Origin of the sequence: Vreelandella salicampi, from assembly GCF_013415105.1 — a bacterium.
GTDB lineage: Bacteria > Pseudomonadota > Gammaproteobacteria > Pseudomonadales > Halomonadaceae > Vreelandella > Vreelandella salicampi.
Genome location: NZ_JACCDF010000013.1, coordinates 54,437 through 106,625 on the forward strand (window position 1 = coordinate 54,437; position 52,189 = coordinate 106,625).

The following is a 52,189-nucleotide window of genomic DNA, read 5'->3' on the forward strand; positions in this document are numbered from 1 at the left end:
GCTCTGTAGTATAGGGCCAAGGTGGCCACCGGCATCGCCAAGAAGCAACCCGCCTATGGGGGTGTCTGCGTCCTCGAGGCGGACCACCCGGCGACCCGGACTCACTTGGGGCGCATGCCCGTGACGGATGTGTGGGGCGTGGCGAGCCGGACAGGCGAGAAGCTGGCGCGGCTGCGTATCCACGCCGCCCTGGATCTTCGCGAGGCCAACCCCAGCGAGATCCGCAGACGCTTTGGCATTGTGCTCGAGCGGACCCTATGGGAGCTGCGCGGCCAGGATGTGATCCGCCTGGATGACATCGACCAGAAACGCCAGAACATCATGACCAGCCGCACGTTCGGGAGCACCACCGGGCGCCTCGAGGATCTGCGCGAGGCGGTTCGATCGCATGCGCAGGCTGGCGCCGAGAAGGTGCGCCGCCAGCAGTCCGTGGCCCGGGCCGTGATGGTGTTCCTGTCGACGCCTCGCTTTCGCAGCGACCTCCCCCAGGACTTTCCCAGCCTGACCCTCACCTTGCCGCGGCCGACCGATGACAGCCGGCTCATCGTCGCTGCGGCACAACGTGCCCTGGAGGCCATCTACCGGCCAGGACTGCTCTATGCCAAGGCAGGCGTCATGATGGTCGACCTCGTGGATCGTGAAGGCATGCAGCTCGATTGGCTCGAGGGTCAACAGACGGAAGCCGAGCGCCAGCAGTCGGCGAAGGTGATGGGCGTGATGGATGCCCTCAACCGCGAGTTCGGCCGGGGCACGGTGACGCTTGGGGGCCGCCGTCAGGATGAGCGCTGGCGCCAGCGGCATGCACGGCAGACGCCGCGGTTTCTGACCTCATGGGATGAGCTGCCCAGCGTGAGAATGGGCTGAGACGAAGCGGAAGGCGCTACTTCGCCCTTGGCGGGGGGAGCATGCGCTGAAGCACCCTGTCGGTGAATCCAGCGTCATCCTCTGGCACGTTGCCGCCCTCCTCCTGGATGATCCAGCTGAGCGCGGCATGCAGCATGTAGGCCTGCACATGAGACGGCACCGGAAAGGTGCCAGCCCGCCATTCATAGAGCCTGTTCGGACGGTACTTGGTGCCCAGGTCGCGGTTGAGCTGGGCCAGGGCCTCCGACTTGGGGTGCGTGCCGCCAGCGGTGGCGACGTGGAGCCAGGAGTCTATGAGGTTGGAGGGCTTGGGCATCAGGGATTATCGGTTCGTGAAGAGGGAATGTAGGGCCTTGCTCAGAAAGCCTCGCTTGGGCTCACCCGACGCTTCAGCGGGTTCCGGCGCCGCCTCGGGGACCGAGGCCGCGTCCTCAGCATCGCTCCTCAGGGTGGCCGCCTCGGGCTCACCGCGGAAGTAGTTGGCCAACGCGACCCGCTCCTCAAGATACGATGTCGAGACACTGTTGGACAGGTCCGCGGCCTCTGCCGGCGTGAGCACGGCAGGAGAGCCCTCGACCTCTTCTGCGATCGCCCTCAGGCCTTCCTGGTTGAAGGGCAGCTCTGCGCCCCGGAAGATGGCCGAGAGGATGGCTTGCAGCATGCCGATGGTCGGTATCTCCTCGCCCTCTATCCCGAAGATCCAGCTGCCCTCGAGGTTGAAGAAGAACGTCCCCATGGCCTCGTCGTAGCCGGCCACGCCATGGCTGAGCCAGTCATAGAGGTCGTACCCTACGAGGTCGGTGAGGTCTTCCTGGGCCTCGGTGGGGTCGTGTAGCACCTTGAAGAAGCCGTGTCGTGACATAGGTAGTGTCCTATCCCTGTGATGGTTTGTGCTGGTCGATCCAGCAGAAGTGTTCGCCCGGCGTGAGCCACTGGCCCTGGAAGTTGATATGGCCAAGGGTCACATTGCCGAGGAGCGGATGGTCACGCCGAGCGTAGTCAGCGCAGCCTGGATTGGTGCAGTAGCAGCTCAATGGGTAGGCGACGTTGCCGCACGAGTTGCAGCGCGACACCGGGTATATCTCCAGCATGGCCTGCTGCTGCTCGAGGTCATCGTCGTAGGTGCTGCTGGGTGCGTGCGTCTTGGCACCTTGCAGCTTCCGCCGCAGTCGCTGCATAGCGTCGTTCATGGTCGCGGCTTCTCCAGGCGCCCTACAGAGCGCCCTCCTCGAGGTGGATCTGTGCCGGGGCCGGTTGCGTCCCAACGCCGCGGAAGAGCTGCGCGGCCTTGCCTGCCTCGCGTCCCGAGCGGATCGCATGGATCTCCTGCTCGCTGCTGGCTGGGGGCTGCTCGCGCCACTCGGCCTTTTCCAGCTCACCGTAGGTCTTCTCCTTGAAGCGCTCGATCACGTCGCGGTCCTGCTCGCTGATCGCGATGGCCTCCACCTTGGAGCGCACGGCTTGCACCCAGGACTCGCAGAACAGGTCGCAATGGCGGCTTTTCCGACGGGGCGCCATGCGCGGGTGCAGCTCCTTCCTGTAGCGGTTGCGGTCGGCGCTGATCTGGCGGAACAGCACCTCATAGCAGTATTGGGCTGCCTGGGGCTTCTCGCCGATGCCGACGAAGACGGCCCAGTTCTGCCAGACGCCACCGAGCTTCTGGTAGCGGTTCATGACTTGCACGCCGAACACCTCGCCGATGGTGCTTCTCAGAAACACCACCCAGGCGGGCAGTGACTTCGCACGAGACGCGCCCCGCGCCTCGGCCTCGCTGACGGTGTGCAACGACAGGTCTGAAGCGGTCAGGTTGTGCTTCTCCATCAGCTTCTGGGCCTGGCGCAGCGCGGCAGCTGCCTCTGCCGGGTTGTCGCTGCTGGCGAGGTTCATGCACTTCTGGATCTTGTCCAGGACGCGGCTCGTGCTCATGTGGAAAGGCCTCCTTAGGCGTTCAACTGGCTCATTGGCTTTGGGCCATGGCGCTGGCTTCCCAGTCCGCCTCTTCCACCCACTGGTTCACTCGCTTGGCAACACTGTCCCAGCTCTCACCGTCGAGGAGTCGATCGATCGCTTGCTGTTGCTGGGCGGGCTCCAGGTGGTCGAACAGGGTATGCAGGCTCAGTTCACGGCGGGCTGCATCGGTCTTCATCGTCATGGGTCATTCCTTACGTCAGGTTGATGGAAAGGCCGAGCCCATGGGGCTCGGCAGGCCTTTCCAGCTATCCAGGGCGCGTGACCACCGGGCATGGAAAGGCCTGGAAAGCATGGAAACGTGGTCACGCCGCGTCCCAGCAGCAGGCCTCCCAGGCGTCGACCACCGAGAGGAGGACCGACGAGCAGGAGGCCTGCATGGAGGTGATGGGGAGGCGCCGGCCGGGCTCGACGGTCAGCGAGGCTGTCTCACCCGATTCGGTGGTGAGGGTCAGCGTGCCTTTGCGCTGCTGCCCGAGGGCGCCCACCAGCTCCTCGAGGCTGACTGGTTGCCGCTGCTGCCTACCTGTTCCGAGGGTGACGCGCTCGAGCGATCCGTTGACCAGCTTTCCGATCCCTTGCGGGGTCAGCTCACCCAGCAGGCGTTCCAGGATGCTCATGAGGGACGGGGGTGCCTCGGCACAATTCGCCGAGGGAGCTTGTTCAAGCGCCAGCATGGTGACGGAGGCTCCGTGTTTCCTCGCGAACCTTGGCAACCCAGTCCCAGTAGGAGAGCTGTGTGTCGCCGTTCTGATATTCGAGCTGCCAGTCCTGGCGGGGGAATTGCGGGTGCTCGTGGGAGGCCTTGCGGCCTCGCAGCGGAATGTTCTGGTTGTGATCGGTCATGAGATCGCTCCGTGATGCAGAGTTACGCAGCAGCCTCGCTGCAAAACGTGGCTTTCCAGTCATGGATGGGAAGTCCGGGGACAGGGCGGGCATCGGGGTCGAGCATGAGCCACCGAAGGCCAGCGCTGCGCGCTTCCTTGGCGAGGGCGCACAACACCGGCAGATCGACATGAGCGGCCTCACTCGGGTAATGCGCCGCGCAGTCCCGTGGAAAGTCGGCGGATATGACGAACCATTCTCGATGGGCGCTTGCCCCTGTGATCGCGCGATTAGCCAGCAGGATGGCCACGGTTTCCGCCTCCTCTTCCGGGAGGTGGAAAGTCCTCAGTGTCACCATGCGCTGGGCCTGATTGATGGGGGCAAGAGCCAATGGAGATGTCATGCGTTCACCTGTCCCGCCGAATGGATGTGGTTCTATTATAGTCCCAGATATAGGACTATTCCAAGAGACCGAGGCGTCGGCCCCGGCCAAAGGAGAGCCGGTGTCACAGCATGGGTAGGGGCGTGACCGTCACTCAGGGGGGGAAGATCGAATTTCGCATGCGAAATCGCCCCGGCCTTCTGGGTGCGGTTATTGCTATGTCGAAGGATGTGATGTGTGGCACGCTCGATGTGTCATTTCCCGGATCAGAGAGGCAGGCATGTCAGAGTGGACGTGTGACACATGCGGAGGTCGCATCACTGAGGCTAAGGACGGCTGGGTAGAGTGGCTGTATGAGCACGACAGCGATCGTGAATACGGGCTGCGGCTTGTTCATCATCGCCCTGCATCGCCGCGGCCTGGGGGTTGCCAGTATGACGGTAGGGAAGAATTTGCCCGCTCCAGAAGCTCGGTAAAGGATCTTGAGCTGCCGTTCTTCCTCTCGCCTGATGGGCTGATGCAGCTCCTGCAAATGGTGTCAGATGGCCGTTTTTCAGACCGGGAGGAGGTGCTGGAAATGATCAAGCGCCTGCACGTTCCAGGCTACGAGAAGGCCCATCGGCACCTGGAGGCAGCCGTAGCGGAAGGGGTCTACGAGCCTAATGCACCGCTGATGTACCCTTTCCAAGACCAGATTCAGCTCGCCAATGCGTGGATAGACCGGGAGCGCGAGAAGGAACACTGACAGCAGAAAAAAACCGGGCAACCTCAGTGTTGAGGCTGCCCGGTCGGGTCGGGTCATTCATGGGGCGACGACTCACCCCTCTTATTGTGCCGGAGTGGCAGCTTCATCCGGCTGATCATCCAGGGTGTCAGAGGCAGCCGATAGGGATGCCTCGGCCATGGCAGCCGCGTTCTCTCCAACTTCCTCGGGGCTGAGCTGCCCCCCTCCCTCGCCAAGCAGGATCGCGTGCATGGCGACCATCGTGTATGCCTCAAGCCGGGTCATCTCCAGGGCAGGCTTGGTGAAACGTGAGGTGTTGAGGGTGTCATCGCCCATGATGCTCTCCTTTCAGTTGGGGGCCGCGCTGGACGCGGCCCCTTGCTCGATCAGACTTTCTCCCAATCACCCTTTGCGTTCTGGCAAGTGGTGACGTTCTGCTCGCTGTCCTCGGGGCCGCCTGTGACGCTGATCTGGTAGTCGATGCAGGTGCGACCTTCGGCGTCCACATACGGATCGCTCTTGGTGACATTCTGCTGCATGTTGGCTACGTCCTCGAACCCTACCTCGGGATCACCTTGCATGGCGGCGAAAGCCCCGCGCATCCCCTTATCGACCACGCCCAGCGCCGTTGCGCCAGCCGCGCCGTAGGCGGCACCGCTCATGCCCGCGCTGCCGCCATTGACCAGGCCGCGAACGCCGCCCATTTGTCCCGCTGCCCGTGCGCCTGCGGCACTGGCGCTATTGGAGCCGCGACCGCTGATGGCGTCGGCAACGCCGCCGATGGCATTGGCTGCGGCCCCCTGGAGGTGTCCTGCGCTTTGCGGAACGGCACAGCCTGTCGCCAGAACGAGCAGGGAAGTGGCAGCCAGACCTTGGAATGTGCGCTTGATCATCATTTTCTTCTCTCCCTTGGTTGTGATCCCGAGCAATGTTGCTCGATACTTGTAATTATACAATACGACGGTTTACAGCTCAAGCCGATGCGGCATCATTTGCGTATCAGTATGCTTGCCTCGGGTCAGGATTTCGCATGCGAAATCGCTAAAGCGAGTGTACCGCAAAGGCGTTGGTCTGATACCGCAACCGCATGGCCTGGCAAGGCGACCGCCGATGCGCCGGGTGGACTTAACTAAAAAACGTCGTATTGTATAGATAAGGCTTTATAATGGACTCTGACACGTTGATTCAGGAGGCAGAAGCCGACCTTTCCCTGCTGTCGAGGCTCGTTGTGGGACGGGCCTCAATGCAGGAACGCAACGGGAAACTCGTGCTGGGGATCGACCAGGAGGGAGCGCGATTACTGACGATGGATCGCGTGAGGCAGGAGATCGAAAGCGCGGTTGAGCGAGTCTGGGGGCTGGAGGTCGTGTATGAGCGAGCGTAGTACCCGCCAGGCCCGGCAGTTAGTCAGGCGTCTTGCCCGCGACTGCAACCTTGAGTGGCCTGGCGGCGAGGAAAACGCCGCGCTCCTCTATGACCGCTCGACTCGCCGCTGGGAGCTGCGCTGCATCGACAGCACCCCCTCCCCCGTCATTCGTGGCCCTACCCCTCTCACACACCTGTTGCGCGATGGCTTCGTGCTGATCCGCTGGCCTGACGACCAAATTGAGCTGTTCCACGTTGAGACGGTTCATTCACAACTGCGCCACCGGCTTGAAAAAGCGGAGGTGGCCCAAGCCGGAGCATAGTTCGATGAGTACGAGCATCACCTATCGAGTCAGCCACCGTGCCTTGCTGGGCTACTGGCTGCTCATCCCCGTTGGGGCGGCGCTGTATGCTGCCCCCGACGCCCCATTCACGTTGGCCGGGGTGAACCCCGCCGCGCCGCTGACAGCCGCCCTTACCTGGGCCGGGATGGGGGTAGCCGCCTGGGGGCTGCTGAACGTGGCCTACCAGCGGCTGGCTCACAAGTACGTCATCGAGCCGGATCGCGTCATTGAGCGCCATGGGATCATCGCTCGGCGCGTGACACCGCTTCACATCCATCACATCCGCTCAACGGAGGTGAACCAGACCATCATGGGGCGGCTGCTGGGCTATGGCACCGTGGAAATGTCCGCCGCTGGCACAGGCACCAGTGAGGCCCGTTTCGATCGCGTATCGCGCCCCATGGACGTGATGGCCGCGATCGACGGTTCCGTGAGCAACAAGGCGTCCACCGCGGGAGGGGAGTAGCAAGACCATGGAAAACCTCACTTCGACCCTCGCCAGTGTGTTGATCCCCGGCCACCATGTTGCCGTTGGCGCTCCTAGAGGACAGGAAACCCTGCCCGAGCGCCAGCTACTCTCTCAGGTATTCCTGAAGGCCATTGATGACCTGAAGAGCGACAACCTCAAGCACCAGTATTCGGCGGCTGAGTTCCTGGCTGGCCCGGTGGCAGAGGAGTACATCGGCCACCTTGGGCTGCCGGAGTGGACGCCGAAGCTGGCGCTGCTGATCCACGCCCAATGCGATCTTCGCTCGTGCCTGGAAATCCCCGATGACCTGGAGGACGTACTGAGCCGCTACCGGCCCGCCGTCAGGGGTGGCAACGAAGCCTCGCTGTGACTTGCCACACGCCATGCCGCTCGGCATCCTGCGGCCTGATCACGTCAGGCTCGACTACCGAGGAGGGGATAACGGCATGGCCGACTTTCGTTCGACAAGGATTGGCGTAGCCAACGCAGCCCGCATCCTCAATGTGCGGGTTGCGGAGCTGAAGGAAGCGGTGCGTCACGACCAGCCGCTGTACGGTGTTCACCTCCCCAAGCCAATCGGCTATCTGGGGGCCTCGGCCAAGGAAATGTACTTCACCGCTGGCGAGATCATGGACGCCGCAGACCAGATCGCACAGCAGCGCAAGGCCCCATAGCCATCACCTTCCAGGGTCGCGCCCGTTGTCCTCGGGCACGATGATACCGTTGAGCCTCCCTTCTGCTGGCGGTGCTGCCTGAAGTCGGCGCTCCTGAGCCGCCAGCCACCCTCGCTTCTCCTCAGCTTGCCGCTGCTCTGCCTGACGGGACGCCTGAAGGACGACGCCTCGGGCTTGTCCCTCCAGGGCGCGAGAATCGTCATGCGCTAGAGGCTGCTCGCTCTGTGACGCTGGGCTGGCCTGCGCCAGCATGGCTATCGGCATCCATAGTGCGCCAGCCGCCATGGCTCCCAGTGCCCAGCATCCTCAGCCTGGTTTGTCGCTGGGCGACACGCTGCCCCCTTTGGCGTTGACCCACGCCTCCAGCTCGCTCGCGCAGTCGTGCGGCAATCTGACCTCGACCGTGACGAAGGCTCGATCGACCTCGGCCCGAATCCGCTTGGCGGCTTGTGAGACAGCCGCCCGGCTGATGCCGTGGCGTTGCGCGGCCTCGGCATAGGTAGCGCACACTCCTTCGATCACTTCAACGGCAGCATCACAAGCCCTTCCGCGAAGCCTTAGCCTCGCCAGAGCTGCATAGAGCTGCCCCTTGCTGATGTCCCGATCTTCCACGCGCCCTCCTTAAAAGTGTGCATTGCACGCTAAAAATGCTTGATGTAAATACTTTTAGTGTCGTAATCTGTTTACATCGTACCGACAACGCAGCGAGGCCGCTACCGATGCAGCAAGACACGACGCAGCTCCCGTCCCCCGCCCTGGGCGCCATGGATGATCTGCTGGCGCGTCGAGAAAAGGCGCTGGCGCTGGTGCAGGGTGCAGCGGCGCAACTGGCCGAGGCCGCCTCCCTCATGCCCATCAGCAGCTTCCGGTTTGCTTCCATGCTCCGGCACCTGACCTGGCACGATCTCAGCGTTCGCCCCGAGGCGTTCTGTGACCGGCTCGCCAACGAGGCGCGGCAGACCTTCGATGCCAATGGCTGGCGCTGGTTGCTCGATAGCTCCGGCCTGGGTGACGTGATGACCGCCCAGGACAAGCAGGAGGTGCAGCGCCAGCTCAATGATGACCCTCTGCCGTTGAGCCGGGAGAACGTGCAATCGACCTTTGTGGCCCTGTTCGAGACACGCCATGAGGTATTCCGGCGCGGGGTGGTCGAGCTGTTCCAGAGCCTCTGCAAGCGGTATCGCAGCCACAGTGCGTTCAAGGTCAAGCGGCGGCTGGTGGTCGAGCAAGCGTTCAGTGAGCACGGCGGCTGGCGCAGTTTCGGGAGCGCCAGGGAGCGCGTGGATGACCTGGAGCGCATCTTGCTGGTGCTGGAGGGCCTGGAGCCTTCCCAAGTGCCCCATGAACAGCGGTTGGCCCACCGCCTGCAAGAGCAGCGCCATGCCGCCTTGATGGGCGATGGCGACCGGGCGGGGGAGATGGAAACGGAGTGGCTGGTTTGTCGCTGGTTTGCGAACGGGAACCTTCACCTCTGGCTGAAGCGCCCCGACCACATTGACCGGATCAACGGCCTGATCGCGGAACACTACGGCGCCGCGCTGGCGCACGAGCGCTACTAGGGAGGACACCTACATGATTCACGAAGCTATCGACACTCGCGCCAGCACCGAATACCTGGACGACCTCGGGGAGTTCTTCGCCCCCGTCTCCACCGACCTCATTGACGGCCTCGTGGGCGAGCGCCAGACGAGGAAAGCGGAGATCGAGGGACTGGCCAACCTCGTTCTTGGCGAGGGATACAGCGCGGCCATGGGCTACTTCCTGGAGGGGAACCAGCACGACCTCTCCCGATTCGGCGGCCATCAGGTATCACGGCTGTTCGATGTCGAGGGTGCCGTGGGGGCGCTGGATGCAGACATGTGGCAGCGGACGCTGGCGCTGACTGATGTGCTCGACGTGATGCCGGCTGACCGTCGCTATGAGTGGAATGACGAGATCCGCCGCCACAAGGCCCCTGCGTTCGAGGAGGCCACGGTTCGAGCCACCCTGGAGCAACTGCTGTTGCAGCGGGCCGAGTTCTTCGCCGAGAAGGTAGATGGGGTGTTCCGCGCCCTGTCGGGCCAGCATGTCACCAACCGCCCGGAAGGGTTCAGCAAGAAGATGATCTTCGGTGGCCTGCTCGACGTGCTGGACTTCATCGACTCTCGCCGCTGCGGCTATATCCACGACCTCCGCACTGTGCTGGCGCGTTTCATGGGGCGCGAGGAGCCCTTGCCGGGGACGACCCGCAAGGCCCTGGATCTCGTGAAGCGCCGCCTTGGGGTATGGCATGACCTGGATGGTGGCGCCATCCGGCTCAAGCTCTACAAGAAAGGCACCTGCCATGTGGAGGTTCACCCGGAGCTGGCGTATCGGCTCAATGCCATTCTGGCGAGCCGGTATCCGGCTGCGATCCCGGCTGCCTTCCGCAAGCGGCCCTCTGCTGGCGCCAGCAAGAAGCACTTTGCCGCCCTTCAGATGCCCCTGCCCTCGGCAGTGATCAGCCAGATCGCCGACGCCCGCCTCAACGGCCGCAAGCTCAGCCTCTCCTGGTACACGCTCGATCAGCAGTCGAAGCGCGAGCGCCAGGCCATCGAGGAGGCCCTGGCGGGCATCGGGGGTGCCAAGGTCGATATGGCGACCTTCGAGTTCGACTATGACCCCGAGGAGGCGCTGGCGCATCTCGTGATGACCGGCTGCCTGCCTGAGCAACGCTCGCACCAGTATTACCCGACCCCGGTGAGTGTGGCCGAGGAGGCTGTGGACCTCGCCGAGATCAGCCCTCACGACAAGATCCTGGAGCCGAGTGCAGGGCAGGGCCACCTGGCCGAGTGGCTGCCACAGGCGCAGACGACCTGCGTGGAGCTGGCGGACCTTCATTGCAAGGTGCTCGCGGCGAAGGGCTACACCTGTCACCACGCGGATTTTCTGGACTGGGCTGAAGATGGGCGCATGGCTGGCGCCTTCAGCAAAGTCGTCATGAACCCGCCCTTCAGCCACGGTCGTGCGGCCCTGCACCTTGCCGCTGCGGCGAAGTGTGTCACCCCAGGCGGTCGCCTGGTGGCCGTGCTCCCGGGCTCCCTGCGCGGCAAGGACGTGCTGCCGGGCTGGGACGTGTCCTGGTCGGCGCCTCGGCAGGGGGAGTTCGCGGGAACCGGCGTGACGGTCGTGCTCCTGGTGGCCGACCGCCCCGCCGTTTAACTGGCTGGCTGGCGCGGGCCGCCCGCTCGCGCCAGCTCAGGCCCTTGGGATAGCATCGCAAGGCGCGAGACAGGAAGGGTGATCGCATGGACCGTACTTGCCGAGAGGCGTATCAGTTATCGCATGAGCTGTACCGGACGCTGGGCAACTACCAGCCGTCCCCCTACGCTCCTTGGACGGCAGAAGACCTGGCCTGGCTGGCTGGCGCTGATGATGCGTCAGGCTGCTACCCCGATCGCGCCACCCCGGCGCCGGCCCCAACGACGCCGGCCCCTACCGACCAACTCGCCCTGTTCTGAGCCCGCGCCAGCAGGCGCTCCCCCTTGCCGCAGAGCGCGTGATGACCGCGCATCCAGCGCTGATCGAAAAAAAATCGCCCTCCCCCGCCATTTAGTGTCAGTGGCCGCCCTATCAGTCAGCGAGGCCCATTCGGGCACCTGATGAGAGAGCACCGCTGGGAGGCGGAATATGATGGGAGTTCGTGGTAGCACGCTGATCGGCGTGGCCATTCTTGTCTGGGTTGCATGGATCGTCCTGGCTACCGACTCAGAAGCTCGTATTGAGCGCACCTGCCAACCCGTTCTGTGGTTCGGCAATGTGGCAACGTCCCTTACACAGCTGACCTTCAATGAATATCAGGACTCGGTGCAGGAGAGCTTCGAGTCTGCCGACTACGCTTGCCGCTTTACCGTGTGGCGCCTGCTGCACGAAGACGCCTGGATTGAGAGCCAGCAAGGCACCGATCCCGAGGCGCCGACCGGGGAGGGCGAATGATGTTCGCACCCCGTCGATTCCCCGCTCTGTTTCGCACCCTGGCCACCACCCTGCTCGCCGTGGGGGTCAGTGCTGGCGCGACGGCTGCTGAACCACGCCCTGTCGCGCTGGTCGAGTTCGCCAGCTTCGATTGCCAGTTCTGCCAGGCAATGAGTGATCACCACCCGGCGATCGAGGCAGCCGTCGAAGACGCCGAGCTTGAGTACCGCTACGCCCCTCTCCCCTCCCACACCAGCCTCGAGCGTGCCTGGCGCGAGCGCACCTATTACGCCTCCCGTGAGATCCCTGGGATCGCTGAGGAGGTCCGTGAGGCGTTCCTGACAGCCGGGAAAACTGGCGTCCCTCTCGAAAACCTCGATGAGGTGCTGGCGCATCTCGAGCTTCACGTTCCCCAAGTCCGCTGGAACCCATTTTCTGAAGACCGCATTCAGGACCGCAGCTCAGTTGAGGCCATTGAGCGGGCCATCCGGCTGGCTCAGCGGGCCGAGCTGCGGGAGTACCCAGCCTTTGCTGTCGTCTCTCGCTCCGGTGTCGAGCTGCTGAGCCTGACTGGCGACGTGGATGAGAAGGCCGAGGCGGTAATCAAGTATCTGGAGAACCTTTGATGTCCTTGCGAAACCCCGTGCTGGCCGCCTCGCTCGTGGCCACCCTCGCTGGCTGTGTGGCCCAGCCACCGGCTGAGGAGCCCAAGCGATGGGAGGTGTTGCCTGACGCCTACAACACCCTGACCAGCCGCTATGTCCTAGTCCCGGGCTATGAGCACCTGGGTGTCTACGCCAACCGTACTTACAACTGGTACTACGGCGCCGGCAAAGGCCTGGAGCGGTATGCCCAGGGCGGCACCATCTACGACGAGGCGTACTGGCAGGCCCGCTACGCGGCCATGCCGGATGAGTACAAGGACGCCCTGGATGGCGTGCCGCTGGCGCGATTCCACTTCGAGTTCGACTCCACCGCCCTGACCCCGGCCTCCCAGCGAGAGCTTGCGTCCTTCCTGGATGGGGAAGCGCTCACCGGGCGCGTGCTCGTGGTCGGGTACACCGACCATATCGGACCCGAGACCTACAACGGTCCCCTCTCCCAACGCCGAGCCGATGCGATCGCTAGTGAGCTTCGCAAGGCCTGGCCTGATGCCCGCTTCCTGACGGAAGGGCATGGCACCTACCCCAAGCTGGTTGACGGCACGACCGATACAGCGCGGGCGGCCAACCGTCGCGCCGAGATTTTTCACCTGGAGGCAGATCAATGAACGTCTTTATCGCCCACGCCCAGATCCTCCGTAAGGAGCCGCCCAAGGAGCCCGGTCGCTCCGGCCTGATGGTCCTGAAGGTCGGCAAGAACAAGCGCACCACCGACGCGCTGATTCAGTCGGTGAACCAGATCATCGTGCGCATCCCGGGGCACCTGTCCGACCGTGCGGCCAAGCTGCCGGTGGATTCCTACATCGAGATTTTCGGCCATGTCGGCGGCATTGTGCGTCGCTCCCAGGTTTCCGGCGAGCAACACCTGAGCGCTGAGCTGGTGGCCAACAACATCCAGCCGGCCACGCCGATGATCGAGGGCAACATCGAGAAGCACCTGTTCAACCGCTTCATCGCGGTGGGCCTGCTGCGCGGCGTGAAGAGCCCGGAGAAGGAGGGGCCGCCCTCCACCGCCTACCTCCAGATTGGCCCGGATCGCCCGGACCTCGGCCGCTCGTTCCAGCATACCGGCGTGATCGGCATGGCGGCCTTTGGTCGTGTGGTCGACCGCCTCGCGGAGTATTCGGCCGGCACCGCTCTGCACGTCGAGGGTCGCGTCACCGGCCTGTTGCGAAAGATCCCCAAGCCAGGCGCCGAGGGCGGGTTCGAGGAGAGCCTGGAAGTCGGCCTGGTGATGGATCGGGTCACCCCAACTGCGATGGTCGCCGAGCGCATGCTGACCCCCTTCGAGGCGCCCAAGCCGGCCGCCGAGCGGCAGGACGCCACCCCGCAGTCCAGCGCCGAAAACGAGCGCCAGCCGGCGACGGCTGCTGATCAGGCTCAGAGCTAGGAGGTCGTCAGTGTTCGCCCTACCCGATTGTGCCGTTGAGATCGCCGCCTACTACGAGGTGCCCATCCAGGTAGTCGCTGCTGTCCGCCAGCAAGAAAGCGGGAGCCGCGGCCAAGCAGTCGGCCGTATCGGGCCGAACAAGAACGGCACCTATGACCTCGGTGCCATGCAGATCAATACATGGTGGCTCGATCCAGAGACCAACCGGAATCACCTCCAGCAGTGGGGGATTACCGAGCAGGAGCTGCTGGAAAACGAGTGTACGAACATCGCCGTTGGAACGTGGATTCTCTACGAGAACATCACGCGCTATGGCGACTGGGAAGCGGCCTTGGCCGCTTACAACGCAGGGTCACCGGAGAGCCCGGTAGGCCAGCAATACGCAAACCAAGTCCTTGCGACACTAGGAGATCAGTACCAATGACTACTTCCGTCGAGATCCGCGACACCAAGCCCAGCAAGTTCGCCCAGCTGCGCGAGTCGCTGACGACCAACAAGAAGCGCATCGGGGAGCGTTCCCTGCTGGTGGCCACCACGCTTTTCATGGCCATGCCCGCCTGGGCGCAGTCCACCGAGTTCCAGGACTTCGCCGACAAGGTGGAGGAGCTGGCGCATGGCCCGTTCGGTATCGGCATCTCCATCCTCGCGCTGATCATCGGCTGCCTGGTGGGTCTGGGTCGCCAGTCCGCAGCTCCCGCCTTCCTTGGCCTGGGGATTGCCGGCGCCTTCGCTGTCGGCCCCTTCATGATCAAGGAAATCTTCAGCTGGTTCTCAGGCACCTGAGAAGGAGTAACGGGTCATGTCCAACGAGTCCTATCGGATTCCACAAGATGTCGACGCGCCAATCCCCATCTTCGCGTGGGAAATGACCGAGGTGGTCGTGGCCATCATGGTCATCGGCGTGGGGATCATCATGCGGTTCTTCATCCCGGGCCTGGTGGCCGGGATCTTGCTCATGATGGCGGCCAAGAAGATGCGTGCCGGCCAGAAGCGGGGGCAGGTACAGCACGTCTTGTGGCGCATGGGGCTGCGGCTTGACCCGTTACTTGGCAAGTACGCCCCTCGTCCCATGCGCCTGGAGTACATCCGCTGATGAAATACCTCAACGCACTCCGTAATCAGTGGATCGCGGCCCGGGGCTGGATGTTCTGCACCCTGCTCCTGGCTGGGCTGCTGATCTACGTCATGCAGAGCTATGTGCAGCTGAGTGCCAACATGCCGACCCGGCTGGTCCCCTATGACCTGCACCTCATGGAGGGGCCAGTCGAGGTGGGCGCCAGCGCCGGCTACACCGATGAGGACTACCTCACCGAGATAGCCGTGGCTGACACCCAGCTGCACAGCACCTGGACCCCGAACAACGTCGAGAGCCAGTACGCACGCTTCCAGAACCGGATGACCCCGGCCCTGTACGCGAAGGTCGGCAACGACCTTCAGGGCCGCCTACCGGACCTGGAAAACTCCGAACGCTCCCAGGCGTTGTTCGTAGAGCACACCGAGGCCCTGGAAGACACCGTTCGGGTCACGGGACGGCTTCGCGCCTGGATCGGCAGCGAGCAGGTTGAAGACCGGCCGATCGCCTACCGGGTCCGCTACGCCTTCAGCGATGGCGTGCCCTACGTCGCTGGTTTCTCTGTGGAGGAAGAATGAACAAGCCCAAGATGCTGGGGCTGATCGCGGCGGCGGCCATGGTCGCCGCCCCCTTCGCCAGCGCCAGCGATGAAGTCCAAACGGTGGCTGTGTCCACTGATGCCTATAACCGGCTCGTGTTCCCCGAGCCGTACTCGCAGATCGTGATTCCCCCGGAAGCCGAGCTGCGTGATAACCCCGTGCCCACCGATGGTAAGCGGGGCCTGTTGATTCGACCGGCTGAGGATGCAGAGCCCTTCTCTGTCTTCGTTCAGCTGAAGAGCGGCGAGGCTTTCACTGTGAAGCTGGCGCCGGATGCTGACATCGAAGCCCAGGTGTTCCGCTACCGGAATGCCCCTGACCTCTCTGAAAAGCCCGAGCAGGAAAGCCGGCCCAAGGATCGCTGGATAGCCGACACCATTCTGTCCGCCTTCCAGGGTGGCCGCCCTGCCGGGTTCGAGCCATCGGGTCGCCCGTCTAGCGCCCGCATGGAAATGCCCAACGGCGGCACCCTCAAGCTCACCGCCCAGGACCAATACCGTGGCTCCGGCCATGTGGTGAACGTCTATGTCCTGTCGGCGGACACCTCCGTGGAGGTCGAGCCTCGAGACTTCTACCGGGCCGGCGTCGTGGCCATCTCCCTGGATGGGGATGTGGTGAGCGAGCGCCAGAACCCTCGGATGATCGTCGTGGAGGTGGACCGTGGCTGAAGAGCAAGGCAAACAGCAGCCCGAGGAAGGCGGTGGCGGCAAAGCCTCTGCCGTCTCCAAGGCCAAGTCCAAGATCGTGTCTCAAGGCCTGCTGGAGCGGGCGCAGACGCGCAAGTGGCTCCTCTATGGAGGGGCTGCATGTCTGGTGGTGTGGCTGGTGGCCAGTAAGGCTATCAGCGAGCGCAACAGTGATGATGACCGCGCCCCGCCGCCTCCCGAGTTCGTAGACACCTCGCCGAACACTCGCGAGGGCGAAGAAATCACGATCGCTCGACTTCAGCGCCAGCTTCGAGACGCCAATGAGCAGATTGCCCAGCAGCGTGAGCGCCAGGAGCAGCGTGACGAAGAGTTCATGGAGCAGCTGGAGTCGATCAAGTCTTCCATGGAGACCGAACGCGAGACGATGCAGACCACCATGGCTGAGCTGCGCGAGAGCCTGGTGAATGCCTCGGACAGCGACGGCGATGCTGGGGTACGGATTGGCACCGGGTCGCGTGACAACGACAGCGATGCCAGCCGCTCCCCGACTGATTACCTCCGGCCGCCGCGGGGCGATGACTCCGGTGTGGTTCCGCCGCCCCCGCTGGCGCGTCGTGACAGCGACTCAGGCCGAGGCAACCTGCCCCCGCGCCAGCAGGCCTCATCTGTTTCGAGCGGTGGGGTCATCCCCTCGCAACTGCCCCAGCTCCAGCAGCCCGATGAGCCTGCCGAACCTATCGTGCTCGATGGCTCGATCGGTGAGTCCAATGCCCGAATCATCCGCAACGAGGAAGTCGCTCAAGAGGATGACGAAGAGAATATGGGGCCGCCGAAGGCGGGGTTCCTCCCGATGGGCTCGTTCTCCGAGGTCGCGATGCTGACCGGGGCCGATTTCGGTGCCGCCGAACGGACGCGCAACAACCCGCAGCCGGTGCTCTTCCGCATCCAGAACGATGCCTTCCTCCCGGGTAGTGCCCGGTATCGCCTCGCCGACTGCTTTGGCATGGGCGGTGGCTACGGGGATCTCTCGAGCGAGCGGGCGCACATCAATGTCACCCGGATCTCCTGCGTCGACACCAAGACCGGGATGATGCTCGAGTCCCCCATCAATGGGTACATCGTGGACTCCGATGGCCGCCTGGGGCTGCGCGGCAATGTTGAGCGTCGTGCTGGCGCCCTGCTGGGCAAGGCCATGCTGGCTGGCTTTGCTGAAGGCGCCAGCAGCCTCGCGGCGACCGCTGCCCAGGGGGCAGAGCAGGCCGTGACCGGCAGTGGCGTGGTGACCACCGTTGACCCCGATAGCGTTGGCGAGGTGGGCCTGTACGGCGGTGCTGGCCGTGCCATGGAGATCCTGGCCGAGCGCTACATCGAAGAAGCCGAATCCATGTTCCCGGTGATCGAGGTTCCCTCTGGCCGCCGCGGGACCGTTGTGATCCAGGAAGGTCAGCAGCTTGAGTGGGAAGCCTACGAGCTGGCCGACAAGATGCCGACCCAGGAGTAACCCGATGACCAAGAAGCTGTTGATCCCCCTGGGCGCCCTGCTGTTCCTCGGCGGCTGCGCCACCGTCCAACATGACTGCGATCTCGGCGAAGAGTGCGTGGGCACCAGTGATGTCTACACCGCAGCCGTGGCCAATGAGGGCTCAAGCGAGTCGGTGATGGAGGGCGTGGAGCCCGCTTCCGAGGCTGAGGAGGAGCAGATCGAGCAGTGGCGCCCCTACAGCGGGGGTGGTCTCACTGACCAGCCGGTATACCAACCGGGCAAGCCCGTGCGTATCTGGGTGGCCCCGTGGCGCGGTGACGATGGGATTCTCCGCTCAGGCGAATACCTCTACGTCACCCTTCCCGATTCATGGCGCTATGGCGAGCTGCGCGAGGCAGGCGTCGGTGCCGGCATGATCGGGCCTGCTCCAGGCGAGCTGCACATTGCGCCTGCGGGCCGTGGGCGCCAGCCGAACCCGAACCGCATCCAGCCGCAAATGCAGATCGTCCCGGAGGAGTGAGATGAAGATCACTGCGATGACCCGCATGCGGCACCAGTTGCGCCGCATGATCCAGCAGGGGGCACCGGACTACGGAGACCGGGCTCTCCCTCTCCAGGCGGCCGAGGCGCTGACCGAGCGGGATGACCCGGCCACCCTGCTGCCCTACCTCGACTACGAGGATGGCTACTGTGTCAGGGATGATGGCAAGCACCCCCAGCTGGGGTTTGGCATCCAGTTCTCCCCGCTCATGGTCGCCGGCAAGGACATCGAGGAGCAGATCGAGTCGCTGATTACCCGGGCGCCAGCTGACACGGTGATTCAGTTCGTCGCGCACAGCTCTCCGGCGATCGAGGACCGCATCCAGACCTGGGAGACACGGCGGCTGCGTTACTGCAAAGACCCCATGCTCAAGGAGCTGGTGGAGCGCCGGAGCCAGCACATGCTCGATGCAGCGGCCAACAACAAGAGCCTGCTGCCGAACGAGCGCCTGTACCCTCGCGAGGTTCATTACTTCGCCTTCTTCACGATGACCTTCGACGGTGACCCGGAGCACGCTGAGGAGATCCGCTCGTGGCGCCACATGTGCGACGAGTTTCGCCAGTCGGTGCAGGGGGCCTTCGCCTCGATGGGACTTGGCCCCGCACTGATGAACGAGCTGGGCGCCCGTCGCGTGTTGCGCCGGATCGCCAATCCGCAGATGGTGCCTGGTGAGCTTCAGCGCCTCGAGGAGGAGGATGGGAGCTTTGTCGACTCGATATTCGACAAGCGCACCCGCGTCCGCGTGAAGTCGTCTGGCGCCATCCAGTTCAGCGATGACGAGCGCGAAGTCGACGTGGTGCCGATCACCATCGACACCTACCCGGACTACCTGCGGCTCTACATGACGGGTGACCTCCTGGGCGAGCTGAAGTCGGCCACCGACCGGATCGCGCCGGCTTACTGGATGCACACCACGATCTACAAGCCGTCGACCGAGAAGGCGCGGAACGACATCACCATGCGCATGGGGATGATCTCCAAGCAGTGCATGAGCGATTCCGAGTGGTACAAGGGCATGATGCCCCACCTGTTCACTCGGCGCCGGGACACCCAGCAGCTGCTCAACGACACCCGCTCGAGTTACTGCCCGGTGCGCATGTGGTCAGGGATCAACATCATCACCGAGCCAGAGCGTGCTGCCTCAGATGCCGACTACGTTACCTCTCTGTGGCGGAAGGCTGGGTTCCGGGCGTCCCGCGAGCGCTACATCACCCTGCCGATCTGGCTGTCCTCGCTGCCCTGGGGCTATAACCCGCGCATGGACAAGCCGACCTCGGGCCTCCAGCGGGCACAGATGGTCTCGAGCCTCAACGGGGCCTGTGCGTCGATCTGCCAGGGCGACTGGGGCGGCAATGGCCCGGTGGTCCGCAAAGACCCTCAGGGCAACCCGTACCTCTATGCCAACGGCCTGCTCCTGGTCTCGCGCCGGGGGCAAATGTCGTGCATCGACATTTTCGACTCGGCGACCTCCTACAACTTCTCGGTCATCGCGACCTCGGGGGCGGGCAAGTCATTCCTCGCCAACGAGTTCGTCACCGACATGCGTTGTCGGGATGGTGTGGTGCGGATCATCGACGTGGGCGGCTCCTACAAGGAGCTGTGCGAGCTGCTGGGCGGCCAGGAGCTGCGCTTCGACCCCAACTACCCTGTGTCCCTCAACCCCTTTTGGGGCATCCGTGGCAAGCAGCGCTACGACGATGATGACGGGGGGAGCGAGATCGCCGAGATGATCCCGGTCCTCAAGGACGCTATCTCGCAGATGGCCTTCCCGCTTGGGGAGCCGGACAACTACGAGTACCAGCTGATCGAGAAAGCCATCCTGGAGAGCCATGACGCGCACGGTGAGGTCATGGAGACCCAGCACGTCTACCAGTGGCTGGCGAAACGGGCAGACAGTGATCCCGTGGCCAAGAACATCGCGTTGCAGCTGGAGCCCTATGCGGTCGGCCGCCACGCTGCCTGGTTCAACGGCGAGCCGCAGCTGGACCTCTCCAACGAGTTCACGATCCTCGAGCTGGAAGAGCTGAACGTCGACCGCGAGCTGCGCAACGTGGTGATGACGCTGCTGATGGCGCGGACCACCCGGGACATGTACCTGCGCCCCCGCAACATCCCCAAGATGATGCTGATCGATGAGGCCTGGGATCTGCTGGCGGACCCCAAGAGCGGCAAGTTCATCGAGACCGCTTTCCGCCGTATCCGTAAGTATTACGGCAGCGCCGGCTTCATCACCCAGGGCTTCAAGGACACCGACCTCTCGCCGGCTGCCCAGGCTGCCTTCGATAACGCGCCCTGGACGTTTGTGCTCAAGCAGTCCGGCCCCTCGCTGGACTATGCCGAGAAGAACGGCAAGCTGGGCGGCGAGGACGAGTTCCTGTTCGACATGCTGCGAGGCGTGAAGCCCGGGGCGGGCTACTCCGAGGTGTTCGTCAAGCACGAGAGCGGCGGTGGTCTCTTCAGGTTCGTGGTCGACCCCTACTCGTACTTCCTCTACTCGACCAACCCGAAGGATCAGGCTCGCTTGATGAAGCTCACCGAGGCGGGCCACAGCACTCAGGAAGCCATCCGCATGCTCGCCGAAGGGCGAGGGTAGGGTTGGCTGGTGCTGGCGCTTCTATCCGCCCTGTCGGCCTGTCTCGCTGGGGCGGTGGGCTACTCGGTCATGGTGGTGCTGCCTGTGGTGGTGTTCATCGGGGCGCCTCTGGAGCTGCTGCGTCCACCGGGCGAGATGGCCGTCTCGCACACCCTGGCCCAAGGCACCATTCTGGCGGGAGCCGCCGTCTCCATCCTCGCTTGGCTAGGGTATCGGCTGGCGCCAGCCAGCTACCGGGTCGGCCGTCTGTTCCCCGGGGCTCGCGAGCTGGCTGATCGCGTCTGGGTCTACGAGTCCCCTGCCCTTCAGGCCTATGCCATGCCTAGCCCTACGGGTGGCGTGGTCGTTCTGACGCGGGCTGCCCTGAACCTCCCCAAGGCAGAGCTTGACTGGCTGCTGGCGCACGAGCGATCGCACCTGCGCCGGGGGGATGCCTCGGCCAATCTCTGGTGGTGGACCCAGCACCTCATCCTGCGGCTGGCGCTCCGTGTGGCCCTGGTGATTCACACGCTGCTGCGTCCCGTGCCTGTCCTGGGGCTGGTCAGCCGCCTCTATTACAACGTCGCCTTCCTGGGCTTGCGGCTGGCGCTGTGGCTGTTCAAGGCGCTAGACCGGCACCTGGGCCGCCTCATGGAGTATCGCGCTGACAGCGATGCCGCACGCGCCACCACGGCGGTGGCCGGCTGCTATCTCCTGAGCCGCCTGCCAGCTGGCCTAGAACCCAGCTGGGGGCTTTTCTCCACTCACCCGCCCACCTATCGGCGGATTCGGCGTCTGGAGCGCATGATATGAGCCTGATGGGCTATCGCTCGACTCTCCTGCGATCCGTCATTGCCCTGACGGTCTTCTACAGCCTTGCTGGCATGGTGGCCTTCTACGCCATGGGGCCAGAAGCGCTCCAGGCGTGGCTGGAGGCTCGTGGTTTCTGGGATGCGGACAGGGGTGACATCAATCCCGCGAACGCCGCCTCTGCCGCCACAGAGGCGGTGGTGGCCAGGGTAGATACTGTCTGGCCCTGGCTGGTTGGCGGCATGGGCGTGGGGACGCTGATCGTCCTCATGGTGGTGTTGGTCGGCCGGGTCGTGCGTCGGTATCGAGCGAAGTCCCGGGGCGAGTTTCGTGGCATGGATCTCACCATCACGTCCATGCCCACACCCGCCCCGGTGAAGTTCAAGCCGATCAAGGCACAGCTGGCGGGTGACGTGCCCCGCCATCATCTCCCGCTGATTCACCAGCTGCTGGGCTACCTGCAAGCACACCCTGACGCCTACTGCGGGGATGGCCATGGGACGACGCTGCTCGAGCACCACCTCGGCGTCATGGATCAGGCCTTCGAGTATGAAGGGGCCGACCCTCTTCTGCCCCTTGCTGCGGCAGCGCACGACATCGGCAAGACGATTTCGCATGCGAAACTGGACGGCGAATGGGTACGGCTCTCCCCTCACGACAAGGAGGGTGGTCGACTCCTGCCGAAGTTTCCCGCCTGGTGGGAGCTGCCTGATGATGAACGGGCGATCCTTCTGCTGGCGGTCAAGTACGAGCACTCGCCCTCCAAGATGCCGCGCACCTTCCCAGGGCTCACCGACAAAGGCCTGCGTCGAGCGAGCACCCTCCTCCAGCAGCTACGGGAAATCGATGGGCTCACGACGCGCACCGAGAAGAGCAAGGTTCTGGAGTCAGTGGATGTGGAGGAGCTGGCGATCGATGCCTTCCTGCGCGTCATCCCCCTGGTGCCTTATCAGGTCAAGGGCCTGGCCAAGGGGGTGAAGGCGGCGGGCTTTCGCGTGGGCGACCGCCTGTACCTGTCCGAGCCGATGATCCGTGAAGCCGCCCTAACCAAGCTGGGGCAGGGTGTTGCCGAGGCGCTTGGCGGCGGCTATCGCGCCCCTGGCAAGACTGGGCAGTTCACACAGATCCTCTTGAAGGCGCTCCATGATCGCGGGTGGCTGGTGACCGAAGCCGAGGGCGTGCCGGAAGGCAGTGAGACAAGCAAGACGTGGACGCTACCAGCTGATCAGGCGCTGTGGCGCGTGCGATCCGGCATCATTGAGTTCCGGGGCATGATCGCTGTCGAGCTGCCTGAGGAGCATCACGGGCTTTATCCGCGAGAGACAGCCTATGAGGTGACGGTGATCGGCCCACTGCGCACCAGCGCTGGCAGTGGCGTCGTGCCGACCAAGGACAGCGGGAAGCGTGAAGAGCGTGCCGAGATTCCCAAGGGCATCCCTGCCTCCGAGGTATGCGAGGTCAGCCTCTTCGCCGCTTCACAACCTGGAGGCGAGGCCGGGAAGGTGGAGCCGCCAGCTGCCGGTGGGGATGTTGCACCGAAAGGCGAGGAGCCTGCGCCGAGCAAGGCCCAGAAGGACAGCCCGCCTTGGCTGCTCGAGGATGGTGACAGCGCCAGCACGGCGTCAGTCAGCAGTGGGGACGCTGCACCGATGGACGAGCCCGTAGGTGGGAACGCTGCACCGAAAGAGGCTGCGGCTGCCGTTGGGGATGCTGCACCGAAGGGCGACCCGGTAGGTGGGGATGCTGCACCGAAAGGAGGGGAAGCCGCTGGCGCTGGGGTTGTCCCGGCCCAGGATGAGGCCTCGAAAAGTGACGTGTCATGGCTGCTGGATGATGGTTTCGAGGATGCCGCGCCGCCAGTCAGCGGTGGGGATGCTGCACCGAAGGACGATCCAATAGGTGGGAACGCTGCACCGAAAGAGGCTGCGGCTGCCGGTGGGGATGCTGCACCGAAGGATGAGCCGGTAGGTGGGGATGCTGCACCGAAAGGAGGGGAAGCCGCTGGCGCGGCCGGTGAGCCCGCCCCAGAGCAGGCCTCGAAGCATGACGCCTCCTGGCTCCTCGAGGACGATGACAGCGCCAGTACAGCGCCAGCCAACGGTGGGGATACTGCACCGAAAGAGGCTGCGGCGGCCGGTGGGAACGCTGCACCGAAGGGCGACCCGGTAGGTGGGGATGTTGCGCCGAAAGGCGAGCAGGCCGCCGACGCAGCCGGTGAGCCCAGCCCAGAGCAGGCCCCGAAGCATGACGCCTCCTGGCTCCTCGAGGACGATCACGGCGCCAGCAAGGCCTCAGCCAGCGGTGGGGATGCTGCACCGAAGGATGACCCGGTAGGTGGGAATACTGCACCGAAAGAGGCTGCGGCGGCCGATGGGAACGCTGCACCGAAGGGCGAGCAGGCCGCCGACGCGGCCGGTGAGGCCGCCCCGGAGCATGACGCCTCCTGGCTCCTCGAGGACGATGACAGCGCCAACACGGCCTCAGCCAGCGGTGGGGATGCTGCACCGAAAGAGGTTGCGGCGGCCGGTGGGGACGCTGCACCGAAGGGCGATCCGATAGGTGGGGATGCTGCGCCGAAAGGCGAGGAGCCCACCCCGGAGCAGGCCCCGAAGCATGACGCCTCCTGGCTCCTCGAGGACGATGACAGCGCCAGCACAGCGCCAGCCAGCGGTGGGAATACTGCACCGATAGAGGTTGCGGCGGCCGGTGGGAACGCTGCACCGAAGGACGACCCGGTAGGTGGGGATGCTGCACCGAAAGAGGCTGCGGCGTCCGGTGGGGATACTGCACCGAAGGACGACCCGGTAGGTGGGGATGTTGCACCGAAAGGCGAGCAGGCCGAGGAAGGAGCCCAGGAGGCCGAGGCGAAATTGTCGCCAATCGAGCGGCGGTTGCAGAAGCGCCGAGCTAAGGCGAAGAAGGCAGCCGCCAGCCACTCAGGTGGGAGTGCGTCACAAGCTGGCAGCGACAATGGTGCTGGCGCGAAGGGCAAGCGAGCAAAGGCCGAGGTGGCAGGGCCGCCCAAGCTCTTCAGCTGATCCTTGCGGGAGGCCACCGGAGTCATGGCCATCCCTATCTCTCCTCGAGACCTGCAATCCCGCAGGAATGAGGAGAGAGACCATGCAGAACACTGAAGACGTGCTGATCGTTCGGGAGGAGAGCGACCTCCGTGGATTCTGGCGAGCGTATGAGCGCCACCATGAAGGTGCAGACCCTGCCGAATTCGGTATTGAGCGCAGATGCGCCCAGGTGCGGTTCCATCGACGTGATTGGCCCTGTTCGGCCTCCGCGAGGCTTTCGATCGATGGCCAGCGCCGCACTTATCCGGTCACGCACGGGCTCTATGGCCTAGTTGTCCGCCCGGATCGCTGATTCCCTGCCTCCCCCAGCTGCTGCTGCGGGAGGCTTCCCTCCAAGTGTCACCCCACCCCCTACCTCCTTATGAGACCTGCATTAGAGCAGGAATGAGGAGGAAAACATGTTTGAGAAGATCCGACGATGGTTGCGAGAGCGACCTCCACTGATGAGGCCTGCAAGCCTCCAGGTTGTCACAGAGGATGTGCGTAAGCTGGGTATCGGCGCCATGGGTGCCGGCGTACTCGGGTTATTCGCCCCAAGTGACAAGATCGCCCTAGGCGATTCCGTTGCCTTGTTTGCTCTGGGTGCTATCATCTGGGTAACAGGCATCATGCTGCATGCGCTCAACGAGCGCAGCCGACCTGATACCGAGGAGTAGGTTATGACACCTTTTGGTTGGATGATCTTGGCTTTTGCCCTGCTTATGGCAGGCGTTTGTGGTTTCACTTACGTTCAGATTTTGCGCAACGATCACCAGCAGCATCGCAACGGCAATAGTTAGCCCAATCCTGGAGATTGTCATTCTCGCCAGGACAAATCATTGTGATTTGCTATTCAACAGGCTCCCTCCGGGAGCCTTTTCCATTTCAGGGGCCGCGGCGATTCCCGATTACCTGAGCGCCAGCTACCCCACCACCTTGGACAGGGATAGGGCGACAGCCCCCACAACGACCATACCCCAGGCATACGGGCTGGCAGCCATGCGTGACAACACCTGCCTGACAGGCCGGCGTGCAGTGCTTTGGCAGGCCTCTCGAAGCCGCATGGCCTCCCTCTCGAGACGCTGGCACTCCTGCGCCAGCATGGTGATCTCCCGCTGCTGCTCCGCGATCGCGTCGACGGTACTGCTCTCCCTGATGTTCGACCTCCAGGCCTGCTCCGCTTCCTCTGTGACCAGCTCGCCGGCTCGCATGGGCTTGGACTTGGACTTGGCGGTGATGCTGTGACCGGGTGTGCCCGGGGCAAAGGCTATGCCGAACTGCTCATAGAATCGATCTCGCCTCTCCTTGTTGTTCCCTCCCCAGCGACCCTCTTTCTCGTCTTGCCAGGACAAGTCGATCCGCATGACCTCAGCGGTGGGCCATTGCTTGGCCCATGCCACGATCTCTGCCATGAGGTATGTGCCAACGCGGTGGCCGATAAGGTCGTGCATGCCGATGATGACGTTTCCACCGGGGCGAAGTTGCCCGTCAGTGAGCTTGATGCGCTCGGGCTCCCTGTTGTCACCCGGCGAGTAGCAGGCAGACCAGGAGAACTGGTTGGTGCCAAACAGGGGGTGATTGCCGATGCGCCTCACCTTGAGCGTGAGGCGTCGATCCTGACCCACCTGCTGCTCGGTGCGCTGGATGAGCAGTAGCGCTACAGGGTCGGGGCTATCAGGGTGCTGAGGGTGTCGGACTTCGATCACTCTGTCATCGCTGTGGCTGGCGCCTCTGAGGTCTTCAGAAGGAGGGGGCATGGTGTGTCGCTCTGTCTCCGATTTCGCATGCGAAACTGCTCCCGCTACCCTACCACCACGCTCCCGGTCGAGTGTCAGTCCTGCCTCTACCTCCTCTTGAGACCTGCATCCGCAGGAATGTGAGAGAACCAAGAGAGAGAGAAGCAATCATGGAAACGATCGGCGATCGTCTGGAAACCGTTGTCTTCACCCGCAAGAACGGGAACCACGGAGAGTACCTGGGCACTGAGCCTGGCGTGTTCGCTGTGGTGCGAGTAGATGGCCAAACCTTCAAGGTGCGGTACGGCGTGGATCTTGATGCGCCGTGGTGCTGGGAGGTTGAGCATGTAGCGAGTGGCCTTGCCGCCCGCGGCTGCAAGCGCTGGGATCTTGGCATGGCTACTGAGCGACTGACGCGCCTTGTCATGCGCCAAGGTGCCTGGGAGCCTTCCTGGAGCATGACGGAAGTGCCGATGGAAGCCTTCCTTGCAGCCCAGTCCATGGGGGTGCGTGCTCATGTTTGAGGCTACTGACCTGATCCACTCGTATACCCGTAGCGATGCCATCGCAGATGGGGATCTGATCGAAGTCAACGAAGCCGCCAAGGAAGCAGGGTTCAAGGTGCCTGTCGCCCTGACCACTGCTGCCTGGCATGAGCTGGTGGCTTGGGACCAAGCTGCTAGGCCACATGGCCCGCTTCAGGATGAGGCAGGCCGCTTGTGGGATGTTCTGTCGCTCGCGGTTCATGCCGCACGCAAGGAGCGAGACTCGCCCGTAGTCGAGTACACGGTGAGAGTCATGGAACCACTGGAGAACGGCCCACGGGTTGTTCCCAAGCGTGCCGTGATGCACATAGGCCCTGGAGACAACCATGAGCCGGTGATCACGATCATGCTCTCTGGGGAGGACTGACGCGCTCGCGTCATGCTCCATCCTCTTGCCCTCAAACCCCTGTCAGCCTAGTGCTGCCAGGGGTTTACCATCTCTGTCTCAAGATGCTGCTTGCCAGGCTTGGCTCCAGGCAGTGCTCACGCAAACGGACATGATCCGTTTGTTGAACCTTCTCCGTAGGCAGTTGAAAACCTGGTTCACAAACAAGGCGCTGAGGTTGCTGGGCATCACGCGGTGGCGAAGGCGGTGGCTACAGCTACCTATTCTAAGGTGCCTATTGCTCTGCCTAGCAAGTATCCAAACGAGAACATCAACGCCTGGTAGTGCGAGGGGGCACGCCGCTACCGCACCTTGTTACAGTGCAGTCAAAAAAATACAATGAATGCACTGAATGCAATGAGAGACGCTTCCAATGGCCATGCTGACTGTTCGCAACCTACCTGATGAGGTACACCGCGCCCTGCGTGTCCGTGCTGCCCTGCACGGGCACAGCATGGAAGCCGAGGTACGCGAGATCCTGGAGGCCGCTGTAGCGCCCGAGGGGCGCGTCAAGCTGGGTTCGCTGCTGGCCGACATTGGCAAGCAGGCCAAGCTGACCGATAACGAGTTTGCCGTGTTCGAGCAAGTCCGTGACAAGACGCCAGCCAAGCCGGTGCACTTTGAATGATCCTGCTTGACACGAACGTCGTCTCCGAACCACTGCGCCGGGAGCCAGAGCCTCGCGTTGTCGAGTGGATCGACGCGCAGGCCCTGGAAACCCTCTACCTGTCCGCCATCACCGTGGCAGAGCTTCGGTCGGGCATTGCCCTGATTCCCGCAGGAAAGCGCCGGACTGGCTTACAAGAAAACCTGGAACGACGAGTACTGCCCCTGTTTGCCGGTCGTGTGCTTCCGTTCGATCTCCCCTGTACACAAGCCTACGCCGAGCTTATCGCCAAGGCCCAAAAGGCTGGGCTGGCGATTGCCGCCGCTGATGGCTTTATTGCCGCCATTGCGGCTGCCAACGGCTTAGCGGTGGCTACACGGGATACCAGCCCTTTTGAGGCAGCGGGTTCAACGGTTATCAACCCATGGAAAGAATAAGCCCCATGTGGCCAATGGATAGCAGAACCAAAAGAATTAGGAGCTGTTAGTGTCACGACTGACCGATTTGATTGCTGATCTAAAAGCAAAGGACCCTAAGCTAGGGGCCGACCTGGACAGAGAGTTTAAGGCTCTTTCATCCCGCTTGCCCTTTGGCCTGAACTTTGAGCGCCATCGCCCTGAAGCGGTGGAGTTACCACTGCGCTCTATACGGAAAGGCGACAAAGTGCGAGTTCTTCCACCGCGTGGATCGACCGGAAAAGGCGATCAGAGCCTATGGCAAGTCAAAGCAATTCAAAAGAAAAAGGAGCTGGCTGAATTAGAGCTTAAGGATGGGGTTGACCAGAAGAAGAAAACTGTCTCCCTTAATGATCTGGTGGTCGTAGCTGAATTCCGCGATACGATCTTTCCGGGCTTGATCAGCACCGGGAAAGTCGAGCGTAGCGATGACAGGCCTTACCATACAATTATTAATGGCGAAAATTATCATGCTTTAAAGTTATTAACCTATACACATCGCGGAAAGGTTGACGCAATTTATATCGACCCACCTTACAACACAGGTGCTAAAGACTGGAAATACAATAATAGCTATGTGGAGACTGATGACCTATATCGCCACAGCAAGTGGCTTGCATTTATGGAGCGAAGGCTTCTAATTGCAAAAGAACTTTTAAGGCCAGATAATTCTGTATTAATTGTCACCATTGATGAAAAAGAATACTTACGCCTCGGGCTGCTGCTTGAACAGTTGTTCCCAGAGGCAGAGATCGAGATGGTCACCACTGTCATAAGTGCCAAAGGAGTGGCGAGGTTCGGGCAGTTCTCACGAGTAGAGGAATATATTTATTTTGTAAGAATAGGTAAGTCGGAAGTTTCTCTTGGCGAACAAAATATGCTTGATGATTCGCGCTCAGCAACCGATAAAATCGGAAAAAAAGTTGACTGGCTGGGGTTGCGACGTCGTGAGCCGACTGCTCGTAGAGGTGCCAGGCCGAACCAATTTTACCCTATTTTTGTCAATATTGAATCTGGGTATATACACTCTATTGGCGATCCAATAGGAGATGATGTAGATCGTAAATCAATTGTGCCGCCTCAAGGTACATTCGCTGTCTGGCCTCTCAGGCCCAATGGAGATGAAGGGCTTTGGGGTATTACGCCTGAAACTTCTAGAAGGTATTTAAAACACGGTTTTATTCGCTCAAGGCGACACAAGCCACAGGAAGGTAAAGCATCTATTCATTATCTTCCAAGTGGTACTGTAGATGCCATTCAAGAGGGAAGAATTGCTATAACCGGTTGTGATGCAGATGGAGCGGTCCAAGCCGTTTATCGGGAAAAGAAAGGGGTAATTCCAAAACGAGTTTGGAATATGCCATCGCATAATGCCGAAAATGGGGGGTCGGTTATTCTTTCCCGCTTGTTACCAGGGCGTCGATTTCCATTTCCAAAATCGTTATACGCTGTAGAAGATGCACTTCGTTTTTTTGTAGGAGAAAAAAGAAATGCCATTGTCTTAGACTTTTTTTCAGGATCTGGAACAACTGCACATGCTGTTATGCGCTTAAATCGCCAAGATGGCGGATATCGACAATGTATTTCAGTCACTAATAACGAGGTCTCGGCAGACGAACAAAAATATTTGCGTAAGAAAAATCTTCGCCCGGGAGATTTTGAGTGGGAAGCGTTGGGTATTTGTGATTATATAACTAAGCCACGAGTTTTGGCGGCAATTACAGGAAGAGATCCAGAAGAGCATCCGATAAAAGGTGATTATAAATTCACCGATGAATTCCCTATGTCAGAAGGTTTCGAGGAAAATGCAGAGTTTTTCACGCTGACCTATGAAGCCAAGGACGCTGTTAACCATAACCTGGCTTATAGCCGCATCGCGCCCTTGCTGTGGCTTCGCGCAGGCGCACATGGCAAGCGTATCGACAGTCTCCCCGAGAGTGGCTGGGCGGTTGCAGATTCTTATGGCTTGCTGACCGAGGTAGACAAGGCCACTCCCTTCATTAAAGCATTGAATGAAGTTCAGAGGCTTCGGATCGCGTATATCGTGACCGATGATGACCGCCGCTTCCAGGCTATTGCTCGACGCCTGCCAGAGGGTGTAGAGCCGGTGCGCTTGTACGAGTCCTATCTGACCAATTTCAGCTTTGCTAATGGTGAATAATCAATGAAGTTTACGCTTAAAGACTACCAGGCGGACGCGGTGCGTGATTCTCTGGAAAATCTGAATAAGGCGCGTACCTACTGGCATAGTCATAGTGATAAATCAGCTTTTTCACTAACCGCTGTAACAGGTGCTGGTAAGACCGTGATGGCCGCTGCGGCATTCGAAGCCTTATTCCATGGTGACGACGAATTCGATTTCGATGCCGATCCTGGTGCCGTGGTTATCTGGTTTAGCGACGACCCTTCGCTGAATGAACAGACCCGCTTTCGCCTAAGAGAATCCAGCGACCGTATTAATCACACCGATATGGTGGTAGTAGAAAATACATTCAGTCGGCCAAAGTTCGAGGCCGGGAAGATTTACTTCCTGAACACACAGAAGCTGAGCAAGAACAGCTTGCTTGTCCGTGGACACGACCAAGACGAGCTGGAGGAAAAAGCGGGCGGGTTATTTCCGGAAACTCGCCCCGACCTGCGTGCGTACACCATTTGGGACACCATACAGAACACCATTGAAGATCCTGAGCTTACGTTGTACCTGGTGCTTGATGAAGCACATCGTGGGATGGGTAACGGCAACAAGGAGAAAAGCACCATTGTTCAGCGCATGATCAATGGGTTTGGTGCCGTGCCGGGTATTCCAGTGGTCTGGGGCATCTCAGCCACGGTAGAGCGTTTCAACAAGGCTATCGAAACGGCCATTAAGCGCACGAAACTGCCAGACGTGGTTGTTGACTCGGCCAAAGTACAAGAATCAGGTCTTATCAAGGACACTATTCTGCTGGATATTCCTGATGAAGTAGGCGACTTCGATACACTCTTGGTGCGTCGCGCTACGGATAAGCTGCGGGAATCGGCAATGCTTTGGTCAGAATACGCCAAGCAACAGCAAGATTCAGGAATGGTGGTACCGCTGATGGTATTGCAGGTGCCCAATACGCCCGACCCGAACGAAATAGGCCGTTCTCTGGATGCTATCTTTGCCCGATATCCAGAACTACCTAGCAGCAGTGTCGCCCATGTGTTTGGTGAGCATGCGACTCAACGATTCGGCAACCGTGACGTGCCTTATATCGAACCACAGCGCGTCCAGGACTCGACCTGGGTACGTGTCTTGATTGCCAAGGATGCCATCAGCACTGGCTGGGATTGCCCCCGTGCAGAAGTTATGGTGTCTTTTAGGGCTGCAAACGACCGAACCCACATCACGCAGTTATTGGGGCGCATGGTCCGCTCGCCTCTTGCGCGCCGCATTCCAGGGAATGAGCGCTTGAATGCCGTGGACTGTTTGTTGCCGAGGTTCAATCGCAAGACGGTTGAAAGCGTAGTAGAAGCCTTGATGAGTGGTGACGACACCTCCTCAGCTACGCCAGGTCGCATCTTGGTGAATCCAGTTGAGATGCACCCAAACCCTGCTGCTTCCGGTGCGTTTTGGGAAACGTTCGAAGCCCTGCCTTCACAGACTCGCCCCCAGCGTGCCGCCAAACCCGCCAAGCGGCTTACTGCCCTGGCTCAAGAATTGGCAGATGATGACATTCTCGAAGGGGCTGGCAGAAAGGCACATGGTCTGCTGCACCAGGCGCTCGACGAGTTCCAGGCCCAGCACCAGGACAAGATCAAAGCCAAACGTGACTCTATATTGACCGTGGACGGCAAGACGGTAGTCGCTGACATGAAGGGCAAGAAAAAGACGTTCAATGAGTTTTGGGAAGATGCCGATATGGCGGTCATTGATGACGCCTACCGCCGTGCGGCTCGAGTTTTAACCCCTGATATTTCGCGTACCTACGTTGAACACCTTGCCCGCAAGGTTGCCAGTGTGGATGACGATCCAGAGGAGTTTCTGGAAGCCATCGTTGAAGCCCGTGTCACCGTTGCAGGCTTGGGCTTGGTGACAGAAGTACAGGATTATTTCGACGGAATTGCAGATGGGATTGCAAAGGATTGGCTCACTCAGTATTGGCCGACAATCAAAACACTTTCTGATGATCGGAAAGAATCCTATCGTCAAGTCATTGAAATGAGCACCGAACCCCAGAATGTTGAGCTTGTGAAACCAGAAGCCAAATTCGAACCGACCAAGGTGCGACAGGGAGAAAAGGAAAGCGATCTACCCACTTGGCAGCAACATCTGCTATGCGATGAGGATGGTAACTACCCCGCAGAGTTGAATACTTGGGAGCAGCAAGTTCTTGAGCGTGAATCCAATCGCGATGGTTTCTCCTTCTGGTACCGCAACCCACAGCAGCCGGGGCAGTCCTCGCTGGGTATCGCGTACCAGGAAGCTGACCAGTATAAAATCCTGCGCCCGGATTTCATTTTCTTTGCCGAGCAAGATGGCCAAGTTGTCGCGGACATTGTTGACCCACATGGGCTCCACCTGGCCGATGCCTTACCCAAGCTGCAAGGCCTGGCGGTGTATGCCGAGAACCACGCCAGCGCATACCGCCGTATCGAGTCCGTGGCCGAGGTGAAAGGTAAGCTCCGTGTGCTTGATCTGACTAAGGACGAGGTGCGGGAAGCTATCCGCGGTGCGAAAGATGTGATCAGATTGTTTGGCCATGCGGTAGCTAACGACTACTAACCATGGACTGCACCGAGGTGACGCTCTTCATGTGGCGTAGGCGGCCATTCAGAGAGGCAGCCAATTTTTTCGCATGCGAAACTGCCGGAGGGGTGTCACCCGCCGCCCTATCTCCTATCGAGGCCTGCAATCCAGCAGGTATGAGAGAGGAGAATGACTATGGGTACTATGTGCATCCCGATGCCGGTCGACAAGAAAGCCTACCTGGACGACAACTACTCCAGTGCGGATGGCTCCCATATCGTGCTGAAATCGAGCTTTGTGGGATCGACCTACTACGCCGCGGTCAGAGTCACCAGGCGGGGTGAGTCGGATGGCGAGCCCCCGGTGACCTTCACGCTCGGCGCGGTCGTCAAGACGAACAGCATGCAGGGTGAGTTCTGCTACAAGTCGATGGACGAGAGCATGGGGCCGTATGAATCTCAGTGTCCTATCGGCATCCTCATGCTGCTGACGCCAACCGATGAGCTGGTCCGCCTGAGTGTCTTCTCGGAAACCTCGAGGGAGAGGGCCAGTGACTGGCGCGAGCGTTGCCGCAAGCATGCTGAGGGTAAGAAGCGTCGTGCTCGACTGAAAGAGGGCGATCGCATCAAACTGCCGTACAAGGTGCGGTTCGTTGGTGGCCTGGAAGCCGACACGTTCACCAAGGTGAACTTGCCTCGGCGCCGCAATGTCTTCAGGCCAGAAGGGGGTTCCTCGTTCGTGAGGCTCACCTCGCAGCATCTCGACGATGCTGAATTGCTCGCATAATCCTTCCAGCCCCCTCTGCTGTTCTCAGCATGGGGCTTTTTCATGCCCGCTTACCGGCGCCGCTCGATCGGACACTGGCCGCCCTACCTCCTCTTGAGACCTGCAATCCCGCAGGAATGAGAGAGGAGACGATCATGACTAAGACGAGCAAGACCACTTGCTGGATTCCCAAGTGTCACCTCCCCGCGCTGCGAGAGAAGGTGGAGAAGCTGGACCGCAAGGCCAAGAAGCTCGGTATGCAGCCCTTCGAGATCAGCGTCCTGGAGGAAGCGGTGAAACCGTGGACCCACGAGACGGTCGACCTCGAAGATCGCATGTCCTACATCCGTGAGGAGAAGATCCTCGCCGTGAAGGTCGCCATCACAGGCGAGCCCCCGAAGATCGATGGGTATCGCATGCTGGCGCGGATCGATATGGCAGCGGCGCAAGCCGTTCGGGTCACCCCCCTGGCCTGGGCTTACAACCGGCTCCCAGAGCCGTATCGCTCAGGTGATGCGACGGGTGACTGCGATCACTGCCACATGCAACGTGAGCGGCGCTACCTCTTCCTCCTGGAGGAGGTGGAAACCGGCAAGATCCTGGAGGTGGGGAAAACCTGCCTGAAGGATTATGTCGGCCGCCAGGGCGCCGAAGCGATGATGCGGCGAGCCCAGCTGTTGATGACCGTGATCAATATGGTCGAGGAAATCGATGAGGTTGGGCTCAGCAACGGTCGTCCGCCTGAGCCGGTGGTTGACCTTCGCTGGCTGATGGCAGCGGCAGTACGCCAGATCCGCCAGCGAGGCTTCGTGTCACGCGCTCGAGCTGAGGAGACAGGTGACCTCGCTACCGCTGAGATAGTGGGGGAGATGGCACGCTCCGGCCGCATGGTGGGCAAGGGCATGAAGGCCTTTTCCTCGGAGGACGTGGCTCGGGCAGACGCTGTGATCCACTGGGCGCGTAATGTGCTCCCGCAGAAGGCTGACCTCGGCGAATTCGAGTCGATGATCATTCATCATGCCCGATTCGACATGGTTGGCTTGAAGCGTGGTGTCGGCGTCATGGCCGCAGCGGTGACCGCCTTTGACCGCCATGAGGAGCTTGAGGCTGGCGCTGAGTCACTGAAGGCCCTCGGGTACGCCGGGGAGCTTGGTGAGCGCCTGGAGACGAAGGTTGTGCGGAAGCGGTCCTTTTCGTCGGAAACGCGATGGGGCCTGATGTGGAAGCATATCTTTCGAGATCCCGAAGGCCGCCAGATCATCTGGAAGACTGGCAAGGCCCTCGAGGAGGATAAGGTCGTGTTGAAGGGGCGTGTGAAGGAACACGGTGAATACCGGGGGATTCCCCAGACCGTGGTGACACGCTGCTCGATTCGTCCAGCATCATGATTCACTCGCCCCCTGCACGCTAAGCGTCAGGGGGCTTTTTCCTGCCCGCATACCCTCAACCCGGGCGATCGCCGATTTCGCATGCGAAATCCGTTTGCCAGCCTTCCAGCGCCAGCTGAGTGGCAGTCCCCGCCCTATCTCCCTCTGAGACCTGCATCACGCAGGAATGTGAGAGGAGAGAGCAATGAACATCGAGCTGATCGTGAACCAGGAAGATGCGCTGGCCTTTGGTCGTGAGTTTGGCGGGCTGCCCCAGGACAGCCTCGAGGAGGATCAGGTGGCATTCGCCATCGACCCCCAGCAAGGGTCGCGATTCGTCCTCCCTCGCCAAGCGGGACGTAGCTGGCGCCAGCCAACACAGCGCGAGATGGCCAGCCTTGGCACTGATGCCAACGTGGCCTTTGAGGTGTTCTCGCTGAATGACCTGGAGGGCTTCGCGTTCTCCACCGAGGACGGGACTGTGATCCAGGTGCGCCGGCCTGACCGTGAGTTGCACCGGGAAAGCACCTTGCAGTCTATCGACAGCGATGAGGACGTGTTCGTGGTGAGCTTCACCAAGCGGTTCTTCCGCCGCATGTTCCTCAACAACCTGGCGCAATGGAAATTCCTCCAGCCCAGGGCAAAGATCGCACGTCACCTACAGCGGTGATGTTTCCCGCCCCCTAACTCTTCGAGCTAGGGGGCTTTTCTCGGCCTATCGAAAAAAATCACCAGGAGGCGGCCATTAGTGTCAGTGGTGCCCCTATCCCCTACCGAGACCCATTCGGTGGGAATGTTGAGAGAGAGGAGATTGAACATGTGGGGCAAGACTATCCAGATCGGTCACATCGGTGAGCCTGAAGCACGCACCAACGACAAGGGAAACACCTACGTTCGGTTCGGCATCAACATGGCCAAGAAGTCGACTGATGAAGCCATGTGGCTCAACTGCATCATCGGTGGTCGCTTCGCTGAAGTGATGAAAGACCGCCTGATGCGAGGCCAACTGGTCTTTGTGGAAGGCGCCTTGTCTTTCCGCAAGGCACAAAATGGCACGGTGTACACCAACCTGATGGTCGACACATGCCGCATCCTGCGTGACCCGCGCTCTGCCAATGGCGGTGCAGGTGACGAGGAAGAAGACGGGGAGATCCCCTTCTAAATCATTCATTTATAGCCCCTGGGTAACTCCTGGGGCTTTTTCATGCGTAGACGACAGGGGCAGCCATGAGCGACACCGAACCGAATTCACAGAAGCCCAGAGAACAATCTCCCTTGGCAAGGGTGCTCCCCGTGGTGGGCGGGGCGCTGGGCATTGCCGCCTTCGCCTTGACCGTCATCCCGGTCCAGCTTCCCTGGGCATCGTCCGACGCAGAGACACCGCAGATCGTCACCTTCGACACCGCGAAATACGTGAATGCCCGCCGTGCCGCAGCCAGCAGCCTGCTGGGCGAGGACGGTGAGACACGAGACGCCGCGATCTCCACCCTATCCCGCATCGACAGTGGCGTGCGCCCCGCGATTGAAGAGGTGGCGGATGGCGCCGTGGTGATCGTGCGCCAGGCAGCCGTGCTCGATGGGTCACTCCCGGACATTACCGACACGGTGCTCAGTGACCTCGGCCTTCCGACAGACGCGCCAACGATTGAGACCAGCTTGGATCGCCATGGTGACACCTCTTACAGCTCCTCGGACCTTTATGAAGAGGCCCGTGAGCTTGTTCGCCGAGCCAACCAAGAGGCCCGTGAACAGGCCGCCTCCCGCAGCGAGGCGGACATTGAAGAGCTGCTGCCTTGATGCAGCAGATAGGAAAAACCCGATGTGGCCATGCCCTGCATGGCGAGAGACACGCCAGTTCTGCTGGCGCAAACCTAAGCTCAAGGAGCACACCCATGAAGCACCTCACCCTGATCGCCTCAGCTGTCACCATCGCCTCTGCCCTGATGACCGGCAGTGCCTTCGCCGAAGACTCGAAAGCTGAGGGAGCCAAGGAGCTGCCCAAGGCAGTAGCGGACCTGGGCATTCCGGGCGCCAAGGTGGACAAGACGTTCGACACTGGCCTGGAAGGGATCAATGGCTGGGTTATCAGCGTCGAGAATGACACCAACGTGATCTACACCACCGAGGACGGCAAGCATGCGTTCGTCGGCATGATCCTCGGTGAGGGCGGTGAGAACCTGACCCAGGCGCACATGGAAGAGCACATGGAGAACAGCCCCCTAGCAAACATGCCGGGTCGAGCTGGCGCCAGCCAGGCCGACAACGGCTATTCCGACGACGAAGAAGCCAAGGCGCTGGAGCTGATCCAGGATGCCCCGTTCTACGTCGAAGAGGGCTCTGGCGAGCGCGTGCTGTACGTCATCTATGATACCCAGTGCCCCTACTGCCAGCGCATGTATGAGGCCTCTCGTGATGTCCTCGAGGACGTGACCATTCGCTGGGTGCCGGTGGGCTTCCTGGGAGAGCAGTCGCTGCACGAAGCGGCACAGATCGTGGATGCTGAGAACCCGGCAGAGGCCATGGCCACCATCAAGCAGGGCGGCTCAATCTCCGGGGCCTCTAGCACCGAGGCGATGGACATCGTGAGCCAGAACAGCCAGCTGACTCAGCAGGCGGGCATCGGCGCCACGCCGACCACTATCTACGAGGACGCGAACGGCGAAGCACAGATCCGCCGCGGCGCCCTGCGTGCTGCCGAGATTCGCAACCTGTAACCTCTTCCATGACCGACCAAGGCGCCCAGGCTCCTCCCGAGGAGCCCGGGCGCTGTGCTAGAGGGCGTCTATGTCACACTATGAACCGCCACGCATCAGTGTTGCTCGACGTGCCCTGGAGGGCATGTTCCCGCAGCTTGCCGTCAACCGCATCTTCCCGCGCCAGCCTCGCAAGGTTGGCCATGGGAATCGCGAGAGGACCATCTATCCCCGCCGCTGGCTGCATCATCCTCTCACCCCGGAGCAGGCCCGCTGGGTAGCGGAGCGCTCTGCTGATTACTGGTTCCGCTGGTTCATTGCATTCGGCGGGTCAATGTTCCTCTCGGTGAAGCTGGGACCACCCTACGGGGCGTTTCTCCACCTGGGCTTTACCATCGTTGCTGGCTGGACGCTGATTGGCGTAGCTGTCGCAGTCGGCAGGAACCGGAAAAACCCGAGGATTGACGCATGACACAAGGCAAGGAGCCCTGGCTGGCAGGGCTGGGCCGGTGGCTCACCGGCCGGAAGGCGCCAGCTGACGAACAGGCAACAGTCGACCCTGGGGATCGCGCCATCACGGCAGCCACTCGCAGCCTGGCGCTGGACATGCTGAACGAGGCCCCCTCCCATGAGCGCTTCGCCCCCAAGGAGGTCGTCGTCTGGAAGTGGGGGATGAAGAACAAGGCCGTGCCCTTGGCTGGGCAGACAGCGTTGGTGATGAAGGTCCGAGAAGAGGCGCTGGTCGATGACACCCAGCAGCCGTCATCGACCTACTACATGGAGCCCCTGGATGTCCTTATCGGCGTCTACACCCATGAGGGCATCTTCCGGGAGCTATGGATCGACGGCCGCAGGCTGTGCCATCGCACCGATCGGCGGGCGAAAGCCACCGGCTATGGCACCCCAGGGGAGGCCTCATGAGGGACGAAGCCAGTATCAAGGTCTCCGACACCCCACCGCAGTTCGATGAAATGATGAGCAGACTCGCCCGCCAGCAGTTGGGTCTCGATGCCCGGTACACGGTGTATGCCGTGGCCACCGACCAAATCGATGAAATCGAGCTGGACCTGATCGATAGCTCTGAAGACCCCCACCTTCAGAGCTTCACAGTCCACCTCCCAGCTGGCTTGGCCAGGGTCAGCCTTGCGCCCTATGAGGATGGCGTCTGGCACCTCAAGGAGGCCGTCCATGGCGTTGTGAACCTAGGCCACGACGCTCGTGAGGCGCTTGCTGCGGGTAGTTCAAAGCCCCGCCCCCGGATCGCTCTACCTCCCCGTGGGGGCCGGCACTAGACGCTAGATCCTTCGCAATCCTATAAATTGTCGTCTGGTATTGTTACAATATGGCGCATGCAGATACTCGCCTTGAACAGCTCCGAGAGCTTCCTCTCACGAATGAAGACAAGCGCTACATCACGCACTGCCTCAATGAAGGCAGGGTGGAAGATGCTGAGCCGGTTCTGGCGGCGTATGCGTCATGTTGGGCCACCGCAGCTGACGGAGCCCCAGATCGAATGCGGGATAATGCCGGCCGGCGAGCAGCCAACACCTTCCTCCGGGAGGCGCTGGGCGTCGATGGGCCGGCGTCCCTCCGGTAAGCAGCAGCGCCAGCTGCCGGCATAGCTGGTGGGGAGGAGGAGTTATACCGTTATCTATAGCGTGCCTAACTCTAGGACTACCCGACACCTGCGCCCCTATCCATAGTCACCACACTGCGATAGGGGGTTACATGTTCGACAATGCTTTGATCTACCGAGCCCACAGCCATTTCCCTGGCGCCGACCAGCTGGCACAGCTGTGCCAGAAGCAGCTGTTCCGAGCCTGCGCCGCGACCGAGGCCAAAAGGGTAGGGTGGTCGACCGTCTGTGGTGACCAGATGGTGCATCCGGTGAACTCGCAATTCCTGGTTCTGCGCTTCAGCCGGCAAGAGCGGCTACTTCCTGCCGCTGCGGTCAAAGAAGAGGTTGAGGAGCGTGCTGCGGCACGCGAGAAGGCGTCTGGATCTCCGTTGCGGCGAGCTGAGAAGCAGATCCTGAAGGAGGAGGTCTACGAGGAGCTGCTGCCCAGAGCGCTGAAGCGCACGGGTCACTTCCTCGTGGCCATCGACACCCAGCGAGGCTGGATTCTGGTGGATGCCGCCAGTCGCAAGAAAGCTGAGGAAGCGCTGGACTTGCTCCGGCTGACCACCGGCTCCTTGAAGGTCACACCTCTCGCCACTCGCGATCGCGCTACTGACCTGATGACACGCTGGCTGGCCAACCCGGCTGAGCGTGCGGAAGGCTGGGAGCTGGGCGAGGCATGCCAGCTTGAGTCCCCATCCGGGGATGAGGGCGTGATCAAAGCCACCGAGGTCGACCTCGAGAGCGACGAGATCCAGCAACACCTCGAGGGCGGCCGAATCTGCTCAGCTCTTGCAGTGGCCAGAACCGACCAGCTGGCGCTGGTTCTCCAGGACGACCTGGCGCTCAAGAAAGTCAAATTCGATGACGCGCTGATCGAGGGTGCCGACCCCTCCGATGACGATGCCTCGGCCTTCGACACCGAAGCCCATTTGCACATCCCAGCCCTCGCGGCCGTCATCGAGGAGCTGATCGGCTTACTCGGTGGCGAGGTCAGTCCGGTCATCGAGGAGGAGGCGTCCACCGAGGAACAAGAGGCAGCTTAGGCCTCGGCATAACCCTCTATGGCCTGGCGCCCGCTAGGCCTTTTTTATGCTCTACCTGTCCCGCCTTATGATCCTTGTCGGCTCACTTTATGTCGACTATTATGTTTCGCATGCGAAATTGGCCTGGCCAGGCCCTGCATCCTGAGCCGGGCAAGGACCAACCATCCTGCCTCCTCTGGAGGCCGGGCAACCGGGGACACCATGACCAAGATCATCAGCTTCGCCAATCAGAAAGGCGGGGTCGGCAAGTCGACCATCTGCCTCCAGACTGTCTTCCACCTACAGGAGGCAGGGTTTCGGGTGCTCGCTATCGACCTGGACCCTCAGGGCAACACCTCCAGCCGCCTGAGTCAGCAGGAAGGCGAGTACACGGGAACCCCCTCCGCGTTCCTGTTCCGGGAAGACTACACCGACATCCGCCCGATGCGGTGCGCCCGTGGGATGGACCTGATCTGGACCGAGAAGAACGACCCTGAGCTGTCGGAAATCGAGTCCATGCCGCTCAACTGCGTGCTCAACCCGATCAACAACCTGAAGGCCAGCGGAATCCTCGAGCACTACGATTATGTAGCGGTCGACTGCCCGCCCAGCCTTGGCCGGAAGCTCGTCGCCGCTCTCACCATGTCCACCCATGTCATCTGCCCGGTCCAAGTGAGTGGCTTCGCCCTGGATGGCGTCGAAGGCCTGCTCAACACCATCATCAACGTCCAGGAGGAGCTGAACCCCGACCTGGAGAACACCGGCATGGTGATCAACAATCTGAACCGCAACTTCCCCTCTCACCTGCGGGCATGCGAGCAGCTGCGCGAAGCAGTCCCCGATCTGGTCTACACCGCGGAGATCGGCCTGCGCGGGAAACTGGACGAGGCCAACAACCTCGGCGTCCCCGTGTGGAGCATCAAGACGACCTCAGCGCGTGACGCGGCGAAGGACATTCGGGCGGTCATCAACGAACTCATGGAAAAGGTGGGCTGACATGGCACTGGGAAACCTGAGCAACCTACAAAGCCTGTCTCGTCGCTCCAAGGGTGCGAAAGAGGTGCTGATGCTCGATACCGCCGAGGTAGAGCCCAAGCAAGGGCAGGTACGAGAGAAGTTTGCTGGCATCGAGGAGCTGGCCGAGTCGATTAAGGTGAACGGCCAGGAGCAGCCGATCATCGTCTATCCCAAGGACGAGAGCGGGAAATACCGCATCCAGAAGGGTGAGCGGCGCTGGCGAGCCTGCAAGCTGGCTGGTGTGCCTGTGGAGGCGATCGTCAACAAGAAGGAGTTGGACGACCTGGATGAGACGGCTGGCGAGCTGATCGAGAACATCCAGCGCGAGAACCTGACCCCGATGGAGATCGCCAAGGGCATCCAGAAATTCATCGATCGCGGCTGGCAGGGCATGGATGTCGCCAAGCGGCTAGGCAAGTCCCGGGGGTACGTCTCCTCCCACCTGTCCCTGCTGAAGCTCCCCGATTGCGTGATGCGTCTCTACGATGAGGAGGTTACGTCTGACCCGGAATCGCTCAACACGCTGCGCCAGCTGCACTCTATCGCCCCGGAACAGGCAGAGCGGATCTGCGCCAAGGCCCTGGAGGAAGGTATCAGCCGGAAGGCATGCCGTGAGCTTCTGAAGCAGGCCAAGAAAGGCGGCCTGCCTGAAGATCCCGAGATCCCGTCCCCGGAGAACCCGGCGCCGGCTCCTGGCCCTGGGACCAACGACGACCAACCGAGCCTCCGGGGATTCGAGGAACCCTCTGAGGGCGGCGATGGCGACAAGGAGCCAAGTGCCGGCACCTCCGCGGGCTCGAGCGAAGCGTCATCCAGCCCTTCGCCTGGCCAGAGAGGTTCTGCTGCGGGAGAAGAAGCTGGCGCTGGCGCCGAGCTGCCGCAAGAGGACAAGGCCACTCCCAAGTGGGATGCACGGAAAGACCCTGAGGCCAAGGACGCCACCCCGCCACAGCCAGTACCCACCAAGGAGCCGGCACGGGCTCGGATCGTGGTCAGCGTCAGCACCTCAGACGGGCATCGCAGTGGCGTGCTGCACACGGATCGCATTGACCCTGAAGCGGGCTATTGCTGGGTTCGCCTCGACAATGGTGACGAGGAGCCGTTGCGGGCGCGAGTATCGGACGTTCAACTGCTTGGCGTCGAAGGAGAGGAATAGCACCGATGCCGAGCCTATCGCGAGACACACAGCGCAAGTACGCCATCCTGCGGGCGATCGACACCATGGAGCGGCCGTCGCTTCAGGACATCGCCTCGGAGACTGGCATACCTGCCGGCACCGTCAAACGACAGCTGACTTCGATCCGGGAGGAGCTGAAGGTGAAGATCCTCTTCATCCGAGACCCAAGCTCGCCAGAGGGCGCCAACGGGTACTACTCCCTCGAGGGGTGGGGCATCCTCGACCCGTCTTCCTTCCGCAATCACTTCGGTTGACGCCGAACGACCACGCGACCCAGGGAGGCCACGGCCTCCCTTTCTCATGTCCAGCCGCCTGGCTAGAAGTGGCTCAGTGGCCGGAAGTCAGGGTTCAGATCATCCAGGATGTCTCCCAGATCGGCCAGTGCGTCTCCGTAGCACTCATGGACAACCCCTGAGGACACCCGGTTGGGCATGTCGAGCTGATCGAGCACGACGAGAAGCAGACCCGGTGCCCCGTCTCGGGTTATCACGTCGATGTTCCCCCACAGATTCTCCCGCGAGACCGCATAGCTCAGCATCTCTCTGAAGCGCTCACGGTCATGCAGGATCTGGATGTTTCGCATTCCGGGCTCCTGGTTCATTGTCCCTTCATCGCCTCCTCGAGGCGCCGTTCCGCGCTACGGTCATAGCGCTGCGTGGTCGCTAGGTTCGAGTGCCCCAGCGCATACTGCACGGTCAGCACGTCAATGCCACGATCAAGCAGGTTGGTGGCAAAGGTCCGCCTGAAGTCGTGAGGGGCGCATTCGTCTATGCCGGCCTGGGCCGCACGCTCCTTGATGATGTAGTAGACGGCCTGATCGGTCAGCCTCTGATCGCACACCACGCCATGCCGGCGCACCCTCGTGAACAGTGGACCAGTGTCACGGCCAAGACAGGCCTGCCAGGCCCTGAGCCCCTTGAACGTCCGGTCGGGAAGGAAGACCAGCCGCTCCTTGTTGCCCTTGCCGACGATCCTGATGGCCTTGCGGCTGGTATCGATAGCCTCCAGATCCACGGACACACTCTCCGACCGGCGCAAACCCGTCGATACAAGCAGCTGGAGCAGCGCTGCATCACGAACCCCCTTGGGGCTGTCGTCAGTTTCGCATGCGGAACTGAGGGCCTGGATCGTGGCTTCATCCAGGTGGACCCCTTTGGGAAGACGGGAGCCAGGGACGCCCTTCAAGTCGCGGATCTGCTGGTAGCTCTCGCTGTCCATGTCCCCCATGACCCAGGCCTCGCGGGCAACACCCTTCATGGCCGACAAGGCAGCATTGACCGTGGCTGGCGCCTTGCCCATCTCGGTCATCATCTCCACGATCGATCGGACATGCTCACGGCGTATCAGCGCCCATGGGCAGCCCTGGATGTCGTAGCCACCGCTCAGCCTGGCGATGAACTGTAGGTGGGACCGCATCGTGATCCGGCTACGCCGGGAATTGAGGTTCAGCAGGTACGAGAGCCCTGCATTGCCTCTGGCCTCCGAGAGTGCGTCCTCAGCACCGGCCGCGAGCGCCTGGGAGCCCTGGGGTCGAACAAGGGTCAGCTCGCTATCCATGGCCACCCTCCGCCCCGGTCGACACGAGCTGCTTGAGGTGGTCGGCTTGGTGACTCGAGCACTGCTCAACCCCGTCCAGGTTGCCATGCTGGTGCTTCAGCTCGTAGAAGCCGTCGCCCCCAGGCACCTCCTCGACATAGACACGCTGGCGCTTGAGCCCGCCCGGGATGGTGCAGCTCAGGTGCTCCAAGACGGAATCAGCGTCCTCTCGGACGCTCACGATCTCTCCGTGATCGCGAAGGATCACCATGAAGTCATTGGTCAAGACAGCCGAGTATCCAGCCCTCGGTGGCATCGTGATCTGGTCTACCATTCAGGTCTCCAACACAGATGGTCGGCGGGCACCCTCGAGGCCGGAGCCCCGCTGGCACCGCCAGGTGGTTTCAACCATGGCCATCATTTTCCCTGGCCAGGGGGCGGTGAGATGGGTCAGCCCGTGCAGCAGCCCATCGATCGCTACACCTCCTCGAGGCACCATTCAGCAAAGGCCTCCTGCTGGTGGTCGCTACAGGGGGCGAAGCCGGTGAAGTGGCCACCCTCGATCCTGATCTCATCGAAGCGACCCATGGTGTCGCGGTAGTAGACTCGTCGCCGCCCGAGGTCGCCCAGCTCAGCGGTCAGACGGTCGATGACGCCCTGGGCATCGTTGGTGACGGAGCGTGGCCCATCCTGATCGATGATCACCACCAGGATGTCGCTGACGAGCGCGATCTTGTAGATGGCCTGTAGCCTCATGCGTGAATCCTCTCCATGTGCTCTTCAGGGAGGCTAGTCGCCCCTATCGCCCTTCTCTACTTTCTTAAATAACTATTTTAATAAGTAGAGATAGGAATGGCCAGACCAAGCTACATTTTATGTGGATCTAGGCAGTCACTCGTAAACGATAAAATTACGCCTATGAACCTGTTTTCATTCGATTTATCGGTGTTATCGACGGCTTTCGTGCCGCCTGTACGCAAAATCTGAGCGCCATTGGCGGGTGTTCCTCTGGATTTTGCACAGCGGCGCCTGTCCAGCGGCCCAGCACACTGCCAAGTCAGAGGGCTTCGGCAGGTCGACCAATCACCAAGGAGCCCATTGACACCGGGTTAAGCAGTCGCCAATATGTGCTTTGCACACTTACCATATCCATAGGGGTTTAGGAATGAGCATCCTCGCTAGGTACTTCCAACTCGAAAATGAGGCCCAAGAGCTTCGCAGGAAGATGCAAACTTTAGAGGACACTCCTGAGTTCAAAAGGGAAAAGGAATTTATAGATAAGCTCAGAAGGCTAATGGATGAATATAATAAGACAAATGGCGAAGTTATATCAGCTCTTGCCCCTGAATCAAGCATCGAGAACACTGAAAGCAAAAGAAGAAGAAAAAGAAAACTTAAAGTATATAGGAACCCTGAGACTGGTGAGGTTGTAGAAACCAGAGGTGGCAACCAGAAGACATTGAAGGCATGGAAAGAACAGTACGGGGCAGAAACTGTTGATTCATGGCTGATTGAAGAGAAGTAATCGGTTATATTGTGCAGCAGGCTGTAGAGGTTTACGATGTCTAAAAAAAGCAGCAATGACAAGGATATACAGGCCATCTCGGTGAGCAAGTCGGCTCAGCTCGACCTTTTCAGCCTGCTAGACGCCCGTGATGGCGATTATAGCAATAGCATCGATATTTATGATTCTTTGCCTAAATATTCGCTCGAGCGGCGTCGGCGCTTTACTGATATTCGGCAAGCCGCCGCGAAAGAACGTGAATGCCGGGTGGGTGGTCGCGTAATAAAAGTAAAAGTCCGCCCTGCTCTAATTGAAACACGTCCTGGGAAACCTGAGCTTGTTTACCCAGGTGAGCGCGAAGAGATCATTGAGGATGCTTTGAGAAAACTCGCTGTAAATGGCGGGATCGCGATGATTGACGGAAAGGTGGGTGTGCTATTCACATTCTATCAACTTCGCAATGAATTAAAGAGAAACAATCACGAGTTTAAACTTAGCGAAATAAAAGAAGCTATTCTTGTTTGCCGCGGGGCTCAACTTGAAACGGTTTCTGAAGATGGGGAAACGGTTATATCATCGAGCTTCTTCCCTATGGTAGGTCTTACCACAAGGAAAGACTTGAAGCTGAGGGAGGGGGATACAAAGTGCTATGTTCAGTTTAATCCCCTGGTGACTGAAAGCATTCATAACCAGACTTTCAGGCTGTATGACTATAAAACGTCTATGGCTATTAAGAGCCCCCTTGCTCGCTATATTCACAAGAGAATGAGTCACCATTGGAGTCAGGCCTCCTCCACCAATCCCTACACGCCGCGGCTTGTCTCCTTTCTCAAAGGGAGTCCGAGGGGGCTCTCTGACCGTATGGCCACGAATGTGAGGGCCATGAAGATGGCTCTTGATACGCTGAAGGAGCATAATGTCATCGATAGCTACGATGACAGCGAACGAATCAAAGACGGAAAGAAACTGACCGATATTGTTTACAAGATATACCCTACTAAGCAGTTCGTTAAGATCATAAAAAAGGCGAACTACAAGAATGGGATAATATCTACAAAAAAGGCTCTTACAGCTTCTGAAGAGAGTGAGTAGGTACGAAATATATTACTCCCTTTCATGCTAGCCGCGGGATATTAACTGCGGCTTTTTTATTGCCACTGGCTTTAATTGGGTAAGCGGATTAAATGGTTGATCTTACCTTTGCATGAGAGTGAGACAGACCGGCATCTCATCGGATTATCTGGTTGATGCTTCACCTACTGCTGGTGCATGTTTCCTTCGCTAATTCCAGCAAGAACCCCACACGCCTCAACTTCCCGGTCATCGTTGCAACTCGCTCTCAGTGAAACGAGTTGTTTCTCAAGCGCTTGCAGAGCGGTTATCTGCGACCGCACATGAGAGATGTGATCATCGAGCAAGGCGTTGACGGCGGTACAAGGCTGATGAGGGTCGTCCTGATAGCTCTGTAGTTCGTGAATCTCAGCCAGTGACAGGCCCAGGATTCTGCAGCGACGGATGAAGGCCAGCCCCTCACCATGCTTCTCGGTATAGACACGGTAACCGTTGTCCTGCCGATCAGGCGGCGGCAACAAGCCCTGCTGTTCATAGAAGCGGATCGTCTGTGTTTCGACCCCTACCAACTGCGCCAACTGACCAATGCGCATCAGCCTCCTCCCCAACGGATTCTTTACTCTATTGACCTTATAGTAGCTTTATAGTTTTAAATGGTACCACAACATTGTTCAAGTGGAGTCGTATCATGAGCAAATCCTGTGGTGGCGCCTGTGGCGGTGATGCAACGTCCGCAGCGGATACCGATATACAGGCCTCCTCCGAGGCGCCAGGGAGATGGGTCAGTGTTTATGCCGTGCCGAAGATGGACTGTCCATCAGAAGAACGAATGATTCGCCTAGCCCTGAACGGCTTTGAGGAGATTCGGGCGCTGTCCTTCGACTTGTCGAACCGCCGGCTGAAGGTCGTGCATGACGGCGAGGTCGAGCCCGTCACCTCGAAACTGAAGACCTTGGGGCTAGGCGCCTCGCTTCAGGAAACCGTCGCTGCAAATCCGGAGACCATCAAGGCCGCCGAGTTTTCGGCAGCTTCTGCTAAGCAAGAATCCGGGACCCTGCGCTGGTTGCTCGGCATCAATGCACTTCTGTTCGTGGTGGAAATGACTGCCGGTCTGATCGCCCAGTCCACCGGCCTGATTGGAGAATCCCTGGACAATTTTGCCGATGCGGCGGTGTACGGGCTTGCCCTTTATGCGGTTGGACATAGCGTGAAAATGCAGGTACGTGCCGCGCATCTTGCTGGTGTACTGCAACTGATCTTGGCTGTGGGCGTGCTCGTAGAGGTGGTGAGACGCTTTGTATTCGGTAGTGAGCCTGAATCGCTGGTGATGATGGCTATCGCATTCGTCGCATTGATTGCCAATACCAGTTGTCTGCTGCTCATATCCAAACATCGGGAAGGCGGGGCGCACATGAAGGCAAGCTGGATATTCTCGGCCAACGACGTGGTGATCAACCTGGGGGTCATCACCGCCGGCGCCCTGGTCGCGTGGACCGGTTCCAATTATCCGGATCTGATTATCGGCACCATCGCGGGGGGCATTGTACTTAACGGTGCCAGACGCATTTTGGCGTTGAAGGGTTAAATAATGCTCATTATTGGCAAAAAGCTCTCGCCGTATGCCCTATTGTCCATATCGGGCCTGCTGGCAGCGTCTGATCAGGCTGTAAAGTGGCTGGTGCAGCAATCAATGGCCTATGGCGAGTATGTTTCGGTGACCCCGTTCTTTAACTGGGTGCACCTATGGAACACCGGTGCCGCATTCAGTCTTTTTGCGAATGGTGGAGGCTGGCAGCGCTACTTTTTTATCGGAATCGCGGTAGTGGTCTCGATTTTTCTGATCAAGCTGATCCTTGAAAATCGTCATAAAGGAGAAGCCATCGCTTACAGTCTTATCCTCGGTGGCGCCATGGGCAACCTGATTGACCGGGTCTTTCGCGGCTATGTTGTGGATTCCTTTGATTTCTATTGGCGAGACTGGCATTGGCCGGCCTTCAACCTGGCTGATATTGCAATTGTCCTCGGTGCCTTACTTTTCGTTTCCAGCAGCTTGTTGGGTAAAAAAGCAAACACCAATGCCGAGCCGGATGGATCTGACTGACACCTACGCCTATACAACACCATGACCGAACTTCCCGACAACATCCTTCACCTGCCGCAATACCAAGTACTGGGCTGCAAATCAACCGACGACGAAATGCACTTCCAGGTGGACGTGCCCGATCCCATCGCCTGCGAGGAATGCGGCGTGCAGGGTGAGTTCGTACGGTTCGGCAAGCGTGACGTTCCCTATCGTGATCTGCCCATCCACGGCAAGCGGGTCACTCTCTGGGTGGTCCGCCGCCGATACACCTGCCGGGCCTGCAAGACAACATTCAGGCCCCAGCTACCGGAGATGGTGGACGGATTCCGTATGACACTGCGGCTGCATGAGTACGTGGAGAAGGAATCCTTCAACCACCCCTACACCTTTGTGGCGGCACAGACCGGCCTGGACGAGAAGACGGTGCGCGACATCTTCAACGCCCGCGCCGAGTTCCTGGGGCGCTGGCACCGCTTCGAGACGCCCCGCATCCTGGGCATTGACGAGCTATACCTGAACAAGCGCTACCGCTGCATTCTGACCAACATTGAGGAGCGAACCCTGCTCGACCTGCTGGCCACCCGCCGCCAGGACGTGGTGACCAACTACCTGATGAAGCTGAAAGACCGGCAGAAGGTCGAGATCGTCAGCATGGACATGTGGAACCCCTACCGGGCAGCGGTCAAGGCTGTGCTGCCCCAGGCCCGTATCGTGGTCGATAAGTTCCATGTGGTGCGCATGGCCAACGATGCCCTAGAGAGAGTGCGCAAGGGCCTCAGAAAGGAGCTGAAACCGTCCCAGAGCCGGACTCTCAAGGGAGACCGGAAAATCCTGCTGAAACGCGCTCACGAAGTCTCAGACCGGGAGCGCCTCATCATGGAGACCTGGACAGGCGCGTTCCCGCAACTGCTGGCCGCCTACGAGCACAAGGAGCGCTTCTACGGCATCTGGGACGCCACCACACGGCTCCAGGCAGAAGCCGCCCTGGACGAGTGGATAGCCACCATCCCGAAGGGCCAAAAGGAAGTCTGGAGCGATCTGGTCAGGGCAGTGGGAAACTGGCGCGAAGAGACCATGACCTACTTCGAGACGGACATGCCCGTCACCAACGCTTACACGGAGTCCATCAACCGACTGGCCAAGGACAAGAACCGTGAAGGGCGCGGTTACTCCTTCGAGGTGATGCGGGCACGAATGCTCTACACCACGAAGCACAAGAAGAAGGCACCGACTGCGAAGGTCTCTCCTTTCTACAAGAAAACCATCGGTTACGGACTGCCGGACTTCGCAGAGGAACTCAACTACGGAGTCGATCTATCAACCATCTGAGGGTGGTATCAGATTGATGGGGTGAAGGTGCCCCATCAACCATTAAATCCGTATACCCCTTTAATTATGCCGGCTACGGCTGTCCTCTCCAGGATCGGTGGAAATTCTGCACTGTTGGTAGGCTTTGTCACCACCGCCGCCCTCACCCGGTCCGCGAGAACCCTGCACCGTTGGCCGCCCAGGGCACCGGCTCCCGGCCCGACCGTAGGTGGGAACGCTGCACCGATCGTCGCTCTCAGCAGCGCCTGCTGGCCTCGTCGCAGGTGGGAATACTGCACCGTTGGCTTCCCAAGGCACGGGCTCCCGGCCCTGCCATAGGTGGGAACGCTGCACCGTTGGCCTCCTCGAGCGCCAGCTCCCGACCCTTCCGATAGGTGGGGACGTTGCACCGTTGGCCTCCTCGAGCGCCAGCTCCCGACCCTTCCGATAGGTGGGAACGTTGCACCGTTGGCCTCCTCGAGCGCCAGCTCCCGACCCTTCCGATAGGTGGGAACGTTGCACCGTTGGCCGCCCAGGGCACCGGCTCCCGGCCCTACCATAGGTGGGAACGCTGCACCGTTGGCCGCCCAGGGCACCGGCTCCCGGCCCGGCCGTAGGTGGGAACGCTGCACCGTTGGCCGCCCAGGGCACCGGCTCCCGGCCCGGCCGTAGGTGGGAACGCTGCACCGTTGGCCGCCCAGGGCACCGGCTCCCGGCCCTGCCGTAGGTGGGAACGCTGTACCGTTCGTCGCTCTCAGCAGCGCCTGCTGGCCTCGTCGCAGGTGGGAATACTGCACCGTTGGCTTCCCAAGGCACGGGCTCCCGGCCCTGCCATAGGTGGAAACGTTGCACCGTTGGCCGCCCAGAGCACCGGCTCCCGGCCCGGCCGTAGGTGGGAACGCTGCACCATTGACTATCTCGTGCGCCAGCTGCTGGTCGACCTGCCCTCTCCTGGCTTCATGGAGCATTCATAAAGCAGCACTCGGCGCCATGGGAGGCTGTTGTCTCCCTCGGAAGTCCTACACCCACCAAGTCCAGGCTCAACCAGCTGAGATCCAGGCCAGCCATCGCTCTGTTCTCTAGCTACCAGCGCGGGTTTGGGGGGCATCCTCCAAATGTTAACGGTATAAAGTTAGTTGCAACCGGGCCTGTATCCACATTTCCTGTGGGCAACCTTGTGGGTAAGTGCCATTTTGGCGGTGGGAATGCTGCACCGATGGCGGTCACTTTCGGTGGGAATGTTGCACAGGTTATTTTTTGACCAGCACGATCACTGTTTTTTTCGGTGGGGATGTTGCACCGTACGCTAGAGCCCAGATTCCCTAGCATCTGTCAATCAGGTAGTCAGCCATTTATGTAGGTGGGGATGCTGCACTTTTGAACCCATCACACCCTTAAATGTGGACAATTTAACGGTTTCTGTGGGTATCTCCTGAATAACTTTCACCCATAGGTGGGGATGTTGCACCGTAAGCGGTGGGGATGTTGCACCGTAAGCGGTGGGGATGCTGCACCGTAGATTTTCTATATTCCTTTTTCTTTCATGATGTTATGACGCTTTCAATCGCCCATAACCCTGTTTTAGCCCCGAACTATCCCTATATCCCTTTACCTATACAACCCCATTGACCCTTCGGTGTGTTCTCCCGCCAGCTTCGGCTGACCTTATTGGTCACTCCTGGCATAGAAACCTCCGATCTATCCTCCTCGGCATGCTGCAAATGCTACATGGCATGAAAAAGCCCCTCCAGCAAAACTGCCAGAGGGGCTTTGAAAGCGGCTGAGCCGCAATCGCTACATCAAGCCTTGTTCAGCGAAGCTCGTGCAGTCCGTGCCTGCCACGATGATGTGATCAAGCACTTTCACGTCGAGCAACCCAAGGACCTCCTGGATGCGCTTAGTGATCTGACGATCTGCATGACTCGGCTCAATCGAACCCGAAGGGTGGTTGTGCGTGAGGATCACAGCCCCAGCATTCACCTCAAGAGCCCTGCGAGCTATCTCACGCGGATAGACCGAGGCACTGTTAAGCGTGCCCTGGAACAGCTCCTCATGCTGGATCAGCCGATGCTGGGAATCCAGCCAGCTAACCGAGAAGACCTCATAGGGTACTGTGGCATAGCGAATCGTCAGGTAGTCCAGGGTGATGTTCGGCCGATTGAAAACGGCGTTAAAGTCCTGGTACTTGCCATAAAACCGCTTT

Annotated in this window: 70 protein-coding genes (1 of these 70 only partly in view); 50 read left to right on the forward strand and 20 right to left on the reverse strand. The window is 60.6% G+C overall.

Translation table 11 applies throughout. The features are described 5' to 3' along the window. The first annotated feature begins 114 nt into the window (after window positions 1-114). Window positions 115-864 (forward strand): DinB/UmuC family translesion DNA polymerase, encoded by a 750-nt coding sequence (locus HZS81_RS14115; protein WP_179931187.1) that lies wholly within the window; start codon window positions 115-117, stop codon window positions 862-864. 16 nt (window positions 865-880) lie between these two features. Here the strand turns inward: HZS81_RS14115 and HZS81_RS14120 are convergent, their stop codons facing one another. From HZS81_RS14120 to HZS81_RS14155, 8 genes are all read right to left on the reverse strand, one after another. Then, the gene (locus tag HZS81_RS14120; protein WP_022524249.1) at window positions 881-1,180 is read right to left on the reverse strand and encodes a hypothetical protein; all 300 of its coding nucleotides are present in this window, start codon (window positions 1,178-1,180) and stop codon (window positions 881-883) included. 6 nt (window positions 1,181-1,186) lie between these two features. Next, window positions 1,187-1,726 (reverse strand): hypothetical protein, encoded by a 540-nt coding sequence (locus HZS81_RS14125; RefSeq protein ID WP_179931188.1) that lies wholly within the window; start codon window positions 1,724-1,726, stop codon window positions 1,187-1,189. 10 nt (window positions 1,727-1,736) lie between these two features. Beyond that, window positions 1,737-2,054, reverse strand: a complete 318-nt coding sequence (locus HZS81_RS14130) for a hypothetical protein (RefSeq protein WP_179931189.1) — start codon at window positions 2,052-2,054, stop codon at window positions 1,737-1,739. 22 nt (window positions 2,055-2,076) lie between these two features. Next, window positions 2,077-2,790, reverse strand: coding sequence for a DUF7168 domain-containing protein (locus tag HZS81_RS14135; protein ID WP_179931190.1), 714 nt, complete (start codon window positions 2,788-2,790; stop codon window positions 2,077-2,079). A 31-nt stretch (window positions 2,791-2,821) separates the two neighbouring features. Further along, window positions 2,822-3,016, reverse strand: coding sequence for a hypothetical protein (locus tag HZS81_RS14140; protein WP_022524252.1), 195 nt, complete (start codon window positions 3,014-3,016; stop codon window positions 2,822-2,824). A 121-nt stretch (window positions 3,017-3,137) separates the two neighbouring features. After that, complete coding sequence (locus HZS81_RS14145) at window positions 3,138-3,509, reverse strand: hypothetical protein (protein WP_179931191.1); 372 nt, start codon at window positions 3,507-3,509, stop codon at window positions 3,138-3,140. Continuing rightward, entirely contained in the window at window positions 3,496-3,678 is a 183-nt protein-coding gene (locus HZS81_RS14150; protein WP_179931163.1) for a hypothetical protein, read from the reverse strand. The genes HZS81_RS14145 and HZS81_RS14150 overlap by 14 nt, the downstream gene beginning before the upstream one ends. A gap of 22 nt (window positions 3,679-3,700) precedes the next feature. Then, entirely contained in the window at window positions 3,701-4,060 is a 360-nt protein-coding gene (locus HZS81_RS14155; RefSeq protein ID WP_179931192.1) for a DUF5983 family protein, read from the reverse strand. A 259-nt stretch (window positions 4,061-4,319) separates the two neighbouring features. Here HZS81_RS14155 and HZS81_RS14160 point away from each other — a divergent pair, with 259 nt between their 5' ends. Next, the gene (locus HZS81_RS14160; protein WP_179931193.1) at window positions 4,320-4,784 is read left to right on the forward strand and encodes a hypothetical protein; all 465 of its coding nucleotides are present in this window, start codon (window positions 4,320-4,322) and stop codon (window positions 4,782-4,784) included. A gap of 81 nt (window positions 4,785-4,865) precedes the next feature. Here the strand turns inward: HZS81_RS14160 and HZS81_RS14165 are convergent, their stop codons facing one another. Both HZS81_RS14165 and HZS81_RS14170 read right to left on the reverse strand, forming a co-directional pair. After that, on the reverse strand, window positions 4,866-5,099 hold the full coding sequence (locus HZS81_RS14165; RefSeq protein ID WP_179931194.1) for a hypothetical protein: 234 nt from the start codon (window positions 5,097-5,099) through the stop codon (window positions 4,866-4,868). Window positions 5,100-5,149: 50 nt separating this feature from the next. Further along, window positions 5,150-5,659: a hypothetical protein gene (locus HZS81_RS14170; RefSeq protein WP_179931195.1), complete on the reverse strand. Its 510-nt coding sequence runs from the start codon at window positions 5,657-5,659 to the stop codon at window positions 5,150-5,152. Between the two features lie 474 nt (window positions 5,660-6,133). Here HZS81_RS14170 and HZS81_RS14175 point away from each other — a divergent pair, with 474 nt between their 5' ends. The 4 genes from HZS81_RS14175 (at window position 6,134) to HZS81_RS14190 (ending at window position 7,615) form a co-directional block, all read left to right on the forward strand. Further along, window positions 6,134-6,451 carry a hypothetical protein gene (locus HZS81_RS14175; protein ID WP_022524259.1) on the forward strand — a complete coding sequence of 106 codons (318 nt, stop codon included), beginning with the start codon at window positions 6,134-6,136 and terminating at the stop codon, window positions 6,449-6,451. 4 nt (window positions 6,452-6,455) lie between these two features. Next, the gene (locus HZS81_RS14180) at window positions 6,456-6,938 is read left to right on the forward strand and encodes a PH domain-containing protein (protein ID WP_206679561.1); all 483 of its coding nucleotides are present in this window, start codon (window positions 6,456-6,458) and stop codon (window positions 6,936-6,938) included. 7 nt (window positions 6,939-6,945) lie between these two features. Beyond that, window positions 6,946-7,311 carry a hypothetical protein gene (locus HZS81_RS14185; RefSeq protein WP_179931197.1) on the forward strand — a complete coding sequence of 122 codons (366 nt, stop codon included), beginning with the start codon at window positions 6,946-6,948 and terminating at the stop codon, window positions 7,309-7,311. A 76-nt stretch (window positions 7,312-7,387) separates the two neighbouring features. Further along, window positions 7,388-7,615, forward strand: a complete 228-nt coding sequence (locus HZS81_RS14190; protein WP_179931198.1) for a hypothetical protein — start codon at window positions 7,388-7,390, stop codon at window positions 7,613-7,615. A gap of 3 nt (window positions 7,616-7,618) precedes the next feature. Here HZS81_RS14190 and HZS81_RS14195 read toward each other — a convergent pair whose 3' ends face one another. Both HZS81_RS14195 and HZS81_RS14200 read right to left on the reverse strand, forming a co-directional pair. Next, a complete protein-coding gene (locus tag HZS81_RS14195) occupies window positions 7,619-7,900 on the reverse strand; it encodes a hypothetical protein (RefSeq protein WP_179931199.1) in 282 nt (93 codons plus the stop codon). A gap of 21 nt (window positions 7,901-7,921) precedes the next feature. After that, window positions 7,922-8,227 (reverse strand): hypothetical protein, encoded by a 306-nt coding sequence (locus HZS81_RS14200; RefSeq protein WP_022524264.1) that lies wholly within the window; start codon window positions 8,225-8,227, stop codon window positions 7,922-7,924. A 107-nt stretch (window positions 8,228-8,334) separates the two neighbouring features. On the opposite strand from HZS81_RS14200, the gene HZS81_RS14205 reads away from it, so the two are divergent. From HZS81_RS14205 to HZS81_RS14280, 16 genes are all read left to right on the forward strand, one after another. Next, window positions 8,335-9,174: a DUF4942 domain-containing protein gene (locus tag HZS81_RS14205; protein WP_179931200.1), complete on the forward strand. Its 840-nt coding sequence runs from the start codon at window positions 8,335-8,337 to the stop codon at window positions 9,172-9,174. Between the two features lie 13 nt (window positions 9,175-9,187). Continuing rightward, on the forward strand, window positions 9,188-10,795 hold the full coding sequence (locus tag HZS81_RS14210) for a DUF4942 domain-containing protein (protein ID WP_206679562.1): 1,608 nt from the start codon (window positions 9,188-9,190) through the stop codon (window positions 10,793-10,795). A gap of 86 nt (window positions 10,796-10,881) precedes the next feature. Then, the gene (locus HZS81_RS14215) at window positions 10,882-11,094 is read left to right on the forward strand and encodes a hypothetical protein (protein ID WP_022524267.1); all 213 of its coding nucleotides are present in this window, start codon (window positions 10,882-10,884) and stop codon (window positions 11,092-11,094) included. A 169-nt stretch (window positions 11,095-11,263) separates the two neighbouring features. Further along, window positions 11,264-11,569, forward strand: coding sequence for a hypothetical protein (locus tag HZS81_RS14220; protein WP_074211726.1), 306 nt, complete (start codon window positions 11,264-11,266; stop codon window positions 11,567-11,569). Continuing rightward, a complete protein-coding gene (locus tag HZS81_RS14225; protein ID WP_179931201.1) occupies window positions 11,566-12,174 on the forward strand; it encodes a DsbA family protein in 609 nt (202 codons plus the stop codon). Before HZS81_RS14220 ends, HZS81_RS14225 begins: the two co-directional genes overlap by 4 nt. Continuing rightward, window positions 12,174-12,818, forward strand: a complete 645-nt coding sequence (locus HZS81_RS14230; RefSeq protein ID WP_053857272.1) for an OmpA family protein — start codon at window positions 12,174-12,176, stop codon at window positions 12,816-12,818. Before HZS81_RS14225 ends, HZS81_RS14230 begins: the two co-directional genes overlap by 1 nt. Next, complete coding sequence (locus HZS81_RS14235) at window positions 12,815-13,600, forward strand: hypothetical protein (protein WP_179931202.1); 786 nt, start codon at window positions 12,815-12,817, stop codon at window positions 13,598-13,600. The genes HZS81_RS14230 and HZS81_RS14235 overlap by 4 nt, the downstream gene beginning before the upstream one ends. Before the next feature lie 10 nt (window positions 13,601-13,610). Continuing rightward, the gene (locus HZS81_RS14240) at window positions 13,611-14,024 is read left to right on the forward strand and encodes a lytic transglycosylase domain-containing protein (protein WP_022524272.1); all 414 of its coding nucleotides are present in this window, start codon (window positions 13,611-13,613) and stop codon (window positions 14,022-14,024) included. After that, window positions 14,021-14,383, forward strand: coding sequence for a TrbC/VirB2 family protein (locus HZS81_RS14245; RefSeq protein WP_022524273.1), 363 nt, complete (start codon window positions 14,021-14,023; stop codon window positions 14,381-14,383). The genes HZS81_RS14240 and HZS81_RS14245 overlap by 4 nt, the downstream gene beginning before the upstream one ends. Window positions 14,384-14,399: 16 nt before the next feature. After that, the gene (traL, locus tag HZS81_RS14250; RefSeq protein ID WP_022524274.1) at window positions 14,400-14,693 is read left to right on the forward strand and encodes a type IV conjugative transfer system protein TraL; all 294 of its coding nucleotides are present in this window, start codon (window positions 14,400-14,402) and stop codon (window positions 14,691-14,693) included. After that, window positions 14,693-15,250 carry a TraE/TraK family type IV conjugative transfer system protein gene (locus tag HZS81_RS14255; protein WP_022524275.1) on the forward strand — a complete coding sequence of 186 codons (558 nt, stop codon included), beginning with the start codon at window positions 14,693-14,695 and terminating at the stop codon, window positions 15,248-15,250. Before traL ends, HZS81_RS14255 begins: the two co-directional genes overlap by 1 nt. After that, window positions 15,247-15,939: a TraK domain-containing protein gene (locus HZS81_RS14260; protein ID WP_179931203.1), complete on the forward strand. Its 693-nt coding sequence runs from the start codon at window positions 15,247-15,249 to the stop codon at window positions 15,937-15,939. Before HZS81_RS14255 ends, HZS81_RS14260 begins: the two co-directional genes overlap by 4 nt. Further along, the gene (locus tag HZS81_RS18245) at window positions 15,932-17,419 is read left to right on the forward strand and encodes a TrbI/VirB10 family protein (protein ID WP_179931204.1); all 1,488 of its coding nucleotides are present in this window, start codon (window positions 15,932-15,934) and stop codon (window positions 17,417-17,419) included. Before HZS81_RS14260 ends, HZS81_RS18245 begins: the two co-directional genes overlap by 8 nt. Window positions 17,420-17,423: 4 nt before the next feature. Further along, window positions 17,424-17,921, forward strand: a complete 498-nt coding sequence (locus HZS81_RS14270) for a TraV family lipoprotein (protein WP_179931205.1) — start codon at window positions 17,424-17,426, stop codon at window positions 17,919-17,921. A gap of 1 nt (window position 17,922) precedes the next feature. After that, window positions 17,923-20,535 carry a TraG/VirB4 family ATPase gene (locus HZS81_RS14275; RefSeq protein WP_179931206.1) on the forward strand — a complete coding sequence of 871 codons (2,613 nt, stop codon included), beginning with the start codon at window positions 17,923-17,925 and terminating at the stop codon, window positions 20,533-20,535. 9 nt (window positions 20,536-20,544) lie between these two features. Further along, on the forward strand, window positions 20,545-21,327 hold the full coding sequence (locus HZS81_RS14280) for a M48 family metallopeptidase (RefSeq protein ID WP_022524280.1): 783 nt from the start codon (window positions 20,545-20,547) through the stop codon (window positions 21,325-21,327). Here the strand turns inward: HZS81_RS14280 and HZS81_RS14285 are convergent. Beyond that, window positions 21,291-21,941, reverse strand: coding sequence for a hypothetical protein (locus HZS81_RS14285; RefSeq protein WP_179931207.1), 651 nt, complete (start codon window positions 21,939-21,941; stop codon window positions 21,291-21,293). The two genes, HZS81_RS14280 and HZS81_RS14285, sit on opposite strands and share 37 nt — an antisense overlap. A gap of 378 nt (window positions 21,942-22,319) precedes the next feature. Here HZS81_RS14285 and HZS81_RS14290 point away from each other — a divergent pair, with 378 nt between their 5' ends. The 3 genes from HZS81_RS14290 to HZS81_RS14300 all read left to right on the forward strand — a co-directional run bounded on the left by HZS81_RS14290 (window position 22,320) and on the right by HZS81_RS14300 (window position 25,060). Next, window positions 22,320-24,362: a hypothetical protein gene (locus HZS81_RS14290; protein ID WP_179931208.1), complete on the forward strand. Its 2,043-nt coding sequence runs from the start codon at window positions 22,320-22,322 to the stop codon at window positions 24,360-24,362. Between the two features lie 82 nt (window positions 24,363-24,444). Beyond that, the gene (locus HZS81_RS14295) at window positions 24,445-24,696 is read left to right on the forward strand and encodes a hypothetical protein (protein WP_179931209.1); all 252 of its coding nucleotides are present in this window, start codon (window positions 24,445-24,447) and stop codon (window positions 24,694-24,696) included. Between the two features lie 106 nt (window positions 24,697-24,802). Beyond that, the gene (locus HZS81_RS14300; protein ID WP_022524282.1) at window positions 24,803-25,060 is read left to right on the forward strand and encodes a hypothetical protein; all 258 of its coding nucleotides are present in this window, start codon (window positions 24,803-24,805) and stop codon (window positions 25,058-25,060) included. A 246-nt stretch (window positions 25,061-25,306) separates the two neighbouring features. On the opposite strand, the gene HZS81_RS14305 is transcribed toward HZS81_RS14300, so the two are convergent. After that, window positions 25,307-25,795 (reverse strand): hypothetical protein, encoded by a 489-nt coding sequence (locus HZS81_RS14305; protein ID WP_179931210.1) that lies wholly within the window; start codon window positions 25,793-25,795, stop codon window positions 25,307-25,309. 18 nt (window positions 25,796-25,813) lie between these two features. Between HZS81_RS14305 and HZS81_RS14310 the strand changes: the two genes are divergently transcribed. The 20 genes from HZS81_RS14310 (at window position 25,814) to HZS81_RS14405 (ending at window position 42,738) form a co-directional block, all read left to right on the forward strand. Further along, entirely contained in the window at window positions 25,814-26,038 is a 225-nt protein-coding gene (locus HZS81_RS14310) for a hypothetical protein (protein ID WP_179931211.1), read from the forward strand. 251 nt (window positions 26,039-26,289) lie between these two features. Beyond that, window positions 26,290-26,643, forward strand: a complete 354-nt coding sequence (locus tag HZS81_RS14315; protein WP_022524285.1) for a hypothetical protein — start codon at window positions 26,290-26,292, stop codon at window positions 26,641-26,643. Beyond that, window positions 26,636-27,031 carry a DUF6573 family protein gene (locus HZS81_RS14320; RefSeq protein ID WP_179931212.1) on the forward strand — a complete coding sequence of 132 codons (396 nt, stop codon included), beginning with the start codon at window positions 26,636-26,638 and terminating at the stop codon, window positions 27,029-27,031. The genes HZS81_RS14315 and HZS81_RS14320 overlap by 8 nt, the downstream gene beginning before the upstream one ends. Before the next feature lie 391 nt (window positions 27,032-27,422). Continuing rightward, entirely contained in the window at window positions 27,423-27,677 is a 255-nt protein-coding gene (locus HZS81_RS14325; RefSeq protein ID WP_179931213.1) for a FitA-like ribbon-helix-helix domain-containing protein, read from the forward strand. Beyond that, window positions 27,674-28,093, forward strand: coding sequence for a type II toxin-antitoxin system VapC family toxin (locus HZS81_RS14330; protein WP_179931214.1), 420 nt, complete (start codon window positions 27,674-27,676; stop codon window positions 28,091-28,093). Before HZS81_RS14325 ends, HZS81_RS14330 begins: the two co-directional genes overlap by 4 nt. A gap of 49 nt (window positions 28,094-28,142) precedes the next feature. Beyond that, complete coding sequence (locus HZS81_RS14335; RefSeq protein WP_179931215.1) at window positions 28,143-30,272, forward strand: DNA methyltransferase; 2,130 nt, start codon at window positions 28,143-28,145, stop codon at window positions 30,270-30,272. Between the two features lie 3 nt (window positions 30,273-30,275). Next, window positions 30,276-32,858, forward strand: a complete 2,583-nt coding sequence (locus HZS81_RS14340; RefSeq protein WP_179931216.1) for a DEAD/DEAH box helicase — start codon at window positions 30,276-30,278, stop codon at window positions 32,856-32,858. A gap of 159 nt (window positions 32,859-33,017) precedes the next feature. Next, window positions 33,018-33,608 carry a DUF6927 domain-containing protein gene (locus HZS81_RS14345; protein ID WP_179931217.1) on the forward strand — a complete coding sequence of 197 codons (591 nt, stop codon included), beginning with the start codon at window positions 33,018-33,020 and terminating at the stop codon, window positions 33,606-33,608. A 134-nt stretch (window positions 33,609-33,742) separates the two neighbouring features. Then, complete coding sequence (locus tag HZS81_RS14350; protein ID WP_179931218.1) at window positions 33,743-34,975, forward strand: hypothetical protein; 1,233 nt, start codon at window positions 33,743-33,745, stop codon at window positions 34,973-34,975. A 184-nt stretch (window positions 34,976-35,159) separates the two neighbouring features. Then, complete coding sequence (locus HZS81_RS14355) at window positions 35,160-35,624, forward strand: hypothetical protein (protein WP_179931219.1); 465 nt, start codon at window positions 35,160-35,162, stop codon at window positions 35,622-35,624. Between the two features lie 147 nt (window positions 35,625-35,771). Continuing rightward, entirely contained in the window at window positions 35,772-36,116 is a 345-nt protein-coding gene (locus tag HZS81_RS14360) for a single-stranded DNA-binding protein (RefSeq protein ID WP_074211802.1), read from the forward strand. A gap of 65 nt (window positions 36,117-36,181) precedes the next feature. After that, entirely contained in the window at window positions 36,182-36,751 is a 570-nt protein-coding gene (locus tag HZS81_RS14365) for a hypothetical protein (protein WP_022524297.1), read from the forward strand. 95 nt (window positions 36,752-36,846) lie between these two features. After that, window positions 36,847-37,668 (forward strand): thioredoxin fold domain-containing protein, encoded by an 822-nt coding sequence (locus HZS81_RS14370; RefSeq protein WP_074211803.1) that lies wholly within the window; start codon window positions 36,847-36,849, stop codon window positions 37,666-37,668. Window positions 37,669-37,738: 70 nt separating this feature from the next. Beyond that, window positions 37,739-38,119, forward strand: coding sequence for a hypothetical protein (locus HZS81_RS14375; protein ID WP_074218046.1), 381 nt, complete (start codon window positions 37,739-37,741; stop codon window positions 38,117-38,119). Then, entirely contained in the window at window positions 38,116-38,568 is a 453-nt protein-coding gene (locus HZS81_RS14380) for a hypothetical protein (protein WP_179931220.1), read from the forward strand. The genes HZS81_RS14375 and HZS81_RS14380 overlap by 4 nt, the downstream gene beginning before the upstream one ends. Then, on the forward strand, window positions 38,565-38,939 hold the full coding sequence (locus tag HZS81_RS14385; RefSeq protein ID WP_179931221.1) for a hypothetical protein: 375 nt from the start codon (window positions 38,565-38,567) through the stop codon (window positions 38,937-38,939). Before HZS81_RS14380 ends, HZS81_RS14385 begins: the two co-directional genes overlap by 4 nt. Before the next feature lie 436 nt (window positions 38,940-39,375). Beyond that, on the forward strand, window positions 39,376-40,311 hold the full coding sequence (locus HZS81_RS14390; protein WP_179931222.1) for a recombination-associated protein RdgC: 936 nt from the start codon (window positions 39,376-39,378) through the stop codon (window positions 40,309-40,311). 201 nt (window positions 40,312-40,512) lie between these two features. Further along, the gene (locus HZS81_RS14395) at window positions 40,513-41,286 is read left to right on the forward strand and encodes a ParA family protein (RefSeq protein ID WP_022524305.1); all 774 of its coding nucleotides are present in this window, start codon (window positions 40,513-40,515) and stop codon (window positions 41,284-41,286) included. 1 nt (window position 41,287) lies between these two features. Next, window positions 41,288-42,463 (forward strand): ParB/RepB/Spo0J family partition protein, encoded by a 1,176-nt coding sequence (locus HZS81_RS14400; protein ID WP_179931223.1) that lies wholly within the window; start codon window positions 41,288-41,290, stop codon window positions 42,461-42,463. Between the two features lie 5 nt (window positions 42,464-42,468). After that, a complete protein-coding gene (locus tag HZS81_RS14405) occupies window positions 42,469-42,738 on the forward strand; it encodes a helix-turn-helix domain-containing protein (protein ID WP_074211810.1) in 270 nt (89 codons plus the stop codon). A 62-nt stretch (window positions 42,739-42,800) separates the two neighbouring features. Here the strand turns inward: HZS81_RS14405 and HZS81_RS14410 are convergent, their stop codons facing one another. The 4 genes from HZS81_RS14410 to HZS81_RS14425 all read right to left on the reverse strand — a co-directional run bounded on the left by HZS81_RS14410 (window position 42,801) and on the right by HZS81_RS14425 (window position 44,776). After that, entirely contained in the window at window positions 42,801-43,067 is a 267-nt protein-coding gene (locus HZS81_RS14410; protein WP_179931224.1) for a hypothetical protein, read from the reverse strand. A gap of 14 nt (window positions 43,068-43,081) precedes the next feature. Beyond that, the gene (locus HZS81_RS14415; protein WP_179931225.1) at window positions 43,082-44,041 is read right to left on the reverse strand and encodes a tyrosine-type recombinase/integrase; all 960 of its coding nucleotides are present in this window, start codon (window positions 44,039-44,041) and stop codon (window positions 43,082-43,084) included. Beyond that, complete coding sequence (locus HZS81_RS14420) at window positions 44,034-44,354, reverse strand: hypothetical protein (protein ID WP_179931226.1); 321 nt, start codon at window positions 44,352-44,354, stop codon at window positions 44,034-44,036. The genes HZS81_RS14415 and HZS81_RS14420 overlap by 8 nt, the downstream gene beginning before the upstream one ends. Window positions 44,355-44,497: 143 nt before the next feature. Then, complete coding sequence (locus HZS81_RS14425; RefSeq protein ID WP_179931227.1) at window positions 44,498-44,776, reverse strand: hypothetical protein; 279 nt, start codon at window positions 44,774-44,776, stop codon at window positions 44,498-44,500. A 409-nt stretch (window positions 44,777-45,185) separates the two neighbouring features. Between HZS81_RS14425 and HZS81_RS14430 the strand changes: the two genes are divergently transcribed. Together HZS81_RS14430 and HZS81_RS14435 are read left to right on the forward strand one after the other, a co-directional pair. Next, entirely contained in the window at window positions 45,186-45,545 is a 360-nt protein-coding gene (locus HZS81_RS14430) for a histone-like nucleoid-structuring protein, MvaT/MvaU family (protein ID WP_022524310.1), read from the forward strand. A gap of 36 nt (window positions 45,546-45,581) precedes the next feature. Continuing rightward, entirely contained in the window at window positions 45,582-46,616 is a 1,035-nt protein-coding gene (locus HZS81_RS14435; protein ID WP_022524311.1) for a hypothetical protein, read from the forward strand. A gap of 164 nt (window positions 46,617-46,780) precedes the next feature. Here HZS81_RS14435 and cadR read toward each other — a convergent pair whose 3' ends face one another. Continuing rightward, a complete protein-coding gene (gene cadR / locus HZS81_RS14440; protein WP_004364961.1) occupies window positions 46,781-47,188 on the reverse strand; it encodes a Cd(II)/Pb(II)-responsive transcriptional regulator in 408 nt (135 codons plus the stop codon). Window positions 47,189-47,283: 95 nt separating this feature from the next. On the opposite strand from cadR, the gene HZS81_RS14445 reads away from it, so the two are divergent. Genes HZS81_RS14445 through HZS81_RS14455 form a run of 3 tightly spaced genes read left to right on the forward strand, consistent with a single transcriptional unit; the run spans window position 47,284 to window position 50,007 of the window. After that, entirely contained in the window at window positions 47,284-48,180 is an 897-nt protein-coding gene (locus HZS81_RS14445) for a cation efflux transmembrane domain-containing protein (RefSeq protein ID WP_004574643.1), read from the forward strand. Between the two features lie 3 nt (window positions 48,181-48,183). Beyond that, window positions 48,184-48,696, forward strand: coding sequence for a signal peptidase II (gene lspA / locus HZS81_RS14450; protein WP_004863699.1), 513 nt, complete (start codon window positions 48,184-48,186; stop codon window positions 48,694-48,696). Between the two features lie 21 nt (window positions 48,697-48,717). Further along, window positions 48,718-50,007: an ISL3-like element ISPpu12 family transposase gene (locus HZS81_RS14455; RefSeq protein WP_004574636.1), complete on the forward strand. Its 1,290-nt coding sequence runs from the start codon at window positions 48,718-48,720 to the stop codon at window positions 50,005-50,007. 1,773 nt (window positions 50,008-51,780) lie between these two features. Here HZS81_RS14455 and HZS81_RS14460 read toward each other — a convergent pair. Beyond that, window positions 51,781-52,189: the 3' portion of a JAB domain-containing protein gene (locus tag HZS81_RS14460; RefSeq protein WP_022524312.1), read on the reverse strand. Its footprint extends 146 nt past the window's final position; the window shows 409 of its 555 coding nt (coding positions 147-555); the start codon falls outside the window, past its right edge; its stop codon occupies window positions 51,781-51,783.

What these genes read in the sequence shown, in the direction of transcription:
- HZS81_RS14125 (WP_179931188.1), bottom strand. Translation starts at nt 1,726, where the DNA reads ATGTCACGACACGGCTTCTTCAAGGTGCTACACGACCCCACCGAGGCC.
- HZS81_RS14235 (WP_179931202.1), top strand. Translation starts at nt 12,815, where the DNA reads ATGAACGTCTTTATCGCCCACGCCCAGATCCTCCGTAAGGAGCCGCCC.
- HZS81_RS14275 (WP_179931206.1), top strand. Translation starts at nt 17,923, where the DNA reads ATGAAGATCACTGCGATGACCCGCATGCGGCACCAGTTGCGCCGCATG.
- HZS81_RS14220 (WP_074211726.1), top strand. Translation starts at nt 11,264, where the DNA reads ATGATGGGAGTTCGTGGTAGCACGCTGATCGGCGTGGCCATTCTTGTC.
- HZS81_RS14325 (WP_179931213.1), top strand. Translation starts at nt 27,423, where the DNA reads ATGGCCATGCTGACTGTTCGCAACCTACCTGATGAGGTACACCGCGCC.
- HZS81_RS14210 (WP_206679562.1), top strand. Translation starts at nt 9,188, where the DNA reads ATGATTCACGAAGCTATCGACACTCGCGCCAGCACCGAATACCTGGAC.
- HZS81_RS14150 (WP_179931163.1), bottom strand. Translation starts at nt 3,678, where the DNA reads ATGACCGATCACAACCAGAACATTCCGCTGCGAGGCCGCAAGGCCTCC.
- HZS81_RS14405 (WP_074211810.1), top strand. Translation starts at nt 42,469, where the DNA reads ATGCCGAGCCTATCGCGAGACACACAGCGCAAGTACGCCATCCTGCGG.
- HZS81_RS14225 (WP_179931201.1), top strand. Translation starts at nt 11,566, where the DNA reads ATGATGTTCGCACCCCGTCGATTCCCCGCTCTGTTTCGCACCCTGGCC.
- HZS81_RS14400 (WP_179931223.1), top strand. Translation starts at nt 41,288, where the DNA reads ATGGCACTGGGAAACCTGAGCAACCTACAAAGCCTGTCTCGTCGCTCC.
- HZS81_RS14430 (WP_022524310.1), top strand. Translation starts at nt 45,186, where the DNA reads ATGAGCATCCTCGCTAGGTACTTCCAACTCGAAAATGAGGCCCAAGAG.
- HZS81_RS14365 (WP_022524297.1), top strand. Translation starts at nt 36,182, where the DNA reads ATGAGCGACACCGAACCGAATTCACAGAAGCCCAGAGAACAATCTCCC.
- lspA (WP_004863699.1), top strand. Translation starts at nt 48,184, where the DNA reads ATGCTCATTATTGGCAAAAAGCTCTCGCCGTATGCCCTATTGTCCATA.
- HZS81_RS14395 (WP_022524305.1), top strand. Translation starts at nt 40,513, where the DNA reads ATGACCAAGATCATCAGCTTCGCCAATCAGAAAGGCGGGGTCGGCAAG.
- HZS81_RS14445 (WP_004574643.1), top strand. Translation starts at nt 47,284, where the DNA reads ATGAGCAAATCCTGTGGTGGCGCCTGTGGCGGTGATGCAACGTCCGCA.
- HZS81_RS14390 (WP_179931222.1), top strand. Translation starts at nt 39,376, where the DNA reads ATGTTCGACAATGCTTTGATCTACCGAGCCCACAGCCATTTCCCTGGC.
- HZS81_RS14305 (WP_179931210.1), bottom strand. Translation starts at nt 25,795, where the DNA reads ATGGCAGAGATCGTGGCATGGGCCAAGCAATGGCCCACCGCTGAGGTC.
- HZS81_RS14255 (WP_022524275.1), top strand. Translation starts at nt 14,693, where the DNA reads ATGAAATACCTCAACGCACTCCGTAATCAGTGGATCGCGGCCCGGGGC.
- HZS81_RS14360 (WP_074211802.1), top strand. Translation starts at nt 35,772, where the DNA reads ATGTGGGGCAAGACTATCCAGATCGGTCACATCGGTGAGCCTGAAGCA.
- HZS81_RS14190 (WP_179931198.1), top strand. Translation starts at nt 7,388, where the DNA reads ATGGCCGACTTTCGTTCGACAAGGATTGGCGTAGCCAACGCAGCCCGC.
- HZS81_RS14230 (WP_053857272.1), top strand. Translation starts at nt 12,174, where the DNA reads ATGTCCTTGCGAAACCCCGTGCTGGCCGCCTCGCTCGTGGCCACCCTC.
- HZS81_RS14295 (WP_179931209.1), top strand. Translation starts at nt 24,445, where the DNA reads ATGCAGAACACTGAAGACGTGCTGATCGTTCGGGAGGAGAGCGACCTC.
- HZS81_RS14175 (WP_022524259.1), top strand. Translation starts at nt 6,134, where the DNA reads ATGAGCGAGCGTAGTACCCGCCAGGCCCGGCAGTTAGTCAGGCGTCTT.
- HZS81_RS14165 (WP_179931194.1), bottom strand. Translation starts at nt 5,099, where the DNA reads ATGGGCGATGACACCCTCAACACCTCACGTTTCACCAAGCCTGCCCTG.
- HZS81_RS14340 (WP_179931216.1), top strand. Translation starts at nt 30,276, where the DNA reads ATGAAGTTTACGCTTAAAGACTACCAGGCGGACGCGGTGCGTGATTCT.
- HZS81_RS14385 (WP_179931221.1), top strand. Translation starts at nt 38,565, where the DNA reads ATGAGGGACGAAGCCAGTATCAAGGTCTCCGACACCCCACCGCAGTTC.
- HZS81_RS14160 (WP_179931193.1), top strand. Translation starts at nt 4,320, where the DNA reads ATGTCAGAGTGGACGTGTGACACATGCGGAGGTCGCATCACTGAGGCT.
- HZS81_RS14130 (WP_179931189.1), bottom strand. Translation starts at nt 2,054, where the DNA reads ATGAACGACGCTATGCAGCGACTGCGGCGGAAGCTGCAAGGTGCCAAG.
- HZS81_RS14300 (WP_022524282.1), top strand. Translation starts at nt 24,803, where the DNA reads ATGTTTGAGAAGATCCGACGATGGTTGCGAGAGCGACCTCCACTGATG.
- HZS81_RS14455 (WP_004574636.1), top strand. Translation starts at nt 48,718, where the DNA reads ATGACCGAACTTCCCGACAACATCCTTCACCTGCCGCAATACCAAGTA.
- HZS81_RS14425 (WP_179931227.1), bottom strand. Translation starts at nt 44,776, where the DNA reads ATGAGGCTACAGGCCATCTACAAGATCGCGCTCGTCAGCGACATCCTG.
- HZS81_RS14205 (WP_179931200.1), top strand. Translation starts at nt 8,335, where the DNA reads ATGCAGCAAGACACGACGCAGCTCCCGTCCCCCGCCCTGGGCGCCATG.
- HZS81_RS14315 (WP_022524285.1), top strand. Translation starts at nt 26,290, where the DNA reads ATGGAAACGATCGGCGATCGTCTGGAAACCGTTGTCTTCACCCGCAAG.
- HZS81_RS14285 (WP_179931207.1), bottom strand. Translation starts at nt 21,941, where the DNA reads ATGCGAAATCGTCTTGCCGATGTCGTGCGCTGCCGCAGCAAGGGGCAG.
- HZS81_RS14415 (WP_179931225.1), bottom strand. Translation starts at nt 44,041, where the DNA reads ATGGATAGCGAGCTGACCCTTGTTCGACCCCAGGGCTCCCAGGCGCTC.
- cadR (WP_004364961.1), bottom strand. Translation starts at nt 47,188, where the DNA reads ATGCGCATTGGTCAGTTGGCGCAGTTGGTAGGGGTCGAAACACAGACG.
- HZS81_RS14215 (WP_022524267.1), top strand. Translation starts at nt 10,882, where the DNA reads ATGGACCGTACTTGCCGAGAGGCGTATCAGTTATCGCATGAGCTGTAC.
- HZS81_RS14155 (WP_179931192.1), bottom strand. Translation starts at nt 4,060, where the DNA reads ATGACATCTCCATTGGCTCTTGCCCCCATCAATCAGGCCCAGCGCATG.
- HZS81_RS14410 (WP_179931224.1), bottom strand. Translation starts at nt 43,067, where the DNA reads ATGCGAAACATCCAGATCCTGCATGACCGTGAGCGCTTCAGAGAGATG.
- HZS81_RS14140 (WP_022524252.1), bottom strand. Translation starts at nt 3,016, where the DNA reads ATGACGATGAAGACCGATGCAGCCCGCCGTGAACTGAGCCTGCATACC.
- HZS81_RS14135 (WP_179931190.1), bottom strand. Translation starts at nt 2,790, where the DNA reads ATGAGCACGAGCCGCGTCCTGGACAAGATCCAGAAGTGCATGAACCTC.
- traL (WP_022524274.1), top strand. Translation starts at nt 14,400, where the DNA reads ATGTCCAACGAGTCCTATCGGATTCCACAAGATGTCGACGCGCCAATC.
- HZS81_RS14195 (WP_179931199.1), bottom strand. Translation starts at nt 7,900, where the DNA reads ATGGCGGCTGGCGCACTATGGATGCCGATAGCCATGCTGGCGCAGGCC.
- HZS81_RS14420 (WP_179931226.1), bottom strand. Translation starts at nt 44,354, where the DNA reads ATGGTAGACCAGATCACGATGCCACCGAGGGCTGGATACTCGGCTGTC.
- HZS81_RS14370 (WP_074211803.1), top strand. Translation starts at nt 36,847, where the DNA reads ATGAAGCACCTCACCCTGATCGCCTCAGCTGTCACCATCGCCTCTGCC.
- HZS81_RS14375 (WP_074218046.1), top strand. Translation starts at nt 37,739, where the DNA reads ATGTCACACTATGAACCGCCACGCATCAGTGTTGCTCGACGTGCCCTG.
- HZS81_RS14270 (WP_179931205.1), top strand. Translation starts at nt 17,424, where the DNA reads ATGACCAAGAAGCTGTTGATCCCCCTGGGCGCCCTGCTGTTCCTCGGC.
- HZS81_RS14145 (WP_179931191.1), bottom strand. Translation starts at nt 3,509, where the DNA reads ATGCTGGCGCTTGAACAAGCTCCCTCGGCGAATTGTGCCGAGGCACCC.
- HZS81_RS14180 (WP_206679561.1), top strand. Translation starts at nt 6,456, where the DNA reads ATGAGTACGAGCATCACCTATCGAGTCAGCCACCGTGCCTTGCTGGGC.
- HZS81_RS14170 (WP_179931195.1), bottom strand. Translation starts at nt 5,659, where the DNA reads ATGATGATCAAGCGCACATTCCAAGGTCTGGCTGCCACTTCCCTGCTC.
- HZS81_RS14115 (WP_179931187.1), top strand. Translation starts at nt 115, where the DNA reads ATGCCCGTGACGGATGTGTGGGGCGTGGCGAGCCGGACAGGCGAGAAG.
- HZS81_RS14330 (WP_179931214.1), top strand. Translation starts at nt 27,674, where the DNA reads ATGATCCTGCTTGACACGAACGTCGTCTCCGAACCACTGCGCCGGGAG.
- HZS81_RS14435 (WP_022524311.1), top strand. Translation starts at nt 45,582, where the DNA reads ATGTCTAAAAAAAGCAGCAATGACAAGGATATACAGGCCATCTCGGTG.
- HZS81_RS14345 (WP_179931217.1), top strand. Translation starts at nt 33,018, where the DNA reads ATGGGTACTATGTGCATCCCGATGCCGGTCGACAAGAAAGCCTACCTG.
- HZS81_RS14185 (WP_179931197.1), top strand. Translation starts at nt 6,946, where the DNA reads ATGGAAAACCTCACTTCGACCCTCGCCAGTGTGTTGATCCCCGGCCAC.
- HZS81_RS14320 (WP_179931212.1), top strand. Translation starts at nt 26,636, where the DNA reads ATGTTTGAGGCTACTGACCTGATCCACTCGTATACCCGTAGCGATGCC.
- HZS81_RS14355 (WP_179931219.1), top strand. Translation starts at nt 35,160, where the DNA reads ATGAACATCGAGCTGATCGTGAACCAGGAAGATGCGCTGGCCTTTGGT.
- HZS81_RS14245 (WP_022524273.1), top strand. Translation starts at nt 14,021, where the DNA reads ATGACTACTTCCGTCGAGATCCGCGACACCAAGCCCAGCAAGTTCGCC.
- HZS81_RS14120 (WP_022524249.1), bottom strand. Translation starts at nt 1,180, where the DNA reads ATGCCCAAGCCCTCCAACCTCATAGACTCCTGGCTCCACGTCGCCACC.
- HZS81_RS14380 (WP_179931220.1), top strand. Translation starts at nt 38,116, where the DNA reads ATGACACAAGGCAAGGAGCCCTGGCTGGCAGGGCTGGGCCGGTGGCTC.
- HZS81_RS14260 (WP_179931203.1), top strand. Translation starts at nt 15,247, where the DNA reads ATGAACAAGCCCAAGATGCTGGGGCTGATCGCGGCGGCGGCCATGGTC.
- HZS81_RS14350 (WP_179931218.1), top strand. Translation starts at nt 33,743, where the DNA reads ATGACTAAGACGAGCAAGACCACTTGCTGGATTCCCAAGTGTCACCTC.